Consider the following 57,671-nt stretch of genomic DNA (forward strand, 5'->3'; position numbering starts at 1 on the left):
CCCCCCCCCCCCCCCCCCCCCCCCCCCCCCCCCCCCCCCCCCCCCCCCCCCCCTTTTAGATGTGTATAAGAGACAGGTATTCATCTGGTGCGTACATAGACTTGGAAAGGTCGATGATGCTCTTTACCAAAAGGGTTTTTCCTTCCGCTACAAAGCTGATGCTGAACGATCCTTTATTGTCTGGCAATTTATAGATCATGCTTTTAGGAAGCTTGTCTATTTCATATTCATCCGGAAAGCTTACCGTAATGCGGTAGTTTTCTTTGAATGGATAGGCAAAATCTACCGGAAATAAGCGTTGTTCGTGTTTAAACAGGTTTTCCTTGGTGCGCTCGAACAGCAGTGGTGTAAAATAAACCAGGTTGCCCGCTTCTTCCACATTATCCTCAATCTCTACATCCATCGATTCTGTAAGGAGTTCATCAAGGTTGTCGAGGTTGTCTATCTTGTAGTTTTTCAGCTCCAGTCCGTTTTTATCCTTCTTAAAGTTCTTCAAGAACTCAGTTTCGTTATTGGTTGTTCTGTACTTGTCTCTCAGGTTCAGTGCCGAATAGCCCCTAGAATACTGGCTCAGTTTTCCCTTGAGCTTGTTTTCCTTGTCGAGGGTCAGCGTATAGTTGAACACCTTTTCGCTCGCCATGGTAGGCTCTGTTGCAATCCATGCGCCCACACCGTTTTTCATATCGATGGCAAAGCCGGTGTGGTTCAGGTTTTCGTAGCTGATCAGGCCTACGGGCATGTCTTTGTCAGTAGCATCCAAGAGTACGTTTTTGTTGTTTGCCACGATGCAGACAATGACGTTGTTGAATTTAGAGATGATAGGATAGCCTGGATGTATGCCATTGTCTCTGGTACTCAATAAAACAGCATAAGCCTGTATCTTGGCTTCATTTAACAGGCTGAGCAAGCTCAGGTTAATGTCGCCCGATGTTCCCGATTTCTTTTCAAAAATCGCTTTTGGGTTGCTTGCCGAAGCATAGAAGCTGTATTCGTCATTCCATTTTAAATTGTTCTTCACATAATTAAAAATCAGTGTAGCCATGGTTAACGTATCCTGCTCGCCCTTTAAGATGCCTAGCAGCACAGATTTGGCATAAGAATTCTTGTTTACGAAACCGCCAATGTTTTCGTCTTCTTTCAGCTCGACAATTATTTTCGGCCAGGTGCTGCTAAAGTCCTTGTACATTTCACCTGGAAAGCGAGTAGCCTGCAGCTCAAAATCTACGGAAGGAATATAATCGTCGAGAGTGGTAATGTAGGCTTCGCTTCTTAAGGCCGGTACATTTTCCATGGCATACTGGTCGTATTTGGCCGTAGCACTCAATGTGCCGTAGGTAGCATTCACATCTTCATGCTTGGTCTGCTTTACTTGCAGGTTGCCTGAGAAATTGCTTTTGTATACAAAATACTCTGGTATTTTAACATTGTACTCTGTATAAAGGGTAGGGATGTTGCTTTGGAAGCTCCAGCCGCGCAGGTTAAAAATAAACGGCGACCTGATGGTGTATTTATATTCGATGATTGAACCTTCCTTTACGTTGGGCAAGGTAAATTTCTTGTAGGTAAAGGTTTTGGTCAGTTCTTCGGTAAACTTGGCATCCTTGGTCAGTTTGCTGGTTACCATTTTCCCGTCAACCATGTTATAGGTAGCGGCATCCATATTCAGCAAGACTTCCTTGCTGCTTCCTGCGCCACGGAGACCAATTTTATAGTTGGCCAGGTCGTAGCCATTTTTGTTAAGCACTTTGTAGCGCACATGCTTTTCGAAAATATAGACAAAGCCTCCCGGACCGATGTCAAAATAACAGTTGCCTACATCGAACAGCTTGATGGCCGATGAAGCAGTATCTGCGCCTGGAGCCTTGGCATTAAAATCTTCGGGAGCAATTTTTCCGAACTTGAATTCTTTTTTTTGGGCATAGCCAACCAGATGGGACAAAGTGATCCCTAACAGAAATAGGAGAGCTTTAATTTTCATAGTTTGATTTATCTTGTTGCAATGATAGAAACATTTTCATAAGTTTTAAAAAAAACTGATGAATATTTGATTGGACTTTAAAGCAATGTCGTATTTGCCTCTATTGATAGGGAGGAACCATCATCGACTAGCAAGTCTAATTAAAGATTCTGGAGCTTTTTAACCTTACAAAACACAATCATATTTTTATATTGAAAGATTATATTGTATCTTTGCCCGGCAAATAATAATTCTTAATTTATTTGCTATGCAACTCGATCCCCAAAAATTTATTGCAACTGGTTTAACCTACGACGACGTGCTTTTGGTGCCGTCTTATTCGGAGATTTTGCCCCGTGAAGTGAATACATCCACTTTCTTGACCAAGAAAATCAAGCTGAACGTTCCCTTGGTTTCGGCCGCCATGGATACCGTTACAGAGGCGGCATTGGCCATTGCCATTGCGCAAAATGGCGGACTTGGCATGTTGCACAAAAATATGACGATTGAAAGACAAGCCGAAGAAGTGCGCAAAGTAAAGCGCTCGGAAAGCGGCATGATCCAAGATCCGGTTACTTTGTTGGAGCACTCGATTGTAGCAGATGCCTTTAAGATCATGAAAGAGCATAAAATTGGTGGCATTCCGGTGGTAAGCAGCGATAATAAATTGGTAGGGATCATTACCAATCGCGATCTCCGTTTCCAAAAGGACATGAACAAGCCAATTGCCGAGGTGATGACCAAGCATAACCTCATTGTGGCGCCAGAGGGAACAACTTTGCTACAAGCCGAAGAAATCCTGCAAAACCACAAAATCGAGAAGTTGCCTGTGGTCAATAACGAGGGCTACCTAAGCGGATTGATCACTTTTAAAGATATCCAAAAAGTAAAAAATTACCCGGCTGCCTGTAAAGACGAAAAAGGCCGGCTAAGAGTAGGCGCAGCCGTAGGCGTTACTGCTGATACCTTGCTTCGTGTAGATGCTTTGGTAAAAGCCGGGGTTGATGTTATTGCCATTGATACGGCACACGGCCATTCAAAAGGCGTAATCGATAAATTGAAGGAAGTAAAAGCCAAATATCCAGACCTGCAGGTAATTGCCGGTAACATTGCCACCGGTGCAGCCGCCAAGGCCTTGGCCGAAGCAGGTGCCGATGCCGTAAAAGTAGGAATTGGACCAGGTTCTATCTGTACTACCCGTATTATCGCCGGTGTAGGCGTACCACAGCTATATGCGGTTTTCGAGTGCGCCAAAGCGCTCAAAGGGACTGGCGTTCCGGTTATTGCCGACGGTGGAATTAAACATACCGGCGATATTTCTAAAGCCATAGCAGCTGGTGCAAGTACTGTAATGGCAGGCTCGCTGTTTGCAGGAGTGGAAGAATCGCCAGGTGAAACCATTATTTACGAAGGCCGTAAGTTCAAGTCTTATCGTGGCATGGGCTCTATCGAAGCCATGGAGCAAGGCTCGAAAGACCGTTATTTCCAAGATGTAGAAGATGATATCAAAAAACTGGTACCAGAAGGCATTGTTGGCCGCGTTCCTTTTAAAGGCACTTTGGCCGAAGTGATGTATCAATATGTTGGTGGCTTGCGTGCCAGTATGGGTTACTGTGGGGCTGCAACCATCGAAGCTTTGCAGGAAGCGCAGTTTGTACAGATTACGGCTGCCGGCATGAGGGAAAGTCACCCGCACGATATTACCATTACCAAAGAAGCACCAAACTACAGCAGATAGTAGGCATTACATTATATTGAAAGGAGCATCGCATATCGATGCTCTTTTTTTGAAATAATGCTAAACAATAAGGTGGTTGCTGTGGAATTTTGTTCTGTTGAAACGATTTTTTTTAATAAAATTCAGTATAAAATTTTGTTGTTGGCTTTTTTAAAATATATTTGTCTACTTAATCTATAGATATTATATATTTTTAAAACCATCTTTACATCATCATGCTTTATGAAACATCATTACTCCCTTTTTAAACTTACGTTTTTGCTGTTCCTCTTCGTCGCGCCGGTGCTGGCCTGGGCACAAGGCAATAATTTTATCGAAGTGAGCGGCCATATCATCGATAAGGAAAACAAACAATCTTTGACAGGCATCAACGTATTGATCAAAGGCACAGTGAACGGGGTAGCCACCGATTCGCAGGGAAAGTTTACCTTAAAAACCAAAGCCAAATATCCCTTCACCCTGGTTTTTTCGGCTGTCGGCTTCGAAACCCAGGAATTTGAGGTTTCAAGTCCCAATTCGGTACTCAACATTGAGCTGGTTACCCAAACGCTCTTGGGCAAAGAAGTCGTTGTTACCGCATCAAGGGTAGAAGAGAATATCCTTAAATCGCCGGTTGCCATAGAAAAGCTCGACATCAGGGCCATCCGCGAATCGCCTGCTCCCAGCTTCTACGATGCTTTGGAAAATGTAAAAGGCGTACAGATGACTACCTCGAGCATTACCTTTAAAATACCCAATACCCGTGGTTTCAATATTCCTAACAATTTTCGTTTTGTGCAGCTGGTTGATGGCATCGATATGCAGGCCGCTACCTTGGGCGTACCGTTGGGCAATGCCATTGGACCAACAGAATTGGATATTGCCAGCGTAGAAATTACGCCAGGGGCAGCTTCTGCATTATATGGCATGAATGCCATTAATGGTATGGCTAATTTGCTTACAAAGAGTCCGTTTTTGTACCAAGGGCTAAGTTTTTACCAAAAAACAGGGATCAACCATGTAGGCGGCACAGGCAGAGAGTTGAGCAACCTCACCGAAACAGCCTTTCGCTATGCCAAGGCCTTCAACAATAAGTTTGCCTTTAAAGTCAATTTTAGCTACCTGAGGGGCACCGATTGGTTGGCCGATACCAAGACCAACCAAAATCCGAACAACCTGAATACCGCCAATCCATCGTTCCCAGAGCTCAATGCCGACGCAGACAATCCGGCCTACGACGCCTGGAACAAGTATGGCGACGATAGCGGGAGCAATGCCGTAACCTTAACGGGCCTCACCATTCCGGGCCATAGCGGAAGCCAGAGCATTATTGTAAGACGTACCGGCTATTGGGAAAAAGATGTGGTAAAACCCACTGTTGATAACCTTAAATTCGATGCCTCCCTGCACTACCGTTTGGGCGACAATGCAGAACTTTCTTACGGCTACCGCATTGGCAAAATGGATGGGGTCTTTCAGCGTGGCAACAAAATCCAGTTAGACAATGTTGTTGTGCAGAACCATAAATTGGAGCTCAAAGGATCCAATTATTTTGTGAGAACCTATGTTTCTTTAGAAAATACCGGCGATTCTTACAACATCAAACCCTTGGTTGATAATTTAGACATCACCAGCGGAGGTACCAACAGCGTTTGGGGTGCCAAATACAAAACGGCGCTGCAAAATGCACTGAACAATAGTGCTTCGTTGGCAGATGCCTTGCGCATTGGGCGTACGGCTGCCGATGCCAGCAGGGTAGTGCCGGGTACACCGGCTTTCGAAGAGTTGAAAAATACCATTATCGCCATCAATAACTGGGACCATAAGGCCGTAGTTGGTGGCGATGCACCCGCAACAGGCGGCGCTTGGTTGAGCCAAAAAAGCCATACTTACCATGCCGACGGCCAATTAGACCTGTCGCACAAAACCAAGGTGTTTAACCTTTTGGTCGGTGCCGATGCCCGTATTTACGAAGTAGTGCCCGATGGCAACAACTTTGTCGATTTTAAAAGACCTGTTGCCGATAGAAACAAGCCTTTGCCCGATGGCAGTTTTGGCGACAATGTTTACTATAAAAAATTCGGTGCCTTTGCGCAAGTAACCAAAACCTTTTTCGAAGAAAAGCTGAAGCTGTTTGGCTCGTTGCGCCTCGATTACAATCCAGAGTTTACCGCCAAGCTCAACCCGAGGGTGGCAGCGGTTTATACGCTGGCCCAAAAGCATAACTTCAGGGTATCTTTCCAGAACGGCTACCGTTTTCCGGCACTGTTCGAGGCTATTTCTTTTGTCAATAATGGTAACATCAGGCGTGTAGGAGGTTTGTCGTATATTAATGAAGGATTGAATTACCTCGATAATTCCTACACCTTAAATTCGATCAACAGCTTTAATGCGGCGGTAAACAAAGATGTGGCGGGCGGATTAACGACCAATGCCGCCGCGCTAAAAAACAGGAGCCTGCTCGAGGTTACCAATCTTTCGCCAACAAGGCCAGAACGTATCAATTCGTTCGAGTTTGGCTATAAAAGCGTATTGCTCGACAATAAGTTGGTGTTGGATATCGATGCTTACGTAAACCAGTACAACGGATTTCTGGGACAGGTAGAAGTGGCCGTGCCTTATGCTACAGGCTTAAGTTCGCAGGTAAAGGTGGGTTCTGACGAAGCGGTGGTCGCCATGGTGCAATCGAACAGGAACACCCAGCAAACACGCTATAGGGTGTATACCAATGCCAAAAACCAGTACAACAACTATGGTTCGTCTTTGGGGCTGACCTACAATTTCTATAGGCAATTTACCATAGCCGGAAATGTAAACTATAACGATATTTCGGAAAACAAGAGCAAAGATGTATTTGTAACTGGGTTTAATACGCCCAATTGGGCGACCAATATTTCTTTTGGCAATCGGGAAATCGTAAAGAATTTGGGCTTTAACGTATTGTGGAAATGGCAACAGTCCTTTTTGTGGGAAAGTCCCTTGGTTAATGGCCAAGTGCCGGCATTCCATACTTTCGATGCGCAGGTTACTTATCGCATCCCGCAAAACAAAGCCACCATTAAATTGGGTGGTACCAATATCTTCAACAAAAACTACGTGCAATATGCAGGCGGACCAACTTTGGGCGGACTTTATTATGTAGCCGTAACTTTCGATGGTTTGTTGGTGAAGTAGGTAGGGAGTGATGGTCCATAGCAGATGGTCTGGTCAATTGTTGATAAACCACAGACTATTGTCACTTGCTATGGACTATCTACTATTTTCATACTTTTGTATCAAAATTGAAAATATGAAATCCATCTGCGTGTATTGCGGCTCAAACTTTAATGGCGACCCTATCCTTCAAAAAGCGATAGAAGATTTGGCTCTTACCTTAGCCAACCAACAGATTACCTTGGTTTATGGTGGAGGAAGCGTAGGGGTAATGGGTGTGCTGGCCGATCAGGTGCTCGAGCAGCAAGGCCAAGTGATTGGCGTTATCCCGCAGTTTTTGATGGATAAGGAAGTTGGCCATAAAGGATTGACGCAATTGATTGTTACCGAAAACATGCATCAACGCAAGCAAAAAATGGCCGATCTGTGCGATGGGTTTATCATTCTGCCTGGTGGTTTTGGCACTTTAGAAGAGTTTTTTGAAGTCTTAACCTGGTTGCAGCTCGGCTTGCATGCCAAACCGATAGGTGTATTGAACGTAAATGGCTTTTATGATCCGCTCTTTTTGCAGATGGACGTTATGGTGCAGCACCGTTTCTTGAAGCAGGTTAACAGAGACTTGGTTTTTAATGAAACAGAAGCTCCTGTATTGGTCGAGAAAATGAAAAATTTTACCGCCAAACCCGACGATGTTTGGTTCAGGGATAGAAATCTGGCCTAAAGCCTACAGAAAGTTATCCTTGGTAATTTCCCAGGTCCAGGGTTTTTTAAAATCGTTAAGGGTACGTAGGTCGGTAAAATACAGGACATCTTCGCTGGTGATGTTGGCGGCGTTCCGCGAAAACAAATTGCCGTTTATCTGTTTAAGCCTGCGGTCTATAAAATCGTAGGTTTTATCGCTCATTTCGCCAGAAGTAATGTTGTAATAGGTGTTGTTGGCCTTGATCAGCACCCATTGTTTATGCTGGTATTTAAATTCATAAGCCAATTTCCAGCGCCAGTCGTTGCCTCCTTCAAACAGCAGGTTCAAGGTGTTGTTTTTAATGCGCAATTCCTTAAAGGGTTCGCCCAAGGCACCGCCTTCTTCAGATCGGAGGATGAAGTTGTTGTTTTGCAAAACCAACTGATAGCCACTGGATGGCTGCTGCCTAAAAAAGATGGCCAGGATGCGCGGTTTTTGAAACTCCTTGATCAATTCGGTTTCGCTATCGCCATAGGCTCTTCTTTCGGTAACCGGAAAATTGTATTCCAGCACCAATGCCATATCCTCAAGGCCATCATTATTCAGGTCGCCGTAGGCCGTATCAATGGCTTTCCAGTTATTTGGAACAAAGGTGCCAATGGTTTTGCCCTTCGCAGCCAGTTTGGGATAGCTGAAGTTTTGTGCCGTGGCCCATTGAAAGCAGCAGATACAAAAAATTAAAATCAGGTAGCGCATCTTTAGTAAAACGTTCAAAAATTCAAATTAGCATGTAAGCGTTCCTAAACTAAATACCAAACAGGGTTTTAGTTTTAAGAATATAGCCGCTAACTTGCTCGCCTGAACCTTGCTCGATTAAAGTTTGATCGGCGAAGGCCTCATCTAACCAAATCAATAAACAATATAGATGAACATAGAATTCAACAAAAACGAAGATGCAAATAAGCAGCTGGTGTACGAATTAAAGACCAGGCTTAAAACAATATATAGTGGCGGTGGAGAGAAAAATGCCCAAAAGCAAAAAGAAAAGGGCAAAATGCTGGCTCGAGAGCGCATCAAATACCTGATAGACGACGATCGCGAATTCTTGGAACTGGCTGCCTTTGCTGCCGATGGCATGTATGCCGCAGAAGGCGGTTGCCCGAGTGCCGGCGTAGTAGCCGGAATTGGCTATGTGTCGGGCAGGCAATGCATGATTGTGGCCAACGATGCCACCGTAAAAGCCGGTGCCTGGTTCCCGATGACGGCTAAAAAGAACCTGAGGGCGCAGGAAATTGCCATGGAAAACCGTTTGCCGATTATCTATTTGGTTGACAGCGCAGGTGTTTACCTACCTATGCAGGACGAAATTTTTCCAGACAAGGAACATTTTGGACGTATTTTCAGAAATAATGCTATCATGTCGTCGGAGGGTATCGTGCAGATCGCGGCTATTATGGGGTCTTGCGTAGCAGGAGGAGCCTATCTGCCCATCATGAGCGATGAAGCCATGATTGTAGACGGCACGGGCTCTGTTTTCTTGGCAGGCTCTTACCTGGTTAAATCGGCCATTGGCGAAAGCGTTGACAACGAAACACTGGGTGGCGCTACTACCCATTGCGAAATTTCGGGGGTTACCGATTATAAGCATCCGAATGATCAGGCTTGTTTAGACAGCATCCGCAACATCATGAGCATGTTAGGAGCACCACAACAAGCTGGCTTCGACAGGATAAAACCAGCCAGTCCAAAACTCAATGAGCAGGAAATTTATGGCATTTTGCCCGATAACAGGGAAAAACCTTACGAAATGAGGGATATTGTCCATCGTTTGGTCGACAACTCTGAATTTGAAGAATACAAGGCATTATATGGCCAGAGCATTGTTTGTGGCTTGGGCCGTATAGATGGCTGGGCTGTGGGCATTGTAGCCAACCAGCGCAACGTGGTGAAGTCTAAAAAGGGCGAAATGCAGTTTGGCGGTGTTATCTATTCCGATAGTGCCGATAAGGCTACCCGTTTCATTATGAACTGCAACCAAAAGAAAATACCGCTGGTGTTTTTGCAGGATGTAACCGGGTTTATGGTGGGTAGCAGGTCTGAACAGGGTGGCATTATCAAAGACGGCGCCAAGATGGTAAATGCAGTGGCCAATTCGGTTGTGCCTAAATTTACCATTGTGGTGGGTAATTCGTATGGGGCCGGCAATTACGCCATGTGCGGCAAGGCTTACGATCCGAGGCTTATTTATGCTTGGCCAAGTGCCAAAATTGCCGTAATGGGTGGTGCACAGGCTGCCAAGGTCTTGCTGCAGATTCAGCAGGCTTCGTCAAAGGCCAAGGAAGAAGTGGCCGATCCTGCAAAAGAGAACGAACTGCTCAAGCAGATTACCGATCGCTATAACAGTCAAACTACGCCATATTATGCGGCCGCCAGGCTTTGGGTTGATGGAGTTATCGATCCCTTGGAAACCCGTAAGGTCATTTCGATGGGGATCGAAGCTGCCAACCAATCGCCCATTACAAAACCATTTAACGTAGGGGTTATACAAACCTAATTTTTCGGAGGTGAGTAAGTATTGCTAACGGTTGGCAGGAAACATGGTCTTAAGGTCGTACCCCCGCCGATTTTTGAAAAATCACGATCGTTTTGTATATTGCTTTTGCAAATGAAAAATGTTTTAGTCTTGTTTTTACTACTGGCCTGCTTTGGTGTTAGGGCGCAGGTAAGGCCAATCTATTTTATTGCCGATTCGATAATCACCGATAAGAGCAAGGCCACGCATTACGGTGTTTTTGGAAAGATCAGCACCGATACCTTATGGACATTTAAGTTGTACGACCTCCGCAATAACCTGGTACAGGTAGGCACTTTTGCCGATTCGTTGCTGATGGTGCCCGTGGGCAAATTCTCTTATTATAGTTCTGTAGATGATTTCAACTACGACCATCATACCCATTTCTATTTCAAGCAAACCGATCGCTTTCTCGCCGAACAAGGCCAGTATGTAGCCGGCAAAAAGAGCGGGAGGTGGATCGAATTCTTCCCCGATGGCAAAATCCTAAGCATTACGGTATACCTGGCCGGAATAAAACACGGCGAATACAAGCTGTTTAATGAACGTGGCAAGTTGCTGGTATCTGGTCAGCATGTACTGGATTTACGGGATGGCGAATGGAAATACTCGGAAGGAAAAAAAGAAACCTATAAGTCAGGCGAACTGATAGCCATCAAGCCATAAACTAGGCCAAGAGCCAAAAAATAATCTTCAATGAAAAAATATCTGATCTTTTCTGTTCTATGTATGCTTGGGCTTACGGTGGTGGCCCAAAAACCCATTTATTTTGTAGGTGATGGGGTAACAAGCGATGCCGCAAGAGCTACGTCTTACGGCATTTATGGCAAGCTGAGCACCGAAGACGTTTGGATACTTAAAAGGTACGACCTTTATGATAACCTGATGCAAACAGGCTCTTACAAAGACGAAAACCTGACCATTCCGCATGGGCAGTTTGTTTTTTATATGGACTTGGCCTATTTTAATATGCTGGGCAAAGAAAACTTCAAGTTGAAAAATAAAACCCGTTTTAAATATCAGGAAGGCTCTTTTGTGGATGGCTTAGAGCAGGGCACATGGACTTTGTTCTATCCCGATGGGAATATCCTCAATATTCAGCATTATAAAAATGGCCAGCTGGATGGAGAGTTTAAGACATTGGATAGGTATGGCAGGGTTGTGGTTAGTGGCCATTTTGTAGCCGGCAAAAAGGAAGGCGAATGGATTACTGAAAAAGGGACAAAGATAGAAACCTATGAGGAAGATGTACTCAAATCGAGCAAAGCAGTAAAGCCTGAAAAAGAGAAGCAACAAATCAAGAATTAACCGATGAAAAAGCTTATTTGTTGGTTGCTTTTATGGCCTGTATCGCTTTGTTTTGCCCAAACGGCTTCTACCATTCACGAACAAGCCATTGTGGTAGATACCCATGGCGATATTCTGTTTAACCAGATTAAATCGGGCATTGATATCGGCCAATTGCAGGCGTCTGGTAATTTTGACCTGGTACGCGCCAAAAAGGGCGGATTGGATGTACAGGTGTTTTCCATCTGGTGCGATGAAACCGGAGGTTTTGCAGTAGCCAACCGCGAAATAGATTCGCTTTATAGCCTTATTAAACGCTATCCCCAGCAAATTGCTTTGGTTAAAAATGCCAGAGAATTGCTACAGGCAGTTAAAGACAAAAAACTGGCGGCCATGATTGGGGTAGAAGGCGGCCACATGATAGAAAATGACCTAAGCAAACTGGATGCCTTGGCCAAACGAGGCATGATTTACCTGACCCTTACCTGGAACAACAGCACGCCCTGGGCCAGTTCGGGCGCTGACGAAACCAGTGGAAAGGTAAAACCTTCGGTTGCGGGACTTAACGAATGGGGCAAAAAAGTGGTACGTCGCCTTAACCAATTAGGCGTATTGGTAGATCTTTCGCATGTAGGCGAAAAGACCTTTTTCGATGCCGTTCAAACCTCCAGCAAACCTGTATTGGTGTCGCACAGCTGTGTGTATGCGTTAAATCCTGTAGCCAGGAACCTTAAAGACGAACAGATCAAGGCCGTTGGTAAAAACGATGGCGTAATTTCGCTCAACTTTTACAGCGGCTTTCTCGATTCTACTTTCGATGCCAAACAAAAACGCTTTTTGGCCAAATATGGCGACGAACTCAAAACCTTAAGCAGTAAATATGGGCGCAGCAATGCCATTGATACGTTGATTGCCCTACATCGGCAAGATGCCGATGCCACGAGGCCTGCCATTGAATTGCTCATTGATCATATCGACTACATCGTGAAACTGATTGGGGAAGATCACGTGGGCTTGGGTGCCGACTTTGATGGGGCCGAATCGTTTCCGCTGGGCATGGATAGCGTAGCCGATTATCCGAAAGTGACGGCTGCTTTGCGCAGAAGAGGCTATTCAAAAGAAGCCATCGAGAAAATATTGGGTGGTAATTTCATCCGCCTGCTCAAAGCAAACGAACGTTAAATGCCTGTCCATGTACCTATTGCCAATACCTATAGCTTTATCATTAAAATTTATTGATTTTCCATCTTAAATTCACATTTTAGCGCAGGGTTGTCCCATCAAAACTTAAACCGTATTTTTGTATAAATTTTAATCATAATGTCTCAAGAACAAGAAATAGAACACGTAAAATGTCTGATCATCGGCTCTGGTCCTGCGGGCTATACCGCTGCCATTTATGCTGCCCGTGCAGACCTGAACCCGGTGATGTATACTGGCATGGAAATGGGGGGGCAGCTAACCCAAACCACCGATGTAGATAACTTTCCAGGTTATCCCGACGGAATTATGGGGCCAGAAATGATGGAAGATTTCAGAAAACAGGCCGAACGCTTTGGTACGCAGATCCGTTTTGGTTACGTAAGTTCTGTTGATTTTTCGGCCATGCCGCACAAGGTAGTGGTTGATGAAATTAAAACCATTACAGCTGATACGGTGATTATTGCTACTGGTGCCAAGGCCAAATGGCTGGGTTTGCCTAGCGAGCAGCAGTACAATGGCTTTGGCGTTTCGGCCTGTGCCGTATGCGATGGCTTTTTCTTCAAAGGTCAGGATGTAGCCATTGTTGGTGCTGGCGATACAGCTGCCGAAGAAGCTACCTATTTGGCCAAACTTTGTAAAAAAGTGTACATGTTGGTGCGCAGAGACGAATTCAGGGCTTCGAAAGCCATGGTTCACCGCGTGCTGAATACCCCAAACATCGAGGTCATATACAATACCGAAACTACCGAGATTATTGGCAACGGCAAAAACGTAACCGGCGTACATGTATTTAACCACCAAACCAAGGAATCGAGAACCTTGGACATTGAAGGTTTTTTTGTGGCCATAGGACACAAGCCCAATACCGATATTTTTAAAGGCTGGTTAGATATGGACGAAACCGGTTACCTGAAAACCATTCCGGGTACGTCTAAAACCAATATTGAAGGCGTGTTTGCCTGTGGCGATGTGCAGGACCATTATTACCGTCAGGCGGTTACCGCTGCGGGTTCTGGCTGTATGGCAGCCCTTGATGCCGAACGCTATTTGGCAGCCAAGGGCGATGTGGCCAAAGTAACGGCCTAGTACGCCTGAATTTTGATAGATGATAAGAAAGCGTTGCCAATCCGGCAGCGCTTTTTTTGCTTCAAGACCACGATCAATGCTTTTGGCATTGGCTTAAATTTTATATCTTGTGGACTTAACCACATACAACCATGAAAAAACTAATACCTGTTCTTTTCCTCGCTTTGATGGCCTTTCAAAGCCGAGCGCAAACAGACGCAAACCTGGGAATCATCCCCGCGCCTGTATCTATCCAAAAATCAAATGGCAGCTTTCATTTAAGCAAAACGGTAGTTTTGATAAGCAACGAAGCCGAAAATGCCAAATCGGCCGATTTATTGAATGCTTTTATCGTAACCAAAGGTGGTTTCGCCTTGCGCGAAGCCAAAACCATAGACAAAGGCCAAAAAGCCATTGTGCTGACTTCGGTAGGGGCCGAAAAATTGCCTGCCGAAGGCTATACCATTAAAATTACGCCCAACGAAATTAAGGTAACCGGTAAAGGTGCAGGCCTTTTTTATGGCGTACAATCGCTGATGCAACTGATGCCAGAAAAGGCACAGGATAAAATTGTTGTTCCTGCCGTAGAAATTAACGATTATCCGCGTTTCAAATACAGGGGACTTCACTTAGATGTAGGCCGTCATTTCTTTCCGGTTGCTTTCGTAAAGAAATACATCGACCTGATGGCTCAATACAAGCTCAACACTTTCCATTGGCATTTAACCGAAGACCAAGGCTGGAGGATAGAGATCAAGAAATATCCGAAACTCATCAGCGTGGGCAGTAGCCGAAACGGAACCATTATAGGCAACTATCCGGGTACTGGTGGTACCGATAACGAGGTTTACAAAGGTTATTATACCCAAGACGAGGTAAAAGGCATTGTAGCTTATGCCGCCTCGAAATTTATCAACGTGATTCCCGAAATCGAAATGCCTGGCCATGCCTCGGCCGCTATAGCCGCCTATCCAGAATTGAGCTGCTTTCCTGACAGGGACACCTTCGTGAGCGATAAAACGCCTTGGTCGGGCAGCAGAACCGGCAAACAAGTACAGCAAACCTGGGGTGTTTTCGATGATGTTTTTGTGCCTACAGAAAATACCTTTAACTTTTTGCAGGATGTGTTGGACGAGGTGATGGCCTTGTTTCCTTCAAAATACATCCATATTGGCGGCGACGAATGCCCGAAAGAATATTGGAAACAATCGCCGTTTTGCCAGCAGTTTATCAAAGACAACAACCTGAAAGACGAGCATGGCCTGCAGAGCTACTTTATCCAACGCATCGAAAAATACATCAACAGCAAAGGCCGTTCGATTATTGGATGGGATGAAATTTTAGAGGGTGGCCTGGCACCCAATGCTACCGTAATGAGCTGGAGGGGCGAGGCTGGTGGCATTGAAGCCGCCAAGCAAAATCACGATGTAATCATGACCCCGGGTTCGGCCGGAATGTACTTCGACCATAAACAGTCTGATTCGCCTGATGAGCCGTTAACCATTGGCGGCTTTGCACCTTACACCAAAACCTATGCCTACGATCCTGTTCCAAAAGAATTGTCGGCCGAACAGCAAAAACACATCATCGGCGTGCAAGGCAACGTATGGACCGAATACATGGAAACCCCGGCCAAAGTAGAATACATGATTTTGCCTAAGCTTTTCTCTTTGTCTGAAATTGCATGGAGCCAGGTAGCCAGAAAAGACATCAAAAACTTTACCGAAGAAAGGGTACCGGTGCATTTGGCGCGCTTAGACAAAACAGCTACCAATTATTGGGTGCCAACCCCAATAGGGCAGGACCAAAAGGTTATTAACGGTGAAAATATTACGGTAGAATTGAAAAACCCAATTCCGGGCGCTAAAATCTTTTATACCTTGGATGGCTACCGTCCGTCTGAAAATGCCACCGAATACACTGCTCCAATCAAGGTAATTGTACCACAAGGGCAAAAGAAAACGTTAAAGACCATAGTGGTTGCGCCAAGCGGAAAAAGAAGCGTAGTTAAAGAAACCACCTTGAACAACGGTTCGCCGGATGTAAAGGCCAAATAAGCATAAAAAGCTTGCAAAAAAAGGATAAAACCTATAATTTGGAGTTTAAAATCATCACAACAAATGAAACTAAACCACGCTATTAAATTTTGCCTTTTTGTACTAACGGGTGCATTGCTGTTCGCGTCGTGTCGCAACGAGCAAAAGCCTGCTCCCGCTGCTAAAGTGGCTGCAAGTGCCAAACAAGTTAACCCTTTTCCATTTTATAAAGACATAGAAATAAAACCCGGCTACCATTTTGAGGTGCTAAGCTGGGGCAAAGGCGTAGACACGGTAGGTGGCTACCTGTTGCTCATGTCTGATTCGATCAAAAACAATTACAGGTCGATAGCCGGAGAGCGGAAAGGAATCATTACCGATGCCTGGAACATGGATTTGGATAATGATGGGAATCCAGAATTATACATCCAGTACGTAGTAAGGAACAATGTAAACGACCTGAACGTATACGAGTTTGCCGGCAACAGCTTTGACAAGATCAGTTTTCCGGGCCTGAGCAGCAACCTCAAAAAAGACTACAAGGGTAACGATAAGTTCTTTGTTAAAAACGGCGATTTGTTCCGTTCGGTGCCCGTGGTAAGTACAGACAGCGGCAAAACCACTACGGTAATCAAAACCCTCAAATACCGTTTAAGCGGCAACAGTTTTTCGGCAACGGAAGTAAAGCCGGAAAATTAAGGTCAGAGGTTGTCCAAATCAAATCCCTATTGCTAAGCGATAGGGATTTTTTTATGGATATTTGTTCAGTTCCGCACGTAAAAAATCATCCCACCGGGCTTGGGCTTCCAAATCCGAACCATGCTTGGTTTCATCGTCGTAGCGGTCTTGCATAGCACTGTAATAATCGCTGATGCGGTTAGCGGTTTGTACAATTAGCCTTTTGTAGTTGCTTGCCGTATATTTTTGGCTGGGAATTTGGATTTCACCTGCTTTAAGCAGCAAAAAATTGATGTAAACATGACCCTGTTCATGGTTTAAAAGCTGTCGACTTGTTTTTCTGTTGCTGATGCGGTCTCTTTTCACCCATGAGCGAGAAGCATCTACACCGGCGGCAAACTTAAAATCGATAGATAAGCGGCCGTCTCTTATTTTCGAGGTATAGCTATAATGCCAGGTGGTTACCGTTAAGGCGGCATAAGCCGAGTGGGAATCGGGCTCGCCCCTAAAATGGGTATCCCAGTCGAGCTGCTCAGGATAAACCTCCCGACCGGCCTTAAAGCTGCTTAGGCAAACCAGCAGCATGGCGAAGGTAAAATTCAATACGGTTTTCATTCGATGATATAGAACGAAAGCCGTGCCAAGAAAGTATACAAGCTGATAAAAGCTAAATCAATCGGTTGGCTTTGGCAATTTTAATGGCATCGGCTTTAGAATTCACGTTCAGTTTGATGTAAATATTCTTGACGTGCGTTTTGACCGTTTCTACTTCTATAAAAAGCTCGTTGGCAATCTGGCTTCGGTCTTTGCCCTTCGAAATCAGGTCCAAAATTTGGGCTTCTCTTTTGGTTAACGGCGAATCGAAGTTTTTTTGCAACGACCTGATTACCGTTCGGGCAACGTTGGGGCTCATTGGCCCGCCACCCATAATCACTTCTTTAATGGCGTCGATAATTTTTGCCGAAGGCGTATTTTTTGTAAAATAGCCAGAGGCGCCATTGGCCAATGCATCCAGTATCGTTTTTTCTACCTCAAATACGGTTAGTATAATTACATAAACCTGGGGCAGCATTTTTTTGATCAGCGGCAAGGCATCGATGCCGCTAACGCCGGGCAATTGTATGTCCAGCAAAATCACATCCGGATTGTCTTTCGCCAATTGGTGTTTAGCCGTTTCAAAAGAAGCGTAAGTACTAACCACCTGATACGGCGAAGTATGGTCGATGAGATAGGCATAGCCCTCCCTAATGGTTTCGTCGTCTTCTATTATTGCAATCCTTGCTTCTGCCTTGTTATACATTTTGTTTTCGTTTTAAGGTGGAGAAATTGATCAGCAGGCAAATGGCCGTTCCGTCGGCTTTCGAAATCACGTTAAGGTCGGCACCAATTCTTTCGGCGCGCAGGTACATGTTGTTCATGCCATGCCCGCTTTTGGCCTTGTTAATATCAAACCCTTTGCCGTTGTCTTCCAAGCTAAGCAGCAATAACTTGTTGTTGAGCTTGGCCTTGAAATATACTTCGGTGGCTTTAGAGTGCTTGAGCGCATTGTGGATGGATTCCTTAAAAATAAGCAGCACGTTTCTGTTCAGGTCTAACGTAAGTCCAATGTGGTTGTCGGGAATTTCGATATGGTGCTTAAACTGTGCTGGCGTATCGTTAAACATCTCGATCCCAAAATCCTTGATATGGTCTACCAGCTGATTTAGGGTGTCGTTTTTGGGGTTCAACGACCAAAGAATATCTTTCGTGCCGTTATACAGCTCGTTAACATTGGTGGCTATCTTCTTGATGATGTTCTTTTTTTCGCTGTCGTCATCGCGAAGCATGCTGCTCAGTACTTCAGAAAGCACGGTAATGCGCGTTAGTTTGTTGCCCAGGTCGTCGTGAAAATCTTCGGCCGTCTGTTTCCTGATCTTGTACTGTTCTTCGAGCTTTATTTTTAAATGAAGCTTTCTTCTGCGTTCGTTAATGGTTAAAATGGCATATACGGTAGCCAAAATGAGCAATATGACCAATAGGAATACAAAAAACCTGAAGGTATTGGTTTGGTAGTAGGGCGGCAGGATTTCGAACGAAAAAGAAGCGGTATTAACAGAAGTGAGCCCTTCTTTGGTAATGGCAATCACTTCGAAGGTGTACCTTCCGGCAGGTACGGCGGTAAAGTTGACGGCACTGTTGCTGCTGGCCTGGCTAAATTTGTTGTCGAGGCCAACTAAACGATATTTATAACGCAACGAACTCGGGTTGGTGAGGTAAATGCCCGAAAAATTAATACTGATGTAGTTGTGGCTATAAGGAAACGAGGGTCTTTCTTGAAGTTCGTGGCTCTTGAAAGTAGTTTTAAAAGTGCTTTGTTCGGTTTTTCTTTTATAGCTGGGAAAAACGTTGATAGAATTGATGGTGATGTAAGGTTTTACTTCAACGCTTGGCATGGGGTCTACCTTGTACACAATAACCCCTTTGGTGGTGCCTATCCACATGTTGTTGTGGTCTTGCAAAATGGCATTCTGGTTGCATTCTACCAAAAGCCCGTTGGCATCGGGCGTGTTGATGAGCTTAAAGTTTTTGGGGTCCATGCGGCTAATGCCCCTGCCGGTTCCCAGCCAGATTAATCCGTTGCTGTCTTCAATGATGCTGTAAATGTGATCAGAAGCCAGGCCGTTTTTGGTATTGATGGTCCAGTTTTTCCCTGTTTCCCTGTTCCAGATCAGCAGACCATAGTCGGAAGTGCCAAACAAGATATAGCCTTTGTATTTGAGCATGCAAAGTATGCTGGAGCCCATCAGGTTCTTGTTTTTGATGTGCCTTACATTCTGTTTGTTTACAAAAACATAGGCGCCGTCTTGTGTGCCTACTAAAACTGTATCCCGCCCCAAGTCGAGCAGGCTGTTGCCCGGCAGTTTTGAAATTTTGTTGAGCTTTTTGGTTCCCTCATCAAATGTAAAAACGCCTCGGTTGGTGGTTATCCATATCTCTTTGCTGCCGGTTTCTATAATGGATTGGTAAGAAATGGGCGAGGGGCTTTTTTGATCTACTCTTTTAACGGCTTTGTCGGTAGCCAGCCATAAGCCCCCTTCGGCAGAACCAATCCACACCCTTTTTTTACTATCGCGGTGCAGAAAATTGATATGGTAGGATTCGTCTTTGGCAAAAGGAATTTCGATGTTCCTTATTTTTTGCCCCGAACGGTATTCGTAAAGCCCATCGTAAGCTCCCATCCATATGGCATCAGAGCTGGGACCATAGCTAACAGCCATCACCAGTTTATTATGGATGCCTTGGCTTTCGTCAAATATAACGTAGTTGTTGTTGTTGAATTTAAAGAGCCCTGCGCCATAGGTTCCCAGCCAAATGTTGTTTTCTATATCCTTGAATATTTTGCTTACCGTATTGTCGGTAAAGCCATTTTGGGCTGTAAAATGGATGATTCTTCTTTTTTTGATCAGGTAGGCACCTTTTTCGGCACCAACCCAAACGGCTCCATTATCGTCTTGGGCAATGCACATGGGCTTGCTGTCTATGGCCCAGGGTTCCTTGCTTAACAGGCCGTTTTCGGCCACATAAACTCCCTTAGTGGAGACCAGCCAAAGCCTGTTGCGGTTATGGTTGTCGAGCAGGATGTCCGAGATTTCCAGGTCGGGAGGAAGTCCGTTTTTGAAGTGCAGGCTTTTCCAGGTGTTGTTTTCCAAAAAGTAAATGCCTTTGTTGTAAACGGCTGCCCATAGCCTGCCCATCGGGTCGGCATATATGGAGCTTACATATTCCATGCTGTCTTTGCTGATGTTGATGTATTGCTCCTGATCCTTTTCTATCTTGTACAACGACCGTTTTCTGAGGGTAAAGATTTCACCGTTTTTGGTGCTGGAAAGTTTTCTTGTCCAATAAGAAGAAGCGCTGCGCTTAATAAAGCGTTGGCCGTCGTAGCTTGTTAGTGCACCCGACGATCCGATCCAGATTTTGTTGCTTTTGTCTACGGCCAGCGCTACGTTGTAGTTGCTGGTGAGGCCGTTGGTTCTGCTGTAGTTGGTAAACTGTCGGCCGTTAAAAGAGCCTAGTCCCCCCAGGGTGGCTATCCAAAGCTTGCGTTTTTGGTCTTGTACAATGGCAGTTACCTGCGACTGGATCAGTCCCCTTTCAATATCGTATTGTTCAAAATAATATCGCTGTGCGGTAGATTTATAACTATAAATTAAAAATAATAAAGAAATGAATAATATTTTTTTGTAGCTCAAGGTATTAGAGATAAAAAGCCTAACCTAAAGTAAATATATTTAACTATGTAGAATTAAAAAATACCCCCTGAAGCGGGATTTTGTGTTTGTGCCCGAAAATACCCCCTGAGGGGTGAAAAGGGCGCATTATTGTTCAGGTAAATTTGTTTAACACCAACAAACTTACAGAACCATGAGCACCAAAAGGATCCGGATCTTCAAGAACGAAATTCTGAACGAATTCTCAATTAACTCTTCATACACAGGCATCAGTACCAAATACATGATCAGCTTGGTTAGCAATGGCGCTGTGCAGTATCATTTAGGCAAGAGAGGGCTTACCCTGTTTCCGCAGAGCTTTATTTTTTTGAATGAAGGCACTTCGTATACCAGTCAGATCAATTCGAAAGAAACGACCAACCGGTTTTCGGTGCTGCTAGACCCAGGCTTTGTTTGCGATTACGAATATTCGGTGGCCAACAAAAGCCATACCCTGTTAGATTGTCCGGCCTACAAAGACAGCAAACCTGTTTTTTTGGAGGCAATTTATCCTTTGCAGGGAGAAATTGCTGCGGTTTTGAGGCAATTGAAAAACAATATGGAAAGCGGGCAGACGAATGAACTGGTTATGGCCGAATACCTGAACCACTGTTTGGAGAGCTATTACAGGTTTTATCGCGCAGAAGTAACCAATAGAGCCGAATCGCTAAACTTTCTGAACAAATCTACCCGAACTGAAATCCTGAAGCGCCTTTCGATTGCCAAAGACTTTATCAACAGCAACTACAATAAGAACATCAGCCTGAACGATATTGCGCTGGCTTCATGCTTGTCTGTAAATCACCTGCTCCGTACGTTTAAGCAAGCCTATCAAATGTCGCCCCACCAGTTTCTTACCCAGGTAAGGTTAAGGCAGGCCAAGTACTATTTAAAGCATACCGATTACCAGGTAAGCGAAATCGTTGACATCATTGGTTTCGAGTGCCAGAGCTCTTTTACCCGCCTGTTCAGAAATTCGTTTCAGGTTACCCCTAAACAATATAGATAATAACAAGAGTACACCACCAAAAACCACGCAATGAAAAAAAGAATGTTTACGTATTTGGCTTTACTATGTATTGCCTTTACAACCGCTAACGCCACTGAAGTTAAACCGGCTAAAAAAGTGAATTTGGCCAAGCCTGCCGCTGTTATCAATGCTTTTATTGAAGCACAGGTAAAAGGCGATATTGCTTTGTTTGACCAGGTTCTGGCCAACGAACTTGTCATGAAAGTCAATCGGCCAGACCGCATAAATTTCCATACCAAAGAAAACATCATGACATATTATGGAAAGAATGCCGACGTGCTGCGGGGTTGCCAGCCGAATTATGAAATCCTGTCGAGCCGCAACACTGCTATTCTGGTAAGGATCGACTTCAAGTTCGATACTTTTGTACAGCAAAATTTTGTGGCCTTGGAGAAAGATTCCTTAGGCGAATGGAAAATCACCCAATTGAACAGATTTAACAAGGCGGTTTAGTTGGAATGGGTGATTTTCGCCTATCTAGCTTAACAAAGCCACACTATCTTTGAGCTTAGGAAACCCAATATAAGTTTGGATGAATTTAAAATTTGGGTTAGTTAATAGTAGGAGTCATCCGTTTACGGATGACTTTTTTTATGCGCAATCCCCTGCTTGTTCAACTAATCGGAGGATTGGCCGCTCAGCAATCTTGTTTTATCGGTATTAATTGATAACCCAAACCTCAAGATACCGAACTCTTTATTTAGGCCGGCTTAATGTTGCTCCTTAAATTGCCCGCTAATGCGTTCAAATTTTTCGATGAGCAATGCAATTCTTTCCTTGTCTTTTTTGATAACGGCCTTGCGCACCAGGGTAGAGCAGAAAATCATCCAGCCAAAGCTTAAAACGAGGGCTGCTATTTTTGCCCAGAGTGCCAGATGGGGCAATATTTCGAAAAAGTAGAATGCCATGCCCAGCGATATGGCAACGGCATAGAACCAATAGAGGCGGTTATATAAACGGAAACGCTTGAGCTGGTAAAGCTTAAGCTTAGCCATAAACTCGTTCGGATTGACTGTGAAATCGCTTTTGGCAAGGATGCGGTAATTGTTGTATAAAATGATGGTGTAAACGATAATGGCGCCGATCATCAGGCTAATGCCGATATGGGTCGTCAACGATCGGAAATCGATGGCAAACCACAGGAAGGCCAATGCTATAAATGCAAGCGTCATGCCCACTACGGTGAGTAGCGATTTGGTACGCATGCTGCTTACTTCTTTTTTGGCCTGTTTCAGCATTTCATCGGCAGATATTTTCACATCTACGGTGTTGTGCTTGGCCCAAAGCGCTTCTATGTGATCAAATTCTTGCATGCTGGTTGTATAATTCAGTCAGTTTTTGTTTAATGCGATGGATCTTGACCCTCAAGTTGCCTTCGCTAATGCCCGAAATCTCGGCAATTTCGTTGTAGGGCAGCTCGTCTAATACCATGGTAATGATCAAGCGGTCGTTTTCTTCGAGCTTCGATATCGACTTGTAAAGCAGGGCAATCTGTTCGTTCTTCTCAGAATACTCCTCAATCTTGTTTTCGATAATGTTTTCTGTCAGCTCATCCTTAGCCTGTCTTTTTTCGGAACGCAGGTAAGTGAGGCAGGTGTTAACGGCAATACGATAAATCCACGTAGAAATAAGCGATTTGTTCCTGAACTTGTCCAAGTTTTGCCAAACCTTTAAAAAAGTTTCCTGCAACAGGTCGTTGGCCGAATCCTTATCTCCGGTATAACCATAGCATAAGTGAAAAATCTTCTTTGAATTCTTGTCGAAAATATCCTTAAATAGTATATCTTTTTGGTTCACTTAGCGGCTTTTGATGATCAACGATTAGATATCCGGAATTTAGTTTTGTTACGCCCCAAATATGTAAAATAACTAATGCTTTATCAACAATGTTTAGAGAATAATTTAATTATTGTAGTTTTACGGCTTCTATTCAAATGTAAACTTAACAAATGTCGAATAAGAACAAACTTACCCTCTTTATTTTCATTGCGCTGGTATTGGGCGTAGCCGTGGGTTATTATTTAAACGTTAATAATTTTAGCAAGCATAACGAGGCCATCGTGAGTGCCGATGCACAAATCAAGAAAATAGACGGGCAATTGGGCGATATGAAAGACACCACCGTGGTGCAGTACGCCCAGCTCAAAACGCAAAAGGCGGCACAGGTCAAGATCCGTAAGGAAAACGAAACCCTGCGCGAGAAAAAACTGGAGCCTTTTACCTTGTTGAGCGATATCTTTTTGAGGTTGATCAAGATGATTGTGGCGCCCTTGGTATTTACAACACTGGTAGTAGGGGTGGCTAAAGTAGGCGACATCAAAGCGGTGGGCCGTATTGGAGGCAAAACCATGTTGTGGTTCATCAGCGCTTCGCTCATGTCGTTGTTACTGGGGATGCTTTTGGTTAATATCTTTAAGCCTGGAGAGGCCATGCACCTGCCTTTGCCAAGCAGCCATACCGATACCGGTATCAAAGCCACTGCACTATCGGTCAAAGACTTTATTTCGCATATTTTTCCAAAAAGCTTTGCCGAATCGATGGCTACCAACGAAATCCTGCAAATTGTAGTGTTTTCCCTGTTCTTTGGCGTAGCCACAGCCGCCGTTGGCGAAAAAGGCAAAGTAGTGATCGAATTTTTTGATTCAGTAGCGCATATCGTGCTCAAGGTAACAGGTTATGTAATGAATTTTGCGCCATTTGCGGTATTTGGTGCTATGGCTGCCATTGTGGCAAAACAGGGCATCAGCGTGCTGTCTACCTATGCTTTGTTTATCGGCGAGTTTTATTCGAGCATGTTCATTCTTTGGTTGTTGCTCATATTTATCGGCTACCTTATTCTAAAACGCAGGATTTTTAACCTGATGAACAGAATGAAAGAACCTGTAATGCTGGCATTTAGTACAGCCAGTAGCGAGGCGGCCTACCCAAGAACCATGTTGCAACTCGAGCGCTTTGGCTGCAAAGACAAGATTGTAAGTTTTGTATTGCCTTTGGGCTATTCGTTTAACCTCGATGGTTCGATGCTGTACATGACCTTTGCCTCGCTGTTTATTGCGCAGAGCTATGGAATTCACCTGTCTTTCGAACAACAGATTACCATGTTGCTCATCCTAATGCTGACCAGTAAAGGCATTGCAGGCGTGCCCCGTGCTTCGTTGGTGGTTATTGCAGGCACCATCGCCACTTTTAATATTCCTGAGGCTGGTTTGGCATTGCTTATTGGCATCGATCCGCTGTTGGATATGGGCCGGTCGGCAACCAACGTTGTTGGCAATAGCATTGCTACCGCAGTAGTGAGCAAGTGGGAGGGCGATTTAACCGAACCTCTAGATTAATTTTAAGTTTTTAGCATACGGCAATGACAAGCAGGGCAAAGAAAGTTTTTTTGGCATCTACCATCGTAGTACCTTTTATTATTTATTGCATTATTTATTATGCACCCATTATCAGAAATGCACCTTTTAAGGCCAAGGAATTTGTTTCGCTAGAGTATAAATGGGGCGCGGGCGATCAGCTCGAAAATTCGTACAACTCGGCTACAGGCGAATACAAATACCTGAACGATAAAGATTCGCTGGTTACCAAACATGTAATGCTGAACGAAAGAGACAAAAAGTTCTTAGACAGCAATGCCGATGTACAGGGCTTTTGGAATTTGCCAGATGTGGTGGCCAATAGTGCAGAAGACTTGAAGAACTCGAAAGCGCCACGCTTTTTCATGAAATTCAACTACCAGAAAAAATCCAAGGAGGTAACCTACCTGGCCGATTTTTCGGGCAATCCCAAAATGAAGGATGCCGCCGCGCAGATGCAGAAAATTATCGAGCAAACTATTAACGACCGAGAAGAAAAGGAGCGCAACTAATGATTTCTGCTTTCCAAAAGAACTGGTCGCTGATTAGCATGATTGCGGTTATTGCAATTGCCGGCATTGGAGGTTATTACGTCATCAGGCTTAAGCAAGGGCCTTACCGTTCGGCCGATTTCGTGTCTGTTCAGTACAGTTGGGGTCTTGGCGATACCTTGGTCAACAGCTACAACTCGGCTACTGGCCATTATCAATACCTCAGCAACAAAGATTCGCTGGTTACCAATAAATTCAAGCTGCGCAGCAACAACATGATCTATTTGCACAGCAAGGCCAACGAATTGGATCTTTGGACCCTGCCCGATGTCATTGCCAATCGCGGCGCCGATTTGAAAAGCAAGCGGGTACTGCGCTACGAAATGGTTTTTAATTATGTAAACAAGACCAAAAAAATCGTTTTTATGAGCGATTACGACGAAAATCCCCAAATTGCGCAAACCGCATCTGCCCTGCAAAAACTGGTAGAAAGCACCATTGCCGAGGCCGAAGACCGCTATACAAACCATTAGTTTACAAAGCTTTTCAAAAATTTTTCGGATTACGGTTTATTTCGTATGTTTACGATATATTCGTAAATGATGGAAAAATTAACTGCACAGGAAGAAGAAGCTATGCTTGCCGTATGGCAGGCCGGCCCGGGTTTTATCAAAGATTTCATGGATGCCATGCCAGAGCCCAAACCTCCCTATACCACTTTGGCTTCGACTATTAAAAACCTCGAACGCAAGGGCTTTCTAAAAAGCGAGCGTTATGCCAATGCCAATCGCTATAGCGCCAAGGTAAAAGAAGCCGAATATAAAAAGCGTTTCATGAGCGGTTTTGTAAACAGTTATTTCCAAAGTTCGTACAAAGAGCTGGTTGCTTTTTTTGCCAAAGACAAAAAAATCAGTGCCGAAGAACTTAAAGAGATTATCAATCTGATCGAAAACCCTGAAAAGTAATGCTATGCCACACTTTTTTGTCATCTTGCTTAAAATAAACCTGGTGCTTATCCTTTTTGGAGCCACTTATTACCTGGTTTTGCGCCGATTGACCTTTTATACGCTCAACCGTATGTTTTTGGTTTTCGGCATCTTGTTTTCGACCATTTACCCCTTCATTAACCTCACCGATTTTTTTCATAACCAGAAAGCAATCAGTCAAAAGGTAGCTTTTGTTTCAGAGCTTAACCAAAAGGCGGCCACGCTGGTGCCCAGTCAATTTATCGCACTCAACTGGCAATTGCTTACGGTTTTGTTTTATGCAGGTGTAGTGCTCATGGCCTTGAGGTTACTGGTTCAGTTTATATCGCTGTACAGGATGCACCGCAGGTCGGCACCGGGCCAGGTAGCCAATTATCCGGTAAGGGTATTGGAAGAGCCGGTGAGTCCGTTTTCATTTTGGCAAACCGTTTACATCAACCCGGCAATGCACAAGGAAAAAGAGCTGGCCACCATTTTGGAACATGAAAAAGTACATGTAAAGCAATGGCATTCGCTGGATATTATGCTGGCCGAGCTGAGTGTAGTTTTTTACTGGTTTAATCCTGGGGTTTGGCTGATGAAAAAAGCGGTTAAGGAAAACCTTGAGTTTATTACCGACGAAAAGATACTGAAGAAGGGCGTAGACAGAAAAACATATCAATACAGTTTGTTGGATGTAGGCAATTTAACACCTGCTGTGGCCATTGTGAACAATTTTAACCTGTCCGACCTGAAAAAGCGCATCAAGATGATGAATGCTAAACGTTCGTCGCGTTTAACCCTGAGCCGTTATATGTTTGCATTGCCTGTACTTTTGCTAACCACATTGGCCTTTACGGTAAGCAAAAAAGATATTGGCAAACACTTGGCGCCCCTAACGGCGGCCATTGCCCATACCATTAGTGCCCATGACACTGCCGAAGTTGTACCAAAGCAGCAACAGCAAGCAGTTAGAAAAAGAAAACTTCAAACTGTTGCAGCCCCATCCGATAGCACAACAGTAGCTGGTATCATGTTGAGGCGAATTGATCTCAATGCCGATTCGCTAAGAGCCGGCCATGTAGATTTACCCGGATTGTTGGCTGACGAAAAGACAAGGGAAATGCTTGTTGAGGCATTAAAAGGAAAAGTACAAGGTAAAAATACCCTGTTGATTCGTAAAGATACCTTGAGTGGAGCCGGACTGGTAAGAAGCGGAGTAAAAAGCGTAAAAATAGAATTTAAAGGCAAAATGGGCCAACCTCTTGATAGAAGCGAATTTCCAAATGACAAGGTAATTGTAGTTAAAGGCTATGCCACCAAGAAAACACCTAGCGATAGCACCACGATCAATGTTAGCGACCGATTGAATTATTATGTAAACGGCGTAAAAGTGAGTGCGGCAGAAATGAAAAAATCGCTCGAACCCAAACTAGTTAAGGGAATTATACTGAAAAAGAACGATACTCAAGAAACTAATTTCATGATAGAAACCAAACACTAAAACTGTTCCTGCCTAAAATTGCAACGGGGATTGCCTATGTATCGCAACGATTTATTCCCAAAGAAAAAGCCCCAGATTTGGGGCTTTTTTCATAGTTGTTTGTTTGGTTATTTAGAAATTAAAGGTGGCTTTGAGCATGGCTACACGCCCCGGAATGTAATAAGTTCCAGAGGTAAGCGAGTTGACGCTCAGGTTAATGGCTTCAAATTTCTTGACGTTGGCTAAATTGGTTACGCCAAATTCCAAGTCGGTTTTGATCTTTACAAACCTGTATCTCACGTTAAGATCGGCAAAAATGTACTTCAGGTCTGGCTGACTGGCTTGGTGCGTAAAAATATGCTCGCCGGTAAGGTTTACGAAAAGGCTTCTGAATAGGGTTGCCGTAAGGGCCGATTGTTGCCTCAGTTGTTGGTATTTGGTTGTAATGGCATCGGCTTTAGACGATTTGCTGGTATTAACCGAGTAGTTGGCGTTGTAAGACCAAGTCATGAAACTAGTCAGCTTAGACTCGATACCGGCCTTATATATCATGGTTTCTGAAGTAAAAGGCAAGAGCTCATTGTTCAATAGCTGGTCAAGTTTGGTTTGGCTAAAGCTTACGGCACCATTAATCGTACTGCGCCAGCTAAACAGGTACTTGCTGCTGTTGGCGCTTACAGAGAAGCTCTTAAGCTGGTTAGACAAAGGCAGTACTATTCTTTGCTGGATACTGTTGGTTAGGGTATAGGAAGAAATGGTGTTGAGCGTGGTATTGCTGTAGTTTGCGTTGACCGAAAAAAAGAACATCTGCATGGCCTTGCGGAAATTAAAGCCTGCACCTGCGAAGTGGGTCTTTTTCTCCGAAATTGGGGCGTCGTTGGCAAACAGCGAACGGTAGTTCTTCAAGATGGTGCCGCGATAAACCTCATCAAGTCCGCCCAGGTCGTTTTTAAAGCCATAGTTGGCAGTTATGTAGTTTTCGATGCCGGTTTGGTACTTGATGTTAAAGACCGGGTTGATGAAAAACTTTTCGAGGTTTTTATCCAGCGCATGGCTGGCGTCGTTATAGTCGATTTTGTTGTAGCTAAGCGGCAACGCCAGTCCAACTTTAAGCTTATCGCCCGCATATTCGTAATTGGCCTCTGCATAGGTCCTAAACTTGGTCCAGTTTAAATCGTTGGTCATGTCGGCCGAAACCAGCTCGGTGGTTTGGTCGTTTTGGATTCGGTACAGTTCGGAGCCTAGTTTTTGGTTTTGCCAATTGAAGCCAGCCTTATAGGTTTGTGTAAACTTGCCGTTTACCAAGGCAAACGAGAAGTAGTTGTTGGTAAACCAGGTAGGAAAGCTGATGTATTGGTTTAATCCCGCATAAGGCGTGTTGTTGTTCAGGATGTTTTCGTTCAAGCCCGGTCTGATATTGAGGGTTTCGGGTTGCGAACTCCGATCAATGTACGAATAAAAATTGACCATGGTAGACTTCAGCTTCCTGCGGTAATTAAACTCGTTAGAAATATCGAACATCCGTTGCGATAAGGACTGATTGGCCCCAATGCCGTTAATAAAGACTTCAGAATTGGTTTTAAACGGGTTGTAATCGGCAATAAACGTATTGTTCAAGTAATGCATTTCGGCATTGCTGTTCAAATTGAATTGCGCATGCAGTTTTTGCGGATTGATGCTGTTGTTTTGCAACTCGGTATACCTGATGGTTTGACCCGGCAGATAAGTTTCAGAAAACTTGTTGTACTGCTGGTTCCTTTGGTCGTATAAATAAGATACGTTGGCTTTCAGCTGCAAGTCTTGGTTAAACTTAAACAAATTGTTGAGGTTAATCAGTCCGGCTTTATTAAACAGCGAACGGTTTTGGGGCAGGGTAGGTACGCCCGCGGCGCCCGCCGACAAAAAGTTGCCAGGCTTGTCGTTTTCCTGTCTTTTAAAGAAATCATTAAAAGAAGTAAGGTCAATCCCCGGATCAATACCGATGTTGTTGCCCTTGATGTTGTTCAGGAACTTGATGTTTTTCTTAAACATCATGGCATTGAGGTTGCCGTCAAAACGATCTGGCGTGCCTAGGCCTGCTTTGATGTCGCCCATTATTTTGAGCCTAGCCTCGTCTTTCATCACCAGGTTCAGGGCCACATCGTCGCTCATGTTGTTTTTGCGTAGCATTTTAATCGGTTGGTCTTTTTCAATAATCTGAACTTTGTCTACTGCGCCATGCGGAACGCTTTTGGTGGCCACTCCATATTTGTCGTCCAATAAGTTGTCGCCGTCAAAGTAGAAATTGGAAATGCTCTTGCCGTTATAGCTGATCTTTCCATTTTCGGCCACCTCAATGCCAGGCATTTTTTTAAGTACGTCGCCAATGCTACGGTCTTGCTTGTCGGCAAAATCAGAGGTCTTGTAGTTCAATGTATCGCCATTTGAAGTGAGCGACGGCCTGTTTTTAACCACAACCGGCTTCAGGTTAATTTCGCTTTCCTGCAGCACCAGGTCGTAGGTTTGGTTAAGCGCAGCAACGGCAACGGCCTTTTTTTCATAGCCGATAATGGTGGCCTCAACGCTCAGGTCCTTGGTTTCGTCGCCAAGGCTTAAGCTGTACTCGCCTTTGGAGTCGGTTCTGGTAAAGCTGATGATGTTGCCATCTTTGTCTTTCAGGTTTACATTGGCCGATGCAATGGGAGCACCTTTGCTGTCCTTTACTTTTCCTTTCAGCTGTTTTTGGGCAAAAGCCGATACGGTGGCAAACAACAGGAAAAGCAAGGCAAGGGTGTATTGCTTTTTCATGGAATTCGGTTTTAACGGTGAACTTATTTTTTCTCTGGCAGTTCTATCGGATTGTTGATGGTAATTTTGGCTGGACCACTAGCCCCTGCCGGCCTAATTTGGGTATTCATGTTCATTTTTACCGATCCTTGTATGCCGCTATTGGCCAGTTGAGCATTCAGGAAACCCTGTGGATCTTTGTCGCGCGCCTCTTTGAGCTTGTTGTATTCTTTTTGGCTGGTTTTAATCGCATCGGCAGGCAATTTGATTTCGCTTCCCAGATAAGCATCCGCGGCATCCATACCCATAATTTTAACGGCATTGCCTGAAATAGGTTTTTCTTCTATAGTAGCGGTAATGTTTGTCTCGTCAACCTTGTCTATGCCTGCGAATTGAAACTGTACTTCCTTTTTCTCGTCGTAGGCTTCTATAATCAAGCCCGGCAGACCGTTTAGTTTCCAAGGTCCGCTCTGAAAAGGCATATCAGGTGCATACCAGGCAATCCAGTTCCGGCCCTTAAAATAGGTAGTTGCTTTTTGGCAGTGCACGCCCGAGAAACTCGCTGTGTCTTTGGTGATTTTCCAGCTGATTTTCGGCGCATCCTCTTCAATCAGGTAGTTGTTAAGCAAACGTTCCTTGGTAATGAGCTTGTTCTCTTTTGCAAAATAGAAATAATCCGTTCCGGTAGTTGGTTTGGAAGAGGTTCTTTTGATGCTGACGTTACCACCTGCATTGTTTTTGATCTGCTCCTGTATTTGTTGGTTCAGCGCTATGTTGTTGTTCAGCTTATCGTAGCTGGTGTAAACCGAGGCGTTTTTGCCAATCACCAAAAGCATATTCTCGGTGTAGGGCTTGTCGCGCTGGGCGGTGTCTTGAATGTGCGAAAAACTGTATCGTACCCTGGCTAGTGCCTTGTCTGGGCTTTGTGCAAAAACTACAGTTGTAATAGCTGTTGCTAGAATAGTGCTTAAAATAGCTTTCATCATGTTAGGTTTGTTTGTGATTAATTATTCGTAAATCTACGATTAATTCGTAGTGTTAGTGATGATTTAACATTTTTTAACGAATAGAAATTTAATAGCCAGATTGGGCTTTAATAAAACCTCTTGGGTCTTTTTGAAAAGCAGCTCTGAGGTTATCCAGCTCTTCTTTGGTGGTCTTAATGACGTTTTTTTGCAGTTTGATGATGTTTTCGAAATAGGCGCCAGCCACATCGGTGCCAATTACCTGGTCGATGGCGTTGATATCGGCAGGGTGGGCATTAGGTCTTTTCCTGATATCATCGGCACGCTGAAAATCGCCTTCCTTGGCATCCGTTATGCCTGCAAACCTGAACCAGGTATCTTTGGATTCATCGTAAGCCTCAATAATCAGTCCAGGTAGGCCATTTAGTTTCCAAGGCCCATAGCGAAAGGGCAGGCTGGGTGCAAACCAAGCTATCCAATTCTTGCCTTCGAAAGTAGCGATGGCTTTTTGGCAATGCACTCCCGAAAAGCTGGCGGTATCTTTGGCAATCTGCCATTTGATTTCGGGTACTTTTTCTTCATAGAGGTAACTTTGCAGGGATATGAATTCCTTGCCAAAAAACCTGTTCTCCTGGGCAAAGTAAAAATAAGAGGTGCGGTACATCCAATTGGTGGCATTGGCGTCGGTTACAAATGCTACAGGTTTGTTTGAACCGGCCCTATTGGCAATCATAGCCCTAAATTTCTGGTCTTCGGCCACTTCGTGCCTAATCTTGTCGTAGCTCGTATACAAAGAAGCATCTTTGCCTACAAAAAGGAGCATGTTATGATTAATGACTTTTCCGCTTTTTAAAGTGTCTGCTTTTTGGGTATAGGTATAGCTTACACGGGCCAGCACCCGGTCTGCCTTTTGCGCAAAACCATTGGTGCTAATCCATGCCAGCAAGAAAGCTATTGATAATTGTTTCATCTGCTGATTGTAGTTATTTTTTTTCGGGAAGTTCTATGGGGTTATTGGTAACGGTTGGGCCCGCAATGCCAGTCATGCTTTTGCCTATGCGAATTTCTTTGCGGTCGATACCCGTCATTGCCGATGCAAAGCCGACCGGATCCTTTACAGAGAATTCTTTTATTCTAGTGTATTCCTTCATGTCGGTTCTCTTAGCATCTTTGGGCAATTTGATATCGCTTTCATAAAAGTAGCTGTCGCTGTTGGTATTGGCAGCGCTTACCTTGTCCATGCCCGCAAAATGGAACTGTACCTGTTGCTTGTCGTCATAGGCCTCTACAATTAATCCTGGCAGGCCATTCAATTTCCACGGACCACTTTGAAAAGGCAATTCTGGCGCATACCAGGCAATCCAGTTGCGGCCCTTGAAATAGGCGGTGGCTTTTTTGCAGGCAATGCCCGAAAAGCTTGCGGTATCTTTGGTGGTTTTCCAATTTATTTTGGGTGCTTTTTCTTCGGCCAGGTATTCGTTATAGATTTTCTCTTTGATAAAAAACAGGTTTTCCTTCACAAAAAAATAATAGTCTTGCTGCGATACAGGCTTGAATGGGGCATTAGGAGCAGCGGGTTCCGCTTTGGCTTTTCCGTCATCTACCAATTTACGGTTTAGCCGGTCGAGGCTGGTATAGACCGAAGCATTTTTGCCAATCACCAAAAGCATGTTCTCGGTGTAGGGATTGTTCTTTTGGGTAGTGTCTTTGATGTGTACAAAACTGTATTTGACACGTGCTAAAGCCCGATCTGGATTTTGTGCAAAGGCCTGAAGCGAAAGTGCAAAGCATAGGCCGGTAATGAAGCTGGTTTTCATGTTGTTTAGGGTTTAATTATGTTCAGGTAATTCTATTGGATTGTTCAGGGCATTTTTTGAGGCAATTTCTGCCAGTTTACTCGTGCTGCTTATGGTTACGCCACTATTGGTCATTTGTGCCTTTGCAAAACCTATAGGATCTTTTGCCCGGGCTTCCTTCAGCTTGTTAAGCTCGGCTATGCTTGTTCTGATGGCGTCTGCAGGCAACTTGATTTCGTTGCCTGCTAATGCACTGGTAGAAACAGTAACGGTATTTTCTGGGTCCAATATCGGTTTAGCGGCCGTTTCTTCCTTGATGTTCTCAAAACCTGCGAAGAGGAACTGCACCTCCTTTTTGTCGTCGTAAGCTTGTATGATTAGCCCAGGCAATCCATTGAGTTTCCATGGCCCGCTTTGAAAGGGGAGTTCTGGTGCGAACCAGGCAATCCAATCCCGACCTTTAAAATGTGCTGTGGCTTTTTTGCAGGCAATCCCCGAAAAGCTGGCCGTATCTTTGGTAATCCTCCAGCTGATTTTGGGTAAAGGCTCTTCGGTAAGATAGATATTGATGATGAGCTCCCGGGTAAAAAGCTTATTCTCTTTGAAGAAGCTGTACAGCTCAATGGCCGTAGTAGGCTTAACTTTGCCTACGTTGATGCGGATAGGTTCGCCTGGCGCAGTGTTTTTTATCTGTTCCTCAATCTGCCTTTTCCGTTCGATGCCTTGAGTCAGCTTGTCATAGCTGGCATAAACCGAAGCATTTTTGCCAATCAGCAGAGCCATATTCTCGGTGTAGGGATTGGCTTTGTTGGTGGTGTCTCTGATATGCGAGAATGAATAGCTGACTTTTGCGAGTGCTTTTTCTGGTGATTGTGCCCAAGCCATGCTGGTGCAAGAGAAGGCAATAAGGGTGATTTTTAGTAATCTCATTTGAGTAAGGGTGTTTTTATGGCGTCCATTTCTATGAATTTTTCGTAGAAATGGACGCGTTTGACATATGGTGCTTTTGTAATAGGCTAAGGAAGTTCTATGGGATTGTTCATGAAAACTACTTTTCTCGGCATGTTGGGCTTGTTTTCGAGCAGCTTTCCGAAAGGCGTTCCGGCAAGTTGTGTTTTGGCAAAACCCATAGGGTCTTCGGCATAGGCCATTTTTAGCCGTTGCATCTCGTCCTTGGTGGTTTTAATGGCAATGGCTTTGCTTGGTAGCTTGATTTGGTTTGTGATTTCGCTAATATCCATCATTTCGCCACTTATTTTAGGGGTTTGGCTTGCAGATTCACGATTGACGGTTTCAAAGCCATTAAATAGAAACTGAACGTCTTTTTTGCTGTCGTAGGCTTCCACGATCAATCCGGGCAGGCCGTTTAGTTTCCATGGGCCGTTTGGAAAGGGGATGCTGGGCGCAAACCATGCCGTCCAGTTTCTGCCTTTGAACAATGCCATGGCTTTTTGGCATTGAAGTCCGGAGAAACTGGCTGTATCTTTGGTGATTTCCCAATTGATGTGCGGGATGTCTTCCTCGGTATAATAGAAATTAATCATCCACTCGCCCACATAGAGCTTATTGATAGCGCGAAAGAAATAAAGATCATACATACTGGTGGGTGTTCTTTTTTGTGCCCGAAAAATTACACCGTTGGTAACGCCACCATTGTTCCTAATCAGCTCGTTATCGCGCTCCATGGCAGCCACTTTTTCTTTAAGCCTGGTTTCGCTGGTATACCACGACGAGCTTTTGCCCATCATCAAGATCATGTCTTCGATAGAAGGCATGCTGCGCTTGTTGGTGTCTCTCACATGAATAAAATTGTATTTTACCCTGGCCACAACCGGTTCGGCATTTTGGGCCATTGCCAGTGTTGTAAGCAAGAGGGATAATGCTGTAAACAAGAACCTTTTCATGGGCTAAATTATTTGTATTTCGTAAATCTACGAAATATTCGTAATAAAAGAAAATATTTTGGTTTTTTTATCAGGCACAGCGATCTGTAGCTTGGCGACGGCGGGGCTTAGCAATACAGATTAACTGAAATGCGGCAACTGAATACTGCAAAATGTTCCAGAAAAGCTGTTCAGCTCCATGTTTGGCAATGCCTTGTTATAGAGTACCTCTTTGTTGTTGAATTTATTTGTTTTTTTAGTTCGTCTGGTACATTTGTCCATTTTGTATTATCCGTCAAAGCAAGTTTGCAACTGCATTCCGCCATTCTCTTGGGTTTGTCGAATAAAGAAAAAGCCTATTGTGGTCGCAATGAACTTCTGTTGCTGTTCTATAGATTAAAGGAAACGTTCTTTGTCGGGTTTAATGAAAAGCCGCTCTTTGTGGTCGGTGCCAATTTCTAAAATTTTATCTATCGTCATTAGCTTTTTTTGAACTGATCATTATATGTGATTACGTGATCGGAAATTCTTCTTGAAAAGAGTCTGTTTATCATGGTTTTAACCGGTACAAATTATTTTGTATATCTATTTGTGTTTGAAAATTAATTGTTCTATATTTGCACCTCGATAAAAAATAAAAACAAGTCTAAAATAATTATTTAACAATGTACGCAATAGTAAATATAGCAGGACAGCAATTCAAAGTTGCAAAAGACCAGCACCTTTTTGTACACCGTTTACAAGGAGATGAGGGCGCTAGTATTGAATTTGACAATGTATTGTTGGTTGATAATGGTGGTAAGATTACAGTAGGCGTTCCTGCGGTAAAAGGTGCATCGGTTACAGCTAAAATCGTGTCTCATTTAAAAGGTGATAAAGTAATCGTTTTCAAAAAGAAACGTAGAAAAGGTTACAAAAAGAAAAATGGTCACCGCCAGTATTTCACCAAAATCCAGATTGAGAATATCACTCTGTAGTTAATTTTTTGTTTAATTCTGAGATTGGGATTTCCAATCTGTAAAAAATATAAAAGAAAATGGCACATAAAAAAGGAGCCGGTAGTTCGAAAAACGGACGTGAATCGCATAGCAAGCGTTTAGGTATCAAAATTTTTGGTGGTCAACAAGCTATCGCTGGTAACATCATCGTTCGTCAACGTGGTACAAAACATCACCCAGACAAAGGTGTAGGTATTGGTAAAGACCATACTTTGTTCGCTTTGGTACCTGGTATCGTATTGTTCAAAAAGAAACGCGACAACAAATCTTATGTTTCTGTACTTCCAGTTGCTGATGATGCTCCAGTAAAAACTGCAGCACCTAAGAAAGCAGCCAAAGCTGCGAAACCAGTTGTTGAAGCTGCTGCTGAAGCACCAGCCAAAAAAGCACCTGCCGCTAAAAAAGAAGCAGCGCCTAAAGCCGCTAAAGCCCCTGCAAAAAAAGCAGCTAAAGCCGATGACGAAGCTCCAGCTGCAGAAACCGCTGAATAATATTTGTAATACAGCATAAAAAAAGCCGAACATCATTTGTTCGGCTTTTTTGTTTTATGTTATTGATGATGTAGGCCTTGCCTTTTTTCGAAAGCACTCTTGAATTTTTTGGAGGTATGATTTTGATGCACAGCATAATAGAATACTCCACCCGCAAAATAGGCCAATATATCATAAAAATCCGCAGTGTTGTAAGGCGTGAAGTAGGGTAGGCAACCTTCAAAAACCAGCGCCGCAAGTAAAGCAATACTCAGGATTTGATAAAGTGGATATTTAAAAGTTCCATCTGGCACAAAAATTAGTGAACCCAGTACAAACGGAATATGGATAAGCAAGGGCACAAAAACAAAATCCGTAAGCCAATTATTAATGAGGGGAATGGGCATTTCCAGTTTGCGCGTGTATCTAACCAATATCCACGAACAGCAATAAAATGCCAAATATCTATCAAAGATCAGTACTATTAGTGAGCGAAAGATGCTGCGGTTATAACTCCGGCTGTGGCGCATAGCAACAACATTAAAAACATTAACCACCCAACATTTTTTCCAGCTTTTTTAAATTTTGAGTCGTTAACGTCTTCGGGAAAGATCGTCATTCTGATTTCATGTAAATTCCTAAAGAACCAATTTTTGCTTTTGCCAGTGCGCATACCTAAAATTTAAATTATTTTCAAATTTAGAACATTTGTTCTAAATTTAGGCATGAAAACCAAAGAAAAAATATTAAATGCCGCATTACAGCTTTACAATGAACAGGGAATCAGGAGTGTTACAACAAGGCATATTGCAGCGAGCATTGGCTTGAGCGGTGGTAATTTACATTATCACTTTAAGCACACCGAGGATATTATAAGGGCTTTATTTAATGAACTTGCTTCGGCTTATGATGATTTGATGCTGAATGCGCAACAGGCTTCGATTAATTTAGCCACTATAGATGCCCTGGCAGCAATCTCCTTCCAACTAGTCAATAAATACCGTTTCATATTCATCAACTTTGTGGAAATAGCGAACTGGATTCCGGAGATTAAAGCCAGTTATGGTCAGCTGATCCAAAAAAGGGAACAACAGTTTGTGAGCTTTTTCGATGCTTTGGCCCAACATGGAATTTTTAGGGACGATATCCCAACATCCAATAAACTGGGACTGGTTAAGCAGTTTTTTATCATTAGCGATTTCTGGTTGTCACATAACGAACTTACCCGGCAATATCGAGGGGAGGATGCTTTGAACGATTATAAGAAAACGATCAACCTCTTATTGTGGCCTTATATCAAGCGTTTTGAATAGCTAGTTTTCTCTTTCCATGATTTGCTTTACCAATTGCCTGAAATATACTTTTCTGTTTTCGGATACGGTAATTCCATCAAGCGCTTGGTAAGCTTTTGCCAAATATTTTTCCATTTCTAAATTGGCCAGTTCCTTAACTTGGTAATTGTTGTATAGTTGCGTAACGGCTTTTACCTTCATTTCGGCATTTTCTCGGTTCTCTAAAAGGATAGAAAGTTCTTCGGGATTTAATAACTCCTTTGCCGTGAGGTGTAGGAAGGTTTTTTTATTGGAGATGATATCGCCGCCCACTTGTTTGCCGAATTTCTCCGGATCGCCATAAACATCTAAAATATCATCTTGCAACTGAAAAGCTACGCCTAAATTCTCCCCGAATTGATAAAGTAATTCTGCATTTTTATCATCGGCACCGCCTACAATGGCGCCCAATTTCATGGCGCCACCCAACAGCACTGCGGTTTTTAGGCGAATCATCTCCAGATATTCTGCGATGGCTACATTATCACGAGTTTCAAATTCCATATCGAGCTGCTGGCCTTCGCAAACGCCTTGTGCAGTTGCATTAAAGGTATCGAGCACGGGTTTGAGCACGCTTACGTCTACTTTGGAAAGATGCTTGTTCGATTCGACCATCATCACATCCCCGCTGAGGATAGCATTGTTGCTGCCCCATTTTTCGTGAACGGTTTGTTTGCCTCTGCGCAAAGGAGCATTGTCCATGATGTCATCGTGCACCAGGGTGAAATTATGGAAGGTTTCTATGGCCAGGGCCACATCCAAGGCCTTGTTGATCTCGTCGGTAAAAAGCTCTGTAGCCATGAGCACCATTACCGGTCTTATTCTTTTGCCACCCAGGCTCATGATATAACGGATAGGCTCATACAAATCGGCAGGGTGTGCTGGATATACTATTTTAGGAATGGCGTTTTCTATGATTTCTTGTAGTTGTGTAGGACTGTGCATTACTTAAGGGTTAGTCATGGTACCGAAAGCAGCTTTGCTTTCCATCATTTTGATAAAAGAATCTTCTAAAGTGGTTTGTTTTACAATGGGGTTGTTCCTCCAAAAGTTGGGGTCGTATTTGATGGATTCGATTACCGTTTTGTCTTTTGTTCGGCGATTAAGCGCCTCAAATTGTTGGTCTTTTAAATCGTTGTCTATGTTGTAAACGGTTAGCAGCGAGCTGATGCCCGGATTGATTTCCCGTCCTTTGACGTTGAGGCTGAGGTACATTTTGGTAGAAACGCTTTCCAGTACCGGAATAGGGTGTGCCGTTCCGTTAAAGGTAGCCACGGTGGTAACAATGGGCGGCAGTTTGGCGCTGGCATGGGAAAGCCTGATGGGCAGATTAAATACGCTGTTTTCCAAGCGGTAGATTTTCGAATCGTCGGTACCCACGTAGTAGGTAGAGTTTACATAATACTGGTTTTTCCGTGCCTTTTTGTATTTGCAGGAAACTACTGCTATTTTTTGGTCGGCCTGTTCGATGTATTTCTCTACATTGATTTCGTAATCGGCCAATGTATTCAGGTTCACGAACTTTCCGCCGTTATCCGGAAAAAGATAACCGCTTACCGTGAAGGTATAATAGGATTGGTTATCGAGTGAAAAGGCAGCTTGTTCGTTTAGTTGGGCAAAGCGACTTTGTTTGGCAATCCAGCCCTGTACACGTTTGGGACTCCACTGCAGGTCGAAAAAGAGTTCGTAAATCTGGCTGGGCTTGCCATTTAAGGTAGTTAATTGCCTGTAAAAAGCGTTTACATAAGAGTTGTTGTTTTCGTAGGCCTTGGCTTTTTCAAAAGCAGCCTTTAAAATCCGCTGACCCTGATAAGGATCAATGGTTACCGTATTCAAACTGATACTGGCCGGCTTTAGTTTGACGATTATCGGCGTACTGCTGCTTTCCTGCAATACCATGTCGCTGGTTAAATAGCTCACGTGGCTGCAACGCAGCTTGGCCGGATAGGTTGGCGCCTTGAGTACAAAATCACCATTTTCGTTGCTTACCGAGGCATTGTTGGTCCCTAAAATACCCACCGATACAAAAGGGATGCCTGTACCAGTAGCTTCGTCAACTATACGGCCCTGCAAAAGGTTTTGTGCCTGGGCAGTAACGACAAAAAAGAGCAATACGATAGAGATGGCCAATTTTTTCATAGGCTGCTAAACTATTGTTGTACTAACGAAAAATCTATTTGTCGCTTAGATAGATCCACTTTCTTTACTTTTATTTGTACTTCGTCGCCCAATTGGTATTTTTTCTTTTTGCGCTGGCCAACTATGCAATAGTTCTTTTCGTCCAATACGTAAAAATCGTCCGAAATGTCGCGCAAACGTACCATGCCTTCGCATTTATTTTCGATAATCTCTACATACATTCCCCATTCTGTAACGCCAGAAATAATGCCCATGTAGGTTTTGCCTACGTTTTCTTCTAGATATTCGGCTTGTTTGTATTTTACCGAAGCCCTTTCGGCATCCGCTGCGCGTTTTTCCATGGCCGACGAGTGTACGCTGGCGGCTTCGTATTCTTCGGCATTGGCCGATTTGCCACCGTCGAGGTAGAGCGCCAGCAAGCGATGTACCATGACATCGGGGTAACGCCTAATTGGCGAGGTAAAGTGGGTATAATAATCGAATGCCAATCCGTAGTGGCTTGTTTTTTTGGTGGTGTAAATGGCTTTGGCCATCGAACGGATTGCCAATTGGGTCAGGATGTTCTGTTCTTTCTTGCCTTCTACGTCTTCCATCAGGTAATTGAGCGATTTGGCTATTTCCTTGTCGCTTTTCATATTGATCTTATAACCAAAACGCGATGCAAAACTGGCGAAATTGTTCAGGTTTTCGAGGTTTGGTGCATCGTGAACGCGGTAAACGAAAGTATATTTTTGTTTGCCTTTTCCTTTTTTGGCAATAAATTCGGCTACTTTTCTGTTGGCTAGCAACATGTAGTCTTCGATAAGCTTATGTGCATCCTTGCGTTCTTTTACATATACGCCGATGGGTTTTCCACTTTCGTCGAGCTTGAATTTTACCTCAGTGCTTTCGAAACTGATGGCGCCGTTTTTAAACTTGCGTTCTCTTAAAATATAGGCAAGTTCGTTGAGCTTGAGGATTTCTTCGGCAAAATCTCCGCTTTTGGCTTCGATTACTTCTTGGGCTTCTTCGTAGGTAAAGCGCCGATCAGAATGGATTACCGTGCGGCCAAACCATTCGTTGTGGATGTTGGCATGTTCGTCTAATTCGAAAACCGCGGCAAAGCAGAGCTTATCTTCGTGCGGGCGTAGCGAACATACGCCATTGCTGAGGCGCTCGGGCAGCATCGGAATAACGCGGTCTACCAAATATACCGAAGTAGCACGTTCGTAAGCCTCCTTGTCGAGCATGCTTTTGGGCAATACGTAATGCGACACGTCGGCAATGTGAATACCGATTTCGTAATTGCCATTGGGCAGTTTTTTAAAGGAAATGGCATCGTCAAAATCCTTGGCATCAATTGGGTCTATGGTAAAGGTTACCGTATTCCTGAAATCCCTTCTTCCATTAATTTCGGCTTCGCTAACCTGTTCGGGAATGGCATTGGCTTCGGCCTCCACTTCTGGCGGAAAACTGAGTGGAAAACCATATTGAGCTAATATGGCATTCATTTCGGTATTGTTTTCGCCTTGTTCGCCTAAAACATTGATGATTTTCCCGATAGGATTTTTGGCACCTTCGGGCCAATCGGTAATGCTTACCTGAACTTTTTGTCCGTTTCTGGCGCCATTAAGGTCGTTTAAAGGCACAAAGATGTCGTGCAGCATCTTGCGGTCGTCGGGAATAACAAAAGCGAAACGCTCCGATACTTTGGCCAAGCCAATAAAATCGGTTTTTAAACGGGTAATGATTTCCACGACTTCGCCTTCGTTTTTACGGCCGGTCTTTTTCTTGAAAACGTAAACCTTTACCTTGTCGCCGTGCAGGGCGTTGCGCAGCTTTCTAGGGGCTACATAAATATCTTTTTCAAACTCATCATCTGGTACAATAAACGCAGAGCCGTCGGCGGTCATGTCAACGGTGCCCACCACGAATGTTTTGAGGTCTTTTAAGCGGAATTTGCCTCTTTCGGGTTGTGTAAAAAGCCCTTTGTTTACCTGTTCTTTTAATACTTCGAGAATGGTATCGGTAGAGGCAACGTCTTTGAGGTTTAGCTTGGCCGCAACTTGCTTATGGTTAAGCGGTACATTTTTGTTTTTTTCGAATATATCGCTAATCAATTGGGTAAGAACCTGTTCGATGTGAGCGGATTTGTTTTTTGCCATAGCTTGTATTTGTGTTGTTCACAATATAGCAAATGTATGTTTAGCTTGGGCTATTTTTGGCGAGAAATAACACGGCTATAACATATTGCAGGGCCTTAAGCTTTAGCATTTGGCCTGATTGGGTCTTGAAAAGCAGGAAAACTAACTGGCTAACGGCGCTGCGGTTTTTCCGGGAATGGCATCAATCAGCTTTTGGGTATAGGCGGCTTTTGGATGGTTATAGATCTCATCCGGAAAACCTTCTTCCTCGATTTTTCCTTTGTTCATCACAATCATCCGGTCTGAAATATGTTTAACTACCGCCAAATCATGCGAAATAAAGATGTAGGTTAAGCCAAATTCCTGTTGCAGTTCGCGCAAAAGATTCAATACTTGGGCTTGTACCGATACATCGAGTGCCGAAACGGATTCGTCGCAGATGATGAATTTGGGCTGCAGGGCCAGGGCACGGGCAATGACGATGCGTTGGCGCTGTCCGCCAGAAAATTCGTGCGGGTAGCGGTCGAAGTGCTCGGGTTTGAGGTTTACTTTTTCGAGCAGGTTCAATACATGCGCCTTTCTTTCCTGGTCATTTTTAAAGAGGCCATGTACCTGCAGTGGCTCCATAATGGAGTTTCCTACGGTTATTTTGGGGTTGAGCGACGAGTAGGGATCTTGAAAGATGATTTGGATATCTCTTCGCATTTTACGGAGTTCGTTTCGGCCCAATTGGGTAAGGTCGGTGCCGTTAAAAAGCAACCTTCCTGAGGTCGGCTCTACCAGGCGCAATATGCTTCGGCCCAAAGTGGTTTTGCCACAGCCCGATTCGCCCACCAAACCCAGCGTTTCGCCAGGATAAACCTTTAAGCTGATGTCGTCGACTGCTTTTACATAGTTTTTGCGCTTGCCGAACAATCCTTTGTTGATGGGGTACCAGGTACAAAGATTTTGTACTTCGAGCAAGGGTTTTTGTTGGTATAGTTGTTCGCGCCTTTGCCTGATTTCTGCTTCGGTAAAGCTGTTGATTTCGAGTTGATGCTGGAGGGCGACATCCTTGTTTTCGTTCAGGAAATCGGCTACGGTGGGCAGTTTTTTTAGTCGCCGTTGCGGAGAGGGCCTACAGGCCAGCAAACCTTTGGTATAGGGGTGTTGCGGATTTTGGAACAGTTTTTTGGCAGGGCCTTGTTCAACGATATCGCCTTTGTACATCACCAAAAGATCGTCGGCAATTTCGCTGATGACGCCCAAATCATGCGAAATGAAGATAAGGCCCATGTTGCGTTCGGTTTTGAGCCGCAACAATAAATCGAGGATGGTTTTTTGTACGGTTACATCCAGGGCGGTAGTCGGCTCGTCGGCAATGAGCAGTTCGGGATTACAGCTCAAGGCCATGGCGATCATGACACGCTGTTTTTGTCCGCCGGAAAGCTGGTGCGGATAACTTTCGAAGATCTGTTCGGGCCTGGGCAACTGCACCTCCTTAAAAAGGGCAATGGTTTTGCTTTTTGCCGTTTGCCTGTCTATTTTTTGGTGGAGCATGATGGCTTCCTGTACCTGATACCCACAAGTGAATACCGGATTGAGTGAAGTCATGGGTTCTTGAAAGATCATGGAGATTTTGTTGCCCCTGTAGTTTCTGATTTCGTTATCGGAAAGGCTGAGCAGGCTGCTATGCTCAAAGTCTATTTCGCCGTTGATGTGCGTATTCTTCGAATCGTGCAGGCGCATAATGGAAAAAGAGGTAACCGATTTGCCGGAACCTGATTCGCCTACGATACCCAATACTTTGCCCTTGTCGAGTTTAAAGCTGATTTTGTGTACGGCTTCGGTCCAGGTTTTGTCTTCCTGGCTGTAAAATTCGATGGCGAGTTCTTTAACGTTTAACATTTACTTCACTAAGGTAATGTTTTTAATCCACGGTCTTTGACTCACAGACCATTTGATTACATCTTCTCTTTGGCTTAGTTTAAACTACTGGCCAGTGAGCCACAGGCCGAGGGTGTAGATTTATCTTTTCTGAACAATAAGCTCTTTGGAACCTTCCGCTAAACTATTATATTCATCATAATGAAAATGAGCTCCATTTGGCACTTCTGCCTGTGCTAAGATGAGCAATTGTTTAGCCAAAGAAATCAGCCCTGCCCGATTTGCCGAGATAATAATTTGACTATCAGCAATGCTACTTTCTATTTCAAATCCTTCTTCCCAAGTGACTTGAAGGCCTTGCCCTGCGTTGTATTCGGGGATGTTTAACCTTATTTCCATTACTATTTTAATCTTAATCTAATCCACAGTCTTTGACTCACAGACCATTTGATTACATCTCTTTTGGCTTAGTTTAAACTACTGGCCAGTGAGCCACAGGCCAATGGTGTAAGTTCTTTAACATTTACTTCACTAAAGTAATCTTTTCGGTCGGAATTGTGGGCAAGCCTTTAAAGCGCAAAAGGATTTGTGCAGTTGTAACGACATCCTTTTGGCAATGGGTAACAATGCGTGGCAGGTATTTTCTTCATAATACACTTAATCCACGGTCTGTGACTCACAGACCATTTGATTATGTCTCTTTTGACTTAGTTTAAACTATTGGCCTGTGAGCTATAGGCCAATGGTGTAGGTTCTTCAACATTTACTTCACTAAAATAATATTTTCGGTCGGGATTGTGGGCAAGCCTTTAAAGCGCAAAAGGATCTGTGCCGTTGTAATGACATCCTTTTGGCAGTAGGTAACAATGCGTGGCAGGTCTTTTTCTTCATAATACACCGATTTAACCATACTGCCGTCCATATCGTCTTTGGGGGTTGGAATGTTGAATATGGCCGCCAAAAGGTTTAGTGAGGTATAGTTTTTATAATCGCCAAATTTCCAGAGTTCCATGGTGTCGATGTGGTTAACCTCCCAGGGTTTTTTGCCTGCAATCTGCAACTGTGGCGGAATAGCAATGCCATTGATCAGCATGCGCCGGCATAGGTAGGGGAAATCGAACTCTTTGCCGTTGTGTGCGCAAAGCAGTTGGTCGGTTCCCTGTTCGCCCAGCAGTTTGGCAAAGCTGGTTAGGATTTCGGCTTCATCATGTCCGGCAAAAGAACTTACCCTAAAAAACTGCTGTCTGTTTTGCAGGTGGAAAAAGCCAATGCTGATGCAGATAATCTTGCCAAATTCGGCCCAGATGCCCGCACGATCGTAGAATTCGGTGGCAGTAAACTCGTCTTTGCGCTGCAGCCTGGTTTTGTGTTCCCAAAGGTCCTGCAGGGTTGGGGGCATTTCATCAAAATGCCCGTATTGGGGTACGGTTTCGATATCGATAACGAAAACCTTGTTTAAGTTAACTTCTTTTAACATGAGCGTATTGTTTTTGATAGGTTATACAAGTTAACAAAAAAACCGAAGCTTTTTGTTGTACAACAGGCTCTTAAACAAAAAATCCTTCCCGGCTGGAGAAGGATTGCTGTATTTTAGGTGTAACCCAGAATTTTGAGTACTTGCTTGCTGTTTTGCTCTTCTCCAAATACCTCGAAGTTGAAAGTCTCGTCTCTGTTGCGCCTGATAATCACGTGTTTCGGGCTTGGCAACAAGCAATGGTGTATGCCGCCGTAGCCACTCAATACCTCCTGATAGGCGCCAGTGTTAAAGAAACCGAGGTATTGCACTTTGCGGGTTTTGGGCATAAACACACTGTTCATGTGGGCTTCCTGGTTGTAGTAATCCTGGCCATCGCAGGTAATGCCGCCCAAGTTTACGCGTTCGTATTCTGCATCCCAATTGTTAATAGGCAATAGGATGTATTTTTGGTTCAGGGCCCAAACATCTGGCAGGTTGGTAATGAAAGAGCCATCCAGCATCAGCCATTTTTCGCGGTCGTTTTGTTGCTTGCGGCCCAATACCTTGTATAAGATGCCCGAGGCCTCGGCTACGGTATATTTGCCAAATTCGGTAATGATATCCGGTTCCATCACCTCGTGCTCAGAGCAGATTTCCTTGATCCGTTTCACGATTTCGTTTACCATATATTCATAATCGAAATCGAATACCAAACTGTCTTTGAATGGCATACCGCCACCAATATCTAGCGTATCGAGATCAGGATTGATTTTCTTGAACTTGCAGTACAAGGTTACGTATTTCTCCAGTTCGTTCCAGTAGTACGGCGAATCGGTAATACCCGAGTTGATGAAGAAATGGAGCAGCTTTACCTTAAAGTTAGGGTTGGCCGATATCTTGTTGTTGTAAAAATCGATCACATCTTCTAAACGAACGCCCAAACGCGAGGTATAGAACTGCGAGTCAGGCTGTTCTTCGGCTGCGATACGGATGCCCAGGTTGCAAGGCGTATCCATCTCCACCTCGTCGTCGTACAGGTTGAATTCTTCCTTGTTATCGAGTACCGGAATAATGTTTTTATAGCCATCGTGCAGCATATCGATGATGTACTGCTTGTACTGGTAGGTTTTAAAACCGTTGCAGATTACGGTAATGCTCTTGTCGAGCACGCCTTTTTTCTCCAGCGCATCGATCATCGGCATATCGAAGGCAGAAGAGGTTTCCAAGTGGATGCCGTTTTTGAGGGCTTCTTCTACAATGTGTCTGAAATGCGAGCTTTTGGTGCAATAACAGTATTTGTAATCGCCACGATAGTTGTTCTTGATGATAGCCGTCTGGAACAGCAGTTTAGCCTGCTGGATCTTCTTGCTTACCATAGGCAAATAAGTGAAACGCAATGGCGTACCATAGGTTTCTATCATTTCCATTAAATTTAGATCGTGAAAGTATAGCTCATCGTCTATAACGCTGTAGCCTTCTTGTGGAAAGCCTACGCTCAGATCAAGAAATTCGGAATAACTCTGCATTTATTTACGTTAAATAATTTTTGCAAAAATGTAATTTTAAATTGAGAATTATCCGTTAAAAACAAATTTTTTATGCTGCGAAGCAGTCATTAGTTCGCTTGTCCATTGGCTCATCCGCTTGCTGGTTCATTAGTTCGTTTGGCTGTGCAGAGATTGTGAGGCCGAATTGGGAACAAGTTGGAGCGAAGAAATCACATTTTCTGCGGTTTAACGCTTTAAAGCGCCCGGTTTAAAATATGACGAATTGAGCGGGATAGAGGTGATATCGCGAGCCAAAACAACAATTTCGGCAGGATTTTCAAGATCGTCTTTTGCCCTGAAACTGATTTTGTATTGCTGGTATTGGTTGGTGTCCAACAAAACGGTTTTCACAATAATGCCAATCTTTTTGCCTAAATTGGGCAATTCCTGTTCAAGTGGAATGCGTTCAGCGTTTTTGATCACTACATCGAGTTGCGAAACCATCGAATCCTTGTTGTTGAATTTACTTCCTTTTAGCTGAACATTTTCGTTTTCCATCAGGATATCCTTAAGCTCAAAGGTCAGAACCTGGTTGGCATGCTGAATGAGCACAGGCGGATTGTCTACCGGCGTTTCATTTTTGGAAATGCAGCTCTGCAACAAAATAGCGGACAACAAGGAGTATAAAATCGAGCGCATTTTGGCTTAGGGTTTAAGTGGCAAATGGATTTCGGCCAGCATGCACCGGGCACTGCCGCCACCGTTGGTTTCGATGGTGTATAGCGGCGCATAAACCAGTCTGCAGTATTTTTCCAAAACGGTTATTTGGTTTGGGGTAAGCGACAGGTAGGCTTGTTCCGACATCACCAGCAAACTTTCGCCTTCTTTATTGCTGACCTGCAGCATATTGCCGGCGAAATGGTTCATCTGGTCGAAAGTAATGGAAACGATTTCCTTGCCGTTTTGGCTCAAACTGTCTCTGACCAAGGCCTGTTCGCTTGGATCGGGAATGGAATCGAAACAAACCACGGCAAACTGATCGCCAATGCACATCATCACGTTGGTATGGTAAATGGGGTAGCCGGTCGAATCGACTGCGCTGAAAACAACAGCCTGATAACCGGTTTTTTCGCAGAAATCGGCCAATACTTCTTGATGGGTTCTGAGCGATAGGCAGGCATAGGCAATTTTGTGGTCGCGATCGAGGACCAAACTACCGGTGCCTTCCAAAAACCGTTCGCTGTTTTCGTAAGTGCTGAGGTCGATAATTTTGCTGATGCCAAATGTTTTGCCCAGGCTTTCCATAATATCTGATCGGCGTTCAGCCCTGCGGTTCACCGAAAACATAGGGTAGAGGATCACCTCGCCATTGTGGTGAAAAGAAACCCAATTGTTGGGAAAGATCGAATCGGGGGTTTCGGGTTGCAGGGTATCGTTAACCACCGTTACTTCTACGCCGTTTGCACGCAAGAGCGCTACAAAGCCATCAAACTCCTGTAATGCTTTTTGCTGTACATCGCTTGCCGAATTGGCCTGCTGAAATTTGTTGTTGCCAGCCGTCTGTTCGTTAAATTTGAAATCGACAGGGCGGATCATTAAAATATGGTTGGTTGTCTGCATTACTCGATTGTTAGCTGGTTTGTTGTTCGTTTTTTCGTATTAGCTGCTTGCATCTTTCGATTATTGCTTCACTTGTTAATTATAAATTGCCATGCCGAGCTAAACGAGGAAACTGAACTTTCAATCTTTAACATCCCGCTCAAAACTCAGCACCCCCAATCCACAACTTCTTAAATATCATCCCTCAAAATAGGCAAACTCATGCAGTGAAAGCCACCTCGGGCCCTCGAAAGCTCTGCCGATGGCATGAGGATCAGGGTATCGGTTAGGGTATCGGCATTTGCCTTGCCGCTTTCCAAATCCTGGATCAGGTCTTGCACTTTAACCACCTTAAAGCCATTGGCCTCAAAGGCCTCTACCGTTTTGTCGTTGCGGTCGTAGCCCAAAACCACGCCTTCCTTAATGGCCAGGAGGTTACATGAATCGGTCCATTGTTCTCTCGAATCGTATGGAAAGGTGTTGTTGCCACTGTAAATGATTTTTGTAGGTTCAGTGCAACCCAAATCGTTTTGGCTGATGTCGTTCAGCAAAGCTTCTACATGTTCGAAATATTTAGGCTCGCCAGGTTTGTTTTTGTTGAACTGGATGGCTGTAGTAGCTTCCAGTCTTTCGGGTTCCTTTAAGAAATTGATCGGCTCTGAAGCATTGTATTTTGGCGAGTGGGCAATCGAGTTGAGAATAACCCAGGTATTGCGTTTGACCTGCGTAAAAACAGTGTCTAAGTGCATATAATCGCGTTTGCTAGGGATTTTTACTACGGTTACTTTCTCCACTACATTTTGCTCGAACAACAGTTTGATGGCTTCGTTGGCCCCTTCTTCCGAAGTTCTTTCGCTGCAACCGATCAGCACGTGGTTCGGACTCACCATCATCACATCGCCGCCTTCTAACGTGGTGCGGTAATGGGTTTCTTCGCCCGGCCTTAAAAAATGCTGGGTAGGATCTGGTATTTCGATAATATTGTGCTGATATGCGGCAAAATACGGATGGTTAAAGAAAATATAACGCATCAGCAAGGTTTCGCGTACACGGGCTTTTTTTGCTGGCTTGTTCAGTAAGATATGCTTATTGATGGTGGTGCCCACATCGCGGGTAAAAATAAGGTTGGGGATAGGCGCGAAAATCATGGTATCATCTGCCAACGTACCCGAAATAAAGATTTCCGCCAGTTCTTGTGGCGGCGTATCCACCAGTTTCAGTTGCAGCTTATAGGTACAGCCCTCGATAGCGGCTACGGCAGCCACCAGTTTCTTTCTGATCGATTCGTTTTCCAATACCTCTGCCAGCAGGTTTTGTACTTCTACAACCGCCTGCGAATTATGGAAGCCCGGATCATTGGGCTTAAAGAAGGCACGGTTGGCCTCTTCCGAATCGATATGCGCCAATTTGCCTTTGATTTTATCGGGGTCGAGAAAATACATCAGCAACTTTACGTAGTAATCATATTCGCCTTTGCGGATGGTATCGAGGTGTACAATGTCTTCAAATAACCAGTCTTGCGCTTTCGACGGAACTACTTTTCCCAAGCCGCTATCTGGGCTATGGATGAGTAATTTACGTAGCCTACCGATTTCTGTATTAACTTTTACCTTGAAATTTTCGTTCTGTGCGCTCATATTTTGGTCTGTATAATGCAAAGCTATCAGATTTTTTGAGAAAGAAAAGTGTTGCTTTGCTGTTTCCTTTTTAGGTTTTGACTACATTTTGTATTGACGAATTAGGCTTTACCATTTAAAAATGAGTAGGTTGCATTTGTTCTTCGCAACCAATTCGCGAGCATAAATATGTACCAATTGGTGAAGGTGGCTTTCTTGTCGTTTGCTTCTAACAAAAATCTGGTTTGTCAAAAAATAGAACATCATTTAAAGCCGAAACAGCGTTTAGAATGACTAAATTGTAAGAAAACAAATAAGTGTAACCCTTAAAATCTAAATTACAATGAAAAAAATTATTTTTATGCTCTTGCTCACCTGTGCCTTTGTAGGTACAACTGTGGAAAAATCTAATGCTTTAGTGCTAAAAAGCGATCCGCCACCAGAGCTCACCTGGTATTGCGGCTCGTTTTATTGGCCTGGAAGTGCCGGTCTGCCTGCCGGAACTTACCAAGTGCTTTCTGAGTTATACGGCGACCGTTCTAAAGTAATTTACATCTATAATCAATCTACTGATACGACCTATAATTGCTATTTCAGCACTTATGACGACACCAACAATGTCGCTTATCTCAATGTAGATGTTCCTAGTGGAAACTTAGGCGCGATATTCTTGTAGATAGAAAAAGCGCTAGACATTATGGTCTGGCGCTTTTATAATCACCTTTAATCTACAACATCAAGAAACTGGCTTATCCACACCAGCTCTTGCTGTCGTCACCGGCCTTAAAGGCTTTGTTGATGGATTTTTTAACCGGTATTTTCTTAACTAGGTTAACATCGGCGCTTGTATTGCCTCAATAGATTTTACCATAGTGGCTGATTTCTGTTTGTGACAAGTTACTTTACTAGGTATTTCGTAAATAAATAATCTCTTTTGTTGGTCGATTTGGCCTCGGGCTCTTTCAGCTTTACGCTTTATTCGCTATTTTTGGGCATGAATTTTATCATTACCGAAACGCTGAAGGCAATCAAGGAACTTTATAACGAAGAAGTTGCCGAAAGCGTAATCAACCTGCAAGAAACACGCAAAGAATTTGAAGGACAAGTAACCATTGTTGTTTTTCCGATTGTTCGATTCTCGAAGCAATCGCCCGAAGAAACCGCTAATGCCATCGGCAATTATTTGGTAGAACGGGTAGCGGTGGTAAGCGGTTTTAATGTGGTAAAAGGATTTCTGAACCTGAGCATTGCCGATAGTTATTGGCTCAATTTGCTGAACAGCGATTTATTGAGCGCCGATTTTGGCCAGATCAAGCCAAACGGCAAAAAGGTAATGGTGGAGTATTCTTCGCCAAACACCAATAAACCTTTGCATTTGGGCCATGTGCGCAACAATCTGTTGGGCTATTCGGTAGCCGAATTGCTGGGCGCGGCGGGTTACGAGGTGATCAAGGTAAACCTGGTTAACGATAGGGGCATCCATATCTGCAAATCGATGCTGGCCTGGCAAAAATGGGGCAATGGCGAAACGCCTGAAAGCTCGGGCTTAAAAGGCGACCACCTGGTAGGCAAATATTATGTGGTGTTTGATAAGGAATATAAGAAGGAAATAGAAGCTTTGGTGGCTCAGGGACAGACCGAAGACGAAGCCAAGAAAAATGCACCATTGATTAAGGAAGCGCAACAAATGCTCTTGGCCTGGGAAGCGGGCGACGAAGCGGTAATTGCACTTTGGAGAAAAATGAACGGCTGGGTTTACGATGGCTTTGCCGTAACCTACCAAAAGCTCGGCGTAGATTTTGACAAGTATTATTACGAAAGCAATACTTACCTGTTGGGCAAAGACACAGTTGAAGAGGGCTTGGCCAAAGGCGTTTTCTTTAAAAAAGAAGATGGCTCAGTTTGGATAGACCTGACTGCTGAAGGCCTCGACCAAAAATTGGTACTGCGTGCCGACGGTACTTCAGTGTACATTACCCAAGACTTGGGGACGGCCCAAATGAAGTACGACGATTTCCACATGGACGAGTCGATCTATGTGGTGGGCAACGAACAGGATTACCATTTTAAGGTATTGTTCCTCATTTTGGAGAAATTGGGAAAAAGCTGGGCCAAAGGCTTGCACCACCTGTCGTATGGCATGGTTGATTTGCCAAGCGGCAAGATGAAGAGTAGGGAAGGAACAGTAGTAGATGCCGACGACCTGATTGCCGAAATGGTTGAAACCGCTCGAGAAAAAACCGAAACCCTGGGCAAAACCAACGATTTTACCGATGCCGAAAAAACAGAATTGTACAATAATATAGGTTTAGGCGCTTTAAAATATTTCCTGTTAAAGGTAGAGCCTAAGAAGCGCTTGTTGTTCGATCCGTCAGAATCGATTGATTTTCAGGGCAACACGGGGCCATTTATTCAATATACCCACGCCAGGATCAAATCGTTGTTAAGCAAGGCAAATTACCAACTCACGGCCGACAGTTCGCTGTACAGCGTTGATTTGGCGCCTACCGAATTGGAAATGATCATGCTGTTGGCCAAATATCCTGAAGAATTGGTGAATGCCGCCAAAGCATACAGCCCAGCCTTTATGGCCAACTACCTTTACGAAGTGGCCAAGTTGTTTAATAAGTTCTATCACGAAACTCCGCCCATTGTAAGGGAAGAGAACCAATTGCTTAAGCAGCACCGCTTGAATATCTGCAGACTTACCGCCGATGTGCTTAAAAAAGGCACGCAGCTCTTGGGAATCCAGGTGCCAGAAAGAATGTAGTTTATCAGCTGATTGCAAATCAAGAACCGCCAACTGAAAATTGAGAAATGGCTCAAGAATTAGCGCTACTTTGTTTGGCTGCTTTTGCGGCTGGCTTTATTGATGCCATCGTAGGTGGAGGTGGCCTGTTGCAAACACCTGCCATTCTGCTTGTTTTGCCCCATTATCCGGTTGCTACCTTGTTGGGAACCACCAAGATCCCTTCGTTGGCAGGCACCAGTATTGCCGCCTATAAATACAGCAAACAGGTTAAGTTTAACCTAAAAATATTGGTGACTTGTGCGTCGATGGCGTTTTTGGCCGCGTTGTTGGGAGCCTATTCGGTAAGTATGATTAACAACCAGGTTATTAAGCCGGTTATTTTGGTGGTGCTTATCGGCGTAGCCGTTTATACTTATTTTAACAAACAGTTTGGTATCCAGCAACACAAGAGCCATTCGACTGCCAAACAAGTGGCTTTGGCCACGGGTTTTGGGCTGGTCATTGGCTTTTATGATGGATTAATCGGCCCTGGAACAGGTTCTTTTCTGATCTTGGTGTTCATTGCCGTATTGGGTTTCGATTTTGTTGGGGCCAGTGCCCATGCCAAGATGGTTAACCTGGCTACGAACATGGCGGCTATTCTCTATTTCAGCTCTACCGGACACATCTTATTCCAGTACGCTTTGCCTATGGCTGTTTTTAATATTGCCGGCGCATTTTTTGGCGCAAGATTGGCCTTACTTAAAGGCAATAAGTTTGTGCGTGTTTTTTTCCTGATTGTGGTATTTGGTACGATATTGAAATTTGCTTTCGAGTTGTTGAAACATTAGCTCGTTTGTTGATTATGCAATATCCAACTGCAAACTGTCAATTCCTTTGTGAATTACCACCTTAAACGCCTAAGTTTAGCTAAGTGCTATGTTACCTATTTGGTGTTCAATGGCAAACTGCCAACTGTCAATTCCCTTGTGAATTACCCCTTAGACGCCTAAGTTTAGCTAAGTGCTATATTGCCTATTTGGTGTTCAATGGCAAACTGCCAACTGTCAATTCCCTTGTGAGTTACCACCTAAGACTCCTAAGTTCAGCTAAGTGCTATGTTGCCTATTTGGTGTTCAATGGCAAACTGCCAACTGGAAACTATCAACTGTCAATTGAAAATTACTCTTTATCAATTACACCAGATTTTGTATGCACAAGGCTCTTTTTTCTGAATTTTGGAAAACTCATCGGGCTTTTGCTCGGTCTTTCGTCGCCCAATAAAACACCCCACTGCTTGAATGATTCGGTACGGTCGAAAATGATTTTGAGTACCGCAATGATGGGCAGGGAGAGAAACATGCCGGACACACCCGCTATGGCACCGCCAATCAGCACGCCCAAAATAGAAAACAAGGCATTGATCTTGACTTTAGAGCCCACAATTCGTGGCATCAGGATATTGTTGTCTAAGAATTGAACGGCCGCAATAACGCCCAATACGGTTAGTACCGGCCAAAGCTCGGTTGACGAGGTGAGCGTAAGCAACACGCCTATCACGTTGCCAATCAAGGCCCCCACATAGGGAATAAGGTTTAAAATGGCAAAAATAACCCCAATCAGTAAAGCATGCTTGATGCCGAAAAGCATGAGCAAGCCACCCAAAAGCACGGTCATATAGGTAATTTGTATCAATAAGCCTACCAAGTAGCTTTTAATGATTGATTCGGTTTCGAAAACCGCTTCCTTCACCTTGGGGTGATCGGCGGGCTTAAACCACATGAAGGTAAAACGGAGCAGAATATCCTTATAAAAGAGAATCAGGTAGATGTAAATAGGCAAGAGGCCTACAAATACGAAAACGCCACTCAGGGTTACGGCAGCGCCACTTGCCGCACGGCCGCCAACAGCGAGCAGATCGTCGCTTTTTTCTTTCAAAAAGGCTTCCTGCTTGGTGATTTCTACTCCGGAAATTTCTTTGATCCATTGCTTGAGCGATTGCAGGTGATTGGCTACATTTTGCTTGATCTGCGGAAAATCGTCGACTAAAATGCCGATCTGTGCCGAAAAGAACCATACAATACCTGCAATGAAAATCAGTACAAAAAGAATGGGTAGGATAATGGAAATGGATTCGGGTACTTTGTACTTCCTCAGAAAGCGGTAGATAGGCAAAAGCATGATGCTGATAAAAAATGCCATGATAACCGGCATGATAATGTCTCGGCCTAGAATTAAGATGGTGGCAACCAGTACAATGCCCAATAATTCGATAGATCGCTTTACAGTTAGTGGTAGTTCCTTCATAGCATAGATAGTTTTGTGTTTTTCCCCTTAAGTAACACGAATATAGCAAATTTGTTTGCGCCTATGGTGCATTGGCTTATCAGTTCATTGGTTCTTTGGCTCATTGGTTATTTTAAACTGACGATTGTTATTCTTCCTTAAACCTTCCACCTTTCACCTTCACCTTTGGCCTTTCGGCTTTAGCCTTTAATTTGCCTATCTTTGCATTTTTCTATTCATGCACATGAGCTACACTACAGATACCATTATTGCTTTGTCTACGCCTCCAGGAAGTGGCGCCATCGGCGTGATCCGCTTGTCGGGACCCGATGCCGTTAAGTTGACCAATCAGGTTTTTAAGGGCAAGGATTTGACCCAACAGGCTACGCACACCTTGCATTTTGGACTGATCAAGGATGGCGATAGCATCATAGATGAGGTGGTAGTAGGCTTGTACATTGCGCCTAAATCGTACACCAAAGAAAATGTGGTAGAAATTTCGTGCCATGGTTCCAATTACATTATTCAGCAGATTTTGAATTTGTTGATCAGAAAAGGAGCGAGGGCAGCCAAGCCAGGCGAGTTTACCCTGCGTGCCTTTTTAAACGGCGCTTTCGATTTGAGTCAGGCAGAAGCGGTGGCCGATTTGATTGCTTCTGACAGCAAGGCTTCGCACGATGTGGCCCTGCAGCAGATGCGCGGTGGCTTTGCCAACGAATTGAAGGGTTTGCGCGAACAACTGATCCATTTTGCCTCGATGATTGAACTGGAACTCGATTTTGCCGAAGAAGATGTAGAATTTGCCAACCGTGAGCAATTGCGCAACCTGATTATGCAGATCAATAAGGTCTTGTACCGTTTGATTGCTTCTTTCGAGATGGGCAATGTGTTGAAGAATGGCGTACCTATTGTAATTGCCGGTCGACCAAACGTAGGCAAATCTACCTTGCTCAATGCTTTGCTGAACGAAGAAAGAGCCATTGTGTCTGATATTGCCGGTACTACCCGTGATACGATTGAAGACGATCTGAACATTGAGGGTGTAATTTTCCGCTTTATTGATACGGCAGGCATCCGCGAAACTGCCGACGTGATTGAAGCCAAAGGAGTAGAGCGTACCTTGGAGCGCATGAAACAGGCCAAACTGATCATTTACATGGTCGATGCCTTGCAAAGCTCGGAGGAATTGGAAACGCAACTTTCAGAGCTGAAGCAACTGGGTGTTCCTTACCTGGCCCTCATCAACAAAGCTGATTTGCTAACGCCTGAAAAGCGTGAGCCTTTTGAACAGCAGGAAGTATTGTTCCTGGCCGCCAAAGAAGGTGTGGGTATAGACGAATTGAAACAGCAACTATTGGCTAAGGTTAACCTGCATCACATCAATACCAGCGAAACCTTGGTGAGCAACATCCGCCACGTGGAGGCCCTTAAAAATACCGAAGCCGCTTTGCAACGGGTATTGCAGAACATTGACAATCCCGTAACTTCCGATTTCTTGGCCATGGACATTAAACAGGCCCTGCATTACCTCGGCGAAATTACAGGGACTGTAACTACCGATGATTTGCTGGAGAATATTTTTAGTAAGTTTTGTATCGGGAAGTAAAAATGCAAACTGATTCAAAATGATTGCAAAATGCTGCAATACCAATACTTAAGATGACAAAGAAACAATGAATTATGTGCCGTTATTAATTTATTAGTTTGCTTGAGTTTGCGAATATTGTTCCTCGAAAATATTATCTAACTTTTCGCTTTGCTGATCTTCTTTCAATGTATTTGTCGGCAATATGCCCAATTTCTAGATAGGTTAAAATTGGATCTTTGACTAACCAGTTTTTAAGTTCATCTTTTTTGAAGTATAATCTATGCCCAGCTTTATAGCCTGGTAGTTCTCCTCTACAAACCTTAGAGTATACGGTTGATTTGGATAATCTTAAGAATTCTGTAGTTTGCTCAACATCAAAAAGTTCAAATTCATCTTGTTCATCATTAGCTGATAATAATTTTTCTATTTTTTTTTAATTTTTTCTAATAGTATGGCGACTGCCTCTGGGAGTTGTTTGAAGGTTAGTTTATGCATAATAATGATTTAAAGAAATGTGTTTTGAAGAATTTTAATGTTAATATGTTAACTGAATTTAAAAGGCAATTTGAGCTTTTGGCAAAAAAAAATGCTAAAGAAAAAGTCAATAAAGACAATGCCATTAAATTTATCCGATATAATCAAATTAATT

Annotated in this window: 50 protein-coding genes; 24 read left to right on the top strand and 26 right to left on the bottom strand. The window is 43.9% G+C overall.

The window, feature by feature from the left end; genetic code table 11:
- Positions 1-55 precede the first annotated feature (55 nt).
- Positions 56-1,978 (bottom strand): DUF3857 domain-containing protein, encoded by a 1,923-nt coding sequence (locus JHD69_RS06735; RefSeq protein ID WP_199138638.1) that lies wholly within the window; start codon positions 1,976-1,978, stop codon positions 56-58.
- Positions 1,979-2,225: 247 nt separating this feature from the next.
- Between JHD69_RS06735 and guaB the strand changes: the two genes are divergently transcribed.
- From guaB to JHD69_RS06750, 3 genes are all read left to right on the top strand, one after another.
- Positions 2,226-3,695: an IMP dehydrogenase gene (gene guaB / locus JHD69_RS06740; protein ID WP_199138639.1), complete on the top strand. Its 1,470-nt coding sequence runs from the start codon at positions 2,226-2,228 to the stop codon at positions 3,693-3,695.
- A gap of 258 nt (positions 3,696-3,953) precedes the next feature.
- Positions 3,954-6,848, top strand: coding sequence for a TonB-dependent receptor (locus JHD69_RS06745; RefSeq protein WP_233165746.1), 2,895 nt, complete (start codon positions 3,954-3,956; stop codon positions 6,846-6,848).
- A 115-nt stretch (positions 6,849-6,963) separates the two neighbouring features.
- Positions 6,964-7,548 (top strand): TIGR00730 family Rossman fold protein, encoded by a 585-nt coding sequence (locus JHD69_RS06750; protein WP_199138642.1) that lies wholly within the window; start codon positions 6,964-6,966, stop codon positions 7,546-7,548.
- Positions 7,549-7,551: 3 nt separating this feature from the next.
- On the opposite strand, the gene JHD69_RS06755 is transcribed toward JHD69_RS06750, so the two are convergent.
- Positions 7,552-8,283 carry a hypothetical protein gene (locus JHD69_RS06755; RefSeq protein ID WP_233165747.1) on the bottom strand — a complete coding sequence of 244 codons (732 nt, stop codon included), beginning with the start codon at positions 8,281-8,283 and terminating at the stop codon, positions 7,552-7,554.
- 151 nt (positions 8,284-8,434) lie between these two features.
- On the opposite strand from JHD69_RS06755, the gene JHD69_RS06760 reads away from it, so the two are divergent.
- From JHD69_RS06760 to JHD69_RS06790, 7 genes are all read left to right on the top strand, one after another.
- On the top strand, positions 8,435-10,063 hold the full coding sequence (locus JHD69_RS06760; protein WP_199138644.1) for an acyl-CoA carboxylase subunit beta: 1,629 nt from the start codon (positions 8,435-8,437) through the stop codon (positions 10,061-10,063).
- A 111-nt stretch (positions 10,064-10,174) separates the two neighbouring features.
- Positions 10,175-10,747 (top strand): toxin-antitoxin system YwqK family antitoxin, encoded by a 573-nt coding sequence (locus JHD69_RS06765; protein WP_199138646.1) that lies wholly within the window; start codon positions 10,175-10,177, stop codon positions 10,745-10,747.
- Positions 10,748-10,777: 30 nt separating this feature from the next.
- Positions 10,778-11,389, top strand: coding sequence for a toxin-antitoxin system YwqK family antitoxin (locus JHD69_RS06770; protein WP_199138648.1), 612 nt, complete (start codon positions 10,778-10,780; stop codon positions 11,387-11,389).
- A gap of 3 nt (positions 11,390-11,392) precedes the next feature.
- Positions 11,393-12,550, top strand: coding sequence for a dipeptidase (locus JHD69_RS06775; RefSeq protein ID WP_199138650.1), 1,158 nt, complete (start codon positions 11,393-11,395; stop codon positions 12,548-12,550).
- A gap of 138 nt (positions 12,551-12,688) precedes the next feature.
- Positions 12,689-13,657, top strand: coding sequence for a thioredoxin-disulfide reductase (gene trxB, locus JHD69_RS06780; protein WP_199138652.1), 969 nt, complete (start codon positions 12,689-12,691; stop codon positions 13,655-13,657).
- A gap of 131 nt (positions 13,658-13,788) precedes the next feature.
- Entirely contained in the window at positions 13,789-15,693 is a 1,905-nt protein-coding gene (locus JHD69_RS06785; protein ID WP_199138654.1) for a beta-N-acetylhexosaminidase, read from the top strand.
- 63 nt (positions 15,694-15,756) lie between these two features.
- The gene (locus JHD69_RS06790; protein ID WP_199138656.1) at positions 15,757-16,371 is read left to right on the top strand and encodes a hypothetical protein; all 615 of its coding nucleotides are present in this window, start codon (positions 15,757-15,759) and stop codon (positions 16,369-16,371) included.
- 51 nt (positions 16,372-16,422) lie between these two features.
- Here JHD69_RS06790 and JHD69_RS06795 read toward each other — a convergent pair whose 3' ends face one another.
- The 3 genes from JHD69_RS06795 to JHD69_RS06805 are packed head-to-tail and all read right to left on the bottom strand — an operon-like array spanning position 16,423 to position 20,582.
- Positions 16,423-16,965 carry a DUF922 domain-containing protein gene (locus JHD69_RS06795; RefSeq protein ID WP_199138658.1) on the bottom strand — a complete coding sequence of 181 codons (543 nt, stop codon included), beginning with the start codon at positions 16,963-16,965 and terminating at the stop codon, positions 16,423-16,425.
- 52 nt (positions 16,966-17,017) lie between these two features.
- Positions 17,018-17,650, bottom strand: a complete 633-nt coding sequence (locus tag JHD69_RS06800; RefSeq protein WP_199138660.1) for a response regulator transcription factor — start codon at positions 17,648-17,650, stop codon at positions 17,018-17,020.
- Positions 17,643-20,582: a ligand-binding sensor domain-containing protein gene (locus tag JHD69_RS06805; RefSeq protein ID WP_233165749.1), complete on the bottom strand. Its 2,940-nt coding sequence runs from the start codon at positions 20,580-20,582 to the stop codon at positions 17,643-17,645. Before JHD69_RS06805 ends, JHD69_RS06800 begins: the two co-directional genes overlap by 8 nt.
- A gap of 172 nt (positions 20,583-20,754) precedes the next feature.
- Between JHD69_RS06805 and JHD69_RS06810 the strand changes: the two genes are divergently transcribed.
- On the top strand, positions 20,755-21,609 hold the full coding sequence (locus JHD69_RS06810; protein ID WP_199138662.1) for a helix-turn-helix transcriptional regulator: 855 nt from the start codon (positions 20,755-20,757) through the stop codon (positions 21,607-21,609).
- Between the two features lie 30 nt (positions 21,610-21,639).
- Complete coding sequence (locus tag JHD69_RS06815; protein ID WP_199138665.1) at positions 21,640-22,083, top strand: hypothetical protein; 444 nt, start codon at positions 21,640-21,642, stop codon at positions 22,081-22,083.
- A gap of 257 nt (positions 22,084-22,340) precedes the next feature.
- On the opposite strand, the gene JHD69_RS06820 is transcribed toward JHD69_RS06815, so the two are convergent.
- Both JHD69_RS06820 and JHD69_RS06825 read right to left on the bottom strand, forming a co-directional pair.
- Positions 22,341-22,943 (bottom strand): hypothetical protein, encoded by a 603-nt coding sequence (locus tag JHD69_RS06820; RefSeq protein ID WP_199138667.1) that lies wholly within the window; start codon positions 22,941-22,943, stop codon positions 22,341-22,343.
- Positions 22,930-23,427 carry an RNA polymerase sigma factor gene (locus JHD69_RS06825; RefSeq protein ID WP_199138669.1) on the bottom strand — a complete coding sequence of 166 codons (498 nt, stop codon included), beginning with the start codon at positions 23,425-23,427 and terminating at the stop codon, positions 22,930-22,932. The genes JHD69_RS06820 and JHD69_RS06825 overlap by 14 nt, the downstream gene beginning before the upstream one ends.
- 152 nt (positions 23,428-23,579) lie before the next feature.
- Here JHD69_RS06825 and JHD69_RS06830 point away from each other — a divergent pair, with 152 nt between their 5' ends.
- The 5 genes from JHD69_RS06830 to JHD69_RS06850 all read left to right on the top strand — a co-directional run bounded on the left by JHD69_RS06830 (position 23,580) and on the right by JHD69_RS06850 (position 27,943).
- Positions 23,580-24,965, top strand: a complete 1,386-nt coding sequence (locus JHD69_RS06830) for a dicarboxylate/amino acid:cation symporter (RefSeq protein WP_199138671.1) — start codon at positions 23,580-23,582, stop codon at positions 24,963-24,965.
- A 50-nt stretch (positions 24,966-25,015) separates the two neighbouring features.
- The gene (locus tag JHD69_RS06835; protein WP_233165751.1) at positions 25,016-25,495 is read left to right on the top strand and encodes a hypothetical protein; all 480 of its coding nucleotides are present in this window, start codon (positions 25,016-25,018) and stop codon (positions 25,493-25,495) included.
- Positions 25,495-26,007 (top strand): hypothetical protein, encoded by a 513-nt coding sequence (locus tag JHD69_RS06840; RefSeq protein ID WP_199138675.1) that lies wholly within the window; start codon positions 25,495-25,497, stop codon positions 26,005-26,007. Before JHD69_RS06835 ends, JHD69_RS06840 begins: the two co-directional genes overlap by 1 nt.
- A 69-nt stretch (positions 26,008-26,076) precedes the next feature.
- Positions 26,077-26,439: a BlaI/MecI/CopY family transcriptional regulator gene (locus JHD69_RS06845; RefSeq protein WP_199138677.1), complete on the top strand. Its 363-nt coding sequence runs from the start codon at positions 26,077-26,079 to the stop codon at positions 26,437-26,439.
- Between the two features lie 4 nt (positions 26,440-26,443).
- Entirely contained in the window at positions 26,444-27,943 is a 1,500-nt protein-coding gene (locus JHD69_RS06850; protein WP_199138678.1) for a M56 family metallopeptidase, read from the top strand.
- Positions 27,944-28,054: 111 nt separating this feature from the next.
- Here the strand turns inward: JHD69_RS06850 and JHD69_RS06855 are convergent, their stop codons facing one another.
- The 6 genes from JHD69_RS06855 to JHD69_RS06880 form a co-directional block, all read right to left on the bottom strand.
- Positions 28,055-30,709: a TonB-dependent receptor gene (locus JHD69_RS06855; protein WP_199138680.1), complete on the bottom strand. Its 2,655-nt coding sequence runs from the start codon at positions 30,707-30,709 to the stop codon at positions 28,055-28,057.
- A 23-nt stretch (positions 30,710-30,732) separates the two neighbouring features.
- Positions 30,733-31,671 carry a GLPGLI family protein gene (locus tag JHD69_RS06860; protein WP_199138682.1) on the bottom strand — a complete coding sequence of 313 codons (939 nt, stop codon included), beginning with the start codon at positions 31,669-31,671 and terminating at the stop codon, positions 30,733-30,735.
- A gap of 91 nt (positions 31,672-31,762) precedes the next feature.
- A complete protein-coding gene (locus JHD69_RS06865) occupies positions 31,763-32,623 on the bottom strand; it encodes a GLPGLI family protein (RefSeq protein WP_199138684.1) in 861 nt (286 codons plus the stop codon).
- A 13-nt stretch (positions 32,624-32,636) separates the two neighbouring features.
- The gene (locus JHD69_RS06870; protein WP_199138686.1) at positions 32,637-33,470 is read right to left on the bottom strand and encodes a GLPGLI family protein; all 834 of its coding nucleotides are present in this window, start codon (positions 33,468-33,470) and stop codon (positions 32,637-32,639) included.
- 12 nt (positions 33,471-33,482) lie between these two features.
- Complete coding sequence (locus JHD69_RS06875; protein WP_199138688.1) at positions 33,483-34,379, bottom strand: GLPGLI family protein; 897 nt, start codon at positions 34,377-34,379, stop codon at positions 33,483-33,485.
- An 86-nt stretch (positions 34,380-34,465) separates the two neighbouring features.
- On the bottom strand, positions 34,466-35,353 hold the full coding sequence (locus JHD69_RS06880; protein ID WP_199138689.1) for a GLPGLI family protein: 888 nt from the start codon (positions 35,351-35,353) through the stop codon (positions 34,466-34,468).
- Positions 35,354-35,997: 644 nt separating this feature from the next.
- Between JHD69_RS06880 and rplU the strand changes: the two genes are divergently transcribed.
- A complete protein-coding gene (gene rplU / locus JHD69_RS06890) occupies positions 35,998-36,309 on the top strand; it encodes a 50S ribosomal protein L21 (RefSeq protein WP_199138690.1) in 312 nt (103 codons plus the stop codon).
- Between the two features lie 59 nt (positions 36,310-36,368).
- On the top strand, positions 36,369-36,821 hold the full coding sequence (gene rpmA / locus JHD69_RS06895; RefSeq protein WP_199138691.1) for a 50S ribosomal protein L27: 453 nt from the start codon (positions 36,369-36,371) through the stop codon (positions 36,819-36,821).
- 59 nt (positions 36,822-36,880) lie between these two features.
- Here rpmA and JHD69_RS06900 read toward each other — a convergent pair whose 3' ends face one another.
- Positions 36,881-37,357 (bottom strand): hypothetical protein, encoded by a 477-nt coding sequence (locus JHD69_RS06900; protein ID WP_199138692.1) that lies wholly within the window; start codon positions 37,355-37,357, stop codon positions 36,881-36,883.
- Positions 37,358-37,525: 168 nt separating this feature from the next.
- On the opposite strand from JHD69_RS06900, the gene JHD69_RS06905 reads away from it, so the two are divergent.
- Entirely contained in the window at positions 37,526-38,113 is a 588-nt protein-coding gene (locus JHD69_RS06905) for a TetR/AcrR family transcriptional regulator (protein ID WP_199138693.1), read from the top strand.
- On the opposite strand, the gene JHD69_RS06910 is transcribed toward JHD69_RS06905, so the two are convergent.
- The 10 genes from JHD69_RS06910 to JHD69_RS06955 form a co-directional block, all read right to left on the bottom strand.
- Positions 38,114-39,076 carry a polyprenyl synthetase family protein gene (locus JHD69_RS06910; RefSeq protein ID WP_199138694.1) on the bottom strand — a complete coding sequence of 321 codons (963 nt, stop codon included), beginning with the start codon at positions 39,074-39,076 and terminating at the stop codon, positions 38,114-38,116.
- Positions 39,077-39,079: 3 nt separating this feature from the next.
- A complete protein-coding gene (locus tag JHD69_RS06915; RefSeq protein ID WP_199138695.1) occupies positions 39,080-40,270 on the bottom strand; it encodes a carboxypeptidase-like regulatory domain-containing protein in 1,191 nt (396 codons plus the stop codon).
- Positions 40,271-40,281: 11 nt separating this feature from the next.
- Positions 40,282-42,414, bottom strand: coding sequence for a ribonuclease R (gene rnr / locus JHD69_RS06920; protein ID WP_199138696.1), 2,133 nt, complete (start codon positions 42,412-42,414; stop codon positions 40,282-40,284).
- A 141-nt stretch (positions 42,415-42,555) separates the two neighbouring features.
- The gene (locus tag JHD69_RS21365; RefSeq protein WP_199138698.1) at positions 42,556-44,280 is read right to left on the bottom strand and encodes an ABC transporter ATP-binding protein; all 1,725 of its coding nucleotides are present in this window, start codon (positions 44,278-44,280) and stop codon (positions 42,556-42,558) included.
- Between the two features lie 120 nt (positions 44,281-44,400).
- A complete protein-coding gene (locus JHD69_RS06930) occupies positions 44,401-44,658 on the bottom strand; it encodes an Imm32 family immunity protein (protein WP_199138700.1) in 258 nt (85 codons plus the stop codon).
- A gap of 364 nt (positions 44,659-45,022) precedes the next feature.
- Positions 45,023-45,736: a 3'-5' exonuclease gene (locus JHD69_RS06935; RefSeq protein WP_199138702.1), complete on the bottom strand. Its 714-nt coding sequence runs from the start codon at positions 45,734-45,736 to the stop codon at positions 45,023-45,025.
- Positions 45,737-45,849: 113 nt separating this feature from the next.
- A complete protein-coding gene (locus tag JHD69_RS06940) occupies positions 45,850-47,241 on the bottom strand; it encodes an arginine decarboxylase (protein WP_199138704.1) in 1,392 nt (463 codons plus the stop codon).
- A gap of 207 nt (positions 47,242-47,448) precedes the next feature.
- Complete coding sequence (locus JHD69_RS06945; RefSeq protein ID WP_199138706.1) at positions 47,449-47,901, bottom strand: hypothetical protein; 453 nt, start codon at positions 47,899-47,901, stop codon at positions 47,449-47,451.
- 6 nt (positions 47,902-47,907) lie between these two features.
- On the bottom strand, positions 47,908-48,822 hold the full coding sequence (gene ctlX, locus JHD69_RS06950) for a citrulline utilization hydrolase CtlX (RefSeq protein ID WP_199138708.1): 915 nt from the start codon (positions 48,820-48,822) through the stop codon (positions 47,908-47,910).
- A gap of 170 nt (positions 48,823-48,992) precedes the next feature.
- On the bottom strand, positions 48,993-50,438 hold the full coding sequence (locus tag JHD69_RS06955) for an arginine deiminase family protein (protein ID WP_199138710.1): 1,446 nt from the start codon (positions 50,436-50,438) through the stop codon (positions 48,993-48,995).
- 322 nt (positions 50,439-50,760) lie between these two features.
- Between JHD69_RS06955 and JHD69_RS06960 the strand changes: the two genes are divergently transcribed.
- From JHD69_RS06960 to JHD69_RS06970, 3 genes are all read left to right on the top strand, one after another.
- The gene (locus JHD69_RS06960) at positions 50,761-51,093 is read left to right on the top strand and encodes a hypothetical protein (RefSeq protein ID WP_199138712.1); all 333 of its coding nucleotides are present in this window, start codon (positions 50,761-50,763) and stop codon (positions 51,091-51,093) included.
- 318 nt (positions 51,094-51,411) lie between these two features.
- Complete coding sequence (gene argS / locus JHD69_RS06965) at positions 51,412-53,187, top strand: arginine--tRNA ligase (RefSeq protein WP_199138727.1); 1,776 nt, start codon at positions 51,412-51,414, stop codon at positions 53,185-53,187.
- A gap of 47 nt (positions 53,188-53,234) precedes the next feature.
- Positions 53,235-53,999: a sulfite exporter TauE/SafE family protein gene (locus JHD69_RS06970; RefSeq protein ID WP_199138714.1), complete on the top strand. Its 765-nt coding sequence runs from the start codon at positions 53,235-53,237 to the stop codon at positions 53,997-53,999.
- A gap of 331 nt (positions 54,000-54,330) precedes the next feature.
- Here the strand turns inward: JHD69_RS06970 and JHD69_RS06975 are convergent, their stop codons facing one another.
- Positions 54,331-55,455, bottom strand: a complete 1,125-nt coding sequence (locus JHD69_RS06975; RefSeq protein WP_199138716.1) for an AI-2E family transporter — start codon at positions 55,453-55,455, stop codon at positions 54,331-54,333.
- Between the two features lie 223 nt (positions 55,456-55,678).
- Between JHD69_RS06975 and mnmE the strand changes: the two genes are divergently transcribed.
- Positions 55,679-57,040: a tRNA uridine-5-carboxymethylaminomethyl(34) synthesis GTPase MnmE gene (gene mnmE / locus JHD69_RS06980; RefSeq protein WP_199138718.1), complete on the top strand. Its 1,362-nt coding sequence runs from the start codon at positions 55,679-55,681 to the stop codon at positions 57,038-57,040.
- Positions 57,041-57,173: 133 nt separating this feature from the next.
- Here the strand turns inward: mnmE and JHD69_RS21455 are convergent, their stop codons facing one another.
- Complete coding sequence (locus JHD69_RS21455) at positions 57,174-57,449, bottom strand: helix-turn-helix domain-containing protein (protein ID WP_199138729.1); 276 nt, start codon at positions 57,447-57,449, stop codon at positions 57,174-57,176.
- Positions 57,450-57,671: the final 222 nt, after the last annotated feature.

The sequence above is a fragment of the Pedobacter sp. ASV12 genome (assembly GCF_016429155.1).
Lineage (GTDB): Bacteria > Bacteroidota > Bacteroidia > Sphingobacteriales > Sphingobacteriaceae > Pedobacter.

Excerpts from the sequence above, each read along its gene's own strand:
- JHD69_RS06735 (WP_199138638.1), bottom strand. The coding sequence starts at position 1,978 with ATGAAAATTAAAGCTCTCCTATTTCTGTTAGGGATCACTTTGTCCCAT.
- guaB (WP_199138639.1), top strand. The coding sequence starts at position 2,226 with ATGCAACTCGATCCCCAAAAATTTATTGCAACTGGTTTAACCTACGAC.
- JHD69_RS06750 (WP_199138642.1), top strand. The coding sequence starts at position 6,964 with ATGAAATCCATCTGCGTGTATTGCGGCTCAAACTTTAATGGCGACCCT.
- JHD69_RS06760 (WP_199138644.1), top strand. The coding sequence starts at position 8,435 with ATGAACATAGAATTCAACAAAAACGAAGATGCAAATAAGCAGCTGGTG.
- JHD69_RS06765 (WP_199138646.1), top strand. The coding sequence starts at position 10,175 with ATGAAAAATGTTTTAGTCTTGTTTTTACTACTGGCCTGCTTTGGTGTT.
- JHD69_RS06770 (WP_199138648.1), top strand. The coding sequence starts at position 10,778 with ATGAAAAAATATCTGATCTTTTCTGTTCTATGTATGCTTGGGCTTACG.
- JHD69_RS06775 (WP_199138650.1), top strand. The coding sequence starts at position 11,393 with ATGAAAAAGCTTATTTGTTGGTTGCTTTTATGGCCTGTATCGCTTTGT.
- trxB (WP_199138652.1), top strand. The coding sequence starts at position 12,689 with ATGTCTCAAGAACAAGAAATAGAACACGTAAAATGTCTGATCATCGGC.
- JHD69_RS06785 (WP_199138654.1), top strand. The coding sequence starts at position 13,789 with ATGAAAAAACTAATACCTGTTCTTTTCCTCGCTTTGATGGCCTTTCAA.
- JHD69_RS06790 (WP_199138656.1), top strand. The coding sequence starts at position 15,757 with ATGAAACTAAACCACGCTATTAAATTTTGCCTTTTTGTACTAACGGGT.
- JHD69_RS06795 (WP_199138658.1), bottom strand. The coding sequence starts at position 16,965 with ATGAAAACCGTATTGAATTTTACCTTCGCCATGCTGCTGGTTTGCCTA.
- JHD69_RS06800 (WP_199138660.1), bottom strand. The coding sequence starts at position 17,650 with ATGTATAACAAGGCAGAAGCAAGGATTGCAATAATAGAAGACGACGAA.
- JHD69_RS06810 (WP_199138662.1), top strand. The coding sequence starts at position 20,755 with ATGAGCACCAAAAGGATCCGGATCTTCAAGAACGAAATTCTGAACGAA.
- JHD69_RS06815 (WP_199138665.1), top strand. The coding sequence starts at position 21,640 with ATGAAAAAAAGAATGTTTACGTATTTGGCTTTACTATGTATTGCCTTT.
- JHD69_RS06820 (WP_199138667.1), bottom strand. The coding sequence starts at position 22,943 with ATGCAAGAATTTGATCACATAGAAGCGCTTTGGGCCAAGCACAACACC.
- JHD69_RS06830 (WP_199138671.1), top strand. The coding sequence starts at position 23,580 with ATGTCGAATAAGAACAAACTTACCCTCTTTATTTTCATTGCGCTGGTA.
- JHD69_RS06840 (WP_199138675.1), top strand. The coding sequence starts at position 25,495 with ATGATTTCTGCTTTCCAAAAGAACTGGTCGCTGATTAGCATGATTGCG.
- JHD69_RS06845 (WP_199138677.1), top strand. The coding sequence starts at position 26,077 with ATGGAAAAATTAACTGCACAGGAAGAAGAAGCTATGCTTGCCGTATGG.
- JHD69_RS06850 (WP_199138678.1), top strand. The coding sequence starts at position 26,444 with ATGCCACACTTTTTTGTCATCTTGCTTAAAATAAACCTGGTGCTTATC.
- JHD69_RS06855 (WP_199138680.1), bottom strand. The coding sequence starts at position 30,709 with ATGAAAAAGCAATACACCCTTGCCTTGCTTTTCCTGTTGTTTGCCACC.
- JHD69_RS06860 (WP_199138682.1), bottom strand. The coding sequence starts at position 31,671 with ATGAAAGCTATTTTAAGCACTATTCTAGCAACAGCTATTACAACTGTA.
- JHD69_RS06865 (WP_199138684.1), bottom strand. The coding sequence starts at position 32,623 with ATGAAACAATTATCAATAGCTTTCTTGCTGGCATGGATTAGCACCAAT.
- JHD69_RS06870 (WP_199138686.1), bottom strand. The coding sequence starts at position 33,470 with ATGAAAACCAGCTTCATTACCGGCCTATGCTTTGCACTTTCGCTTCAG.
- JHD69_RS06875 (WP_199138688.1), bottom strand. The coding sequence starts at position 34,379 with ATGAGATTACTAAAAATCACCCTTATTGCCTTCTCTTGCACCAGCATG.
- JHD69_RS06880 (WP_199138689.1), bottom strand. The coding sequence starts at position 35,353 with ATGAAAAGGTTCTTGTTTACAGCATTATCCCTCTTGCTTACAACACTG.
- rplU (WP_199138690.1), top strand. The coding sequence starts at position 35,998 with ATGTACGCAATAGTAAATATAGCAGGACAGCAATTCAAAGTTGCAAAA.
- rpmA (WP_199138691.1), top strand. The coding sequence starts at position 36,369 with ATGGCACATAAAAAAGGAGCCGGTAGTTCGAAAAACGGACGTGAATCG.
- JHD69_RS06905 (WP_199138693.1), top strand. The coding sequence starts at position 37,526 with ATGAAAACCAAAGAAAAAATATTAAATGCCGCATTACAGCTTTACAAT.
- JHD69_RS06910 (WP_199138694.1), bottom strand. The coding sequence starts at position 39,076 with ATGCACAGTCCTACACAACTACAAGAAATCATAGAAAACGCCATTCCT.
- JHD69_RS06915 (WP_199138695.1), bottom strand. The coding sequence starts at position 40,270 with ATGAAAAAATTGGCCATCTCTATCGTATTGCTCTTTTTTGTCGTTACT.
- rnr (WP_199138696.1), bottom strand. The coding sequence starts at position 42,414 with ATGGCAAAAAACAAATCCGCTCACATCGAACAGGTTCTTACCCAATTG.
- JHD69_RS21365 (WP_199138698.1), bottom strand. The coding sequence starts at position 44,280 with ATGTTAAACGTTAAAGAACTCGCCATCGAATTTTACAGCCAGGAAGAC.
- JHD69_RS06930 (WP_199138700.1), bottom strand. The coding sequence starts at position 44,658 with ATGGAAATAAGGTTAAACATCCCCGAATACAACGCAGGGCAAGGCCTT.
- JHD69_RS06935 (WP_199138702.1), bottom strand. The coding sequence starts at position 45,736 with ATGTTAAAAGAAGTTAACTTAAACAAGGTTTTCGTTATCGATATCGAA.
- JHD69_RS06940 (WP_199138704.1), bottom strand. The coding sequence starts at position 47,241 with ATGCAGAGTTATTCCGAATTTCTTGATCTGAGCGTAGGCTTTCCACAA.
- JHD69_RS06945 (WP_199138706.1), bottom strand. The coding sequence starts at position 47,901 with ATGCGCTCGATTTTATACTCCTTGTTGTCCGCTATTTTGTTGCAGAGC.
- ctlX (WP_199138708.1), bottom strand. The coding sequence starts at position 48,822 with ATGCAGACAACCAACCATATTTTAATGATCCGCCCTGTCGATTTCAAA.
- JHD69_RS06955 (WP_199138710.1), bottom strand. The coding sequence starts at position 50,438 with ATGAGCGCACAGAACGAAAATTTCAAGGTAAAAGTTAATACAGAAATC.
- JHD69_RS06960 (WP_199138712.1), top strand. The coding sequence starts at position 50,761 with ATGAAAAAAATTATTTTTATGCTCTTGCTCACCTGTGCCTTTGTAGGT.
- argS (WP_199138727.1), top strand. The coding sequence starts at position 51,412 with ATGAATTTTATCATTACCGAAACGCTGAAGGCAATCAAGGAACTTTAT.
- JHD69_RS06970 (WP_199138714.1), top strand. The coding sequence starts at position 53,235 with ATGGCTCAAGAATTAGCGCTACTTTGTTTGGCTGCTTTTGCGGCTGGC.
- JHD69_RS06975 (WP_199138716.1), bottom strand. The coding sequence starts at position 55,455 with ATGAAGGAACTACCACTAACTGTAAAGCGATCTATCGAATTATTGGGC.
- mnmE (WP_199138718.1), top strand. The coding sequence starts at position 55,679 with ATGAGCTACACTACAGATACCATTATTGCTTTGTCTACGCCTCCAGGA.